Origin of the sequence: Nonomuraea sp. NPDC059194 (assembly GCF_042754765.1) — a bacterium.
In the GTDB taxonomy this organism is placed as follows: Bacteria; Actinomycetota; Actinomycetes; order Streptosporangiales; family Streptosporangiaceae; genus Nonomuraea.
Genome location: NZ_JBHZBH010000017.1, coordinates 114,681 through 168,719, shown reverse-complemented (window position 1 = coordinate 168,719; position 54,039 = coordinate 114,681). Strand labels below are relative to the sequence as shown.

Annotated in this window: 57 protein-coding genes, 1 tRNA gene and 1 pseudogene (1 of these 59 cut by a window edge); 38 read left to right on the top strand and 21 right to left on the bottom strand. The window is 70.8% G+C overall.

Annotated elements, in window-relative coordinates; genetic code table 11:
• Window positions 1-2: 2 nt before the first annotated feature.
• Window positions 3-488, top strand: a complete 486-nt coding sequence (locus ACFXJ8_RS21960; protein ID WP_379645775.1) for a GntR family transcriptional regulator — start codon at window positions 3-5, stop codon at window positions 486-488.
• A 3-nt stretch (window positions 489-491) separates the two neighbouring features.
• Window positions 492-1,406 carry a phosphotransferase enzyme family protein gene (locus ACFXJ8_RS21955; protein ID WP_379645774.1) on the top strand — a complete coding sequence of 305 codons (915 nt, stop codon included), beginning with the start codon at window positions 492-494 and terminating at the stop codon, window positions 1,404-1,406.
• 4 nt (window positions 1,407-1,410) lie between these two features.
• Here the strand turns inward: ACFXJ8_RS21955 and ACFXJ8_RS21950 are convergent, their stop codons facing one another.
• Complete coding sequence (locus ACFXJ8_RS21950) at window positions 1,411-2,793, bottom strand: hypothetical protein (protein WP_379645773.1); 1,383 nt, start codon at window positions 2,791-2,793, stop codon at window positions 1,411-1,413.
• Window positions 2,794-3,083: 290 nt separating this feature from the next.
• Here ACFXJ8_RS21950 and ACFXJ8_RS21945 point away from each other — a divergent pair, with 290 nt between their 5' ends.
• The 12 genes from ACFXJ8_RS21945 (at window position 3,084) to ACFXJ8_RS21890 (ending at window position 12,140) form a co-directional block, all read left to right on the top strand.
• Window positions 3,084-3,251, top strand: a complete 168-nt coding sequence (locus tag ACFXJ8_RS21945; protein ID WP_379645772.1) for a hypothetical protein — start codon at window positions 3,084-3,086, stop codon at window positions 3,249-3,251.
• A gap of 85 nt (window positions 3,252-3,336) precedes the next feature.
• A complete protein-coding gene (locus tag ACFXJ8_RS21940) occupies window positions 3,337-3,555 on the top strand; it encodes a hypothetical protein (protein WP_379645771.1) in 219 nt (72 codons plus the stop codon).
• Complete coding sequence (locus tag ACFXJ8_RS21935) at window positions 3,552-3,851, top strand: WhiB family transcriptional regulator (protein WP_379645770.1); 300 nt, start codon at window positions 3,552-3,554, stop codon at window positions 3,849-3,851. The genes ACFXJ8_RS21940 and ACFXJ8_RS21935 overlap by 4 nt, the downstream gene beginning before the upstream one ends.
• Window positions 3,851-4,015: a hypothetical protein gene (locus tag ACFXJ8_RS21930; protein WP_379645769.1), complete on the top strand. Its 165-nt coding sequence runs from the start codon at window positions 3,851-3,853 to the stop codon at window positions 4,013-4,015. Before ACFXJ8_RS21935 ends, ACFXJ8_RS21930 begins: the two co-directional genes overlap by 1 nt.
• Window positions 4,016-4,124: 109 nt before the next feature.
• A complete protein-coding gene (locus ACFXJ8_RS21925) occupies window positions 4,125-4,346 on the top strand; it encodes a hypothetical protein (protein WP_379645768.1) in 222 nt (73 codons plus the stop codon).
• Entirely contained in the window at window positions 4,343-5,446 is a 1,104-nt protein-coding gene (locus ACFXJ8_RS21920) for a DUF2637 domain-containing protein (RefSeq protein ID WP_379645767.1), read from the top strand. The genes ACFXJ8_RS21925 and ACFXJ8_RS21920 overlap by 4 nt, the downstream gene beginning before the upstream one ends.
• On the top strand, window positions 5,443-7,665 hold the full coding sequence (locus ACFXJ8_RS21915; RefSeq protein WP_379645766.1) for a cell division protein FtsK: 2,223 nt from the start codon (window positions 5,443-5,445) through the stop codon (window positions 7,663-7,665). The genes ACFXJ8_RS21920 and ACFXJ8_RS21915 overlap by 4 nt, the downstream gene beginning before the upstream one ends.
• Window positions 7,666-7,873: 208 nt before the next feature.
• Entirely contained in the window at window positions 7,874-8,083 is a 210-nt protein-coding gene (locus ACFXJ8_RS21910; protein ID WP_379645765.1) for a hypothetical protein, read from the top strand.
• Window positions 8,084-8,227: 144 nt separating this feature from the next.
• Window positions 8,228-9,142 (top strand): bifunctional DNA primase/polymerase, encoded by a 915-nt coding sequence (locus tag ACFXJ8_RS21905; RefSeq protein WP_379645764.1) that lies wholly within the window; start codon window positions 8,228-8,230, stop codon window positions 9,140-9,142.
• Window positions 9,139-10,446: a hypothetical protein gene (locus ACFXJ8_RS21900; protein ID WP_379645763.1), complete on the top strand. Its 1,308-nt coding sequence runs from the start codon at window positions 9,139-9,141 to the stop codon at window positions 10,444-10,446. Before ACFXJ8_RS21905 ends, ACFXJ8_RS21900 begins: the two co-directional genes overlap by 4 nt.
• A 114-nt stretch (window positions 10,447-10,560) precedes the next feature.
• Entirely contained in the window at window positions 10,561-10,758 is a 198-nt protein-coding gene (locus ACFXJ8_RS21895) for a helix-turn-helix transcriptional regulator (RefSeq protein WP_379645762.1), read from the top strand.
• Window positions 10,758-12,140: a tyrosine-type recombinase/integrase gene (locus ACFXJ8_RS21890; protein WP_379645761.1), complete on the top strand. Its 1,383-nt coding sequence runs from the start codon at window positions 10,758-10,760 to the stop codon at window positions 12,138-12,140. Before ACFXJ8_RS21895 ends, ACFXJ8_RS21890 begins: the two co-directional genes overlap by 1 nt.
• Window positions 12,141-12,280: 140 nt before the next feature.
• On the opposite strand, the gene ACFXJ8_RS21885 is transcribed toward ACFXJ8_RS21890, so the two are convergent.
• Window positions 12,281-12,354: transfer RNA gene (locus ACFXJ8_RS21885), tRNA-Arg, on the bottom strand.
• A 61-nt stretch (window positions 12,355-12,415) separates the two neighbouring features.
• Entirely contained in the window at window positions 12,416-12,844 is a 429-nt protein-coding gene (locus ACFXJ8_RS21880) for a lamin tail domain-containing protein (RefSeq protein ID WP_379645760.1), read from the bottom strand.
• A 177-nt stretch (window positions 12,845-13,021) separates the two neighbouring features.
• On the opposite strand from ACFXJ8_RS21880, the gene ACFXJ8_RS21875 reads away from it, so the two are divergent.
• The gene (locus ACFXJ8_RS21875) at window positions 13,022-13,804 is read left to right on the top strand and encodes a phosphotransferase enzyme family protein (protein WP_379645759.1); all 783 of its coding nucleotides are present in this window, start codon (window positions 13,022-13,024) and stop codon (window positions 13,802-13,804) included.
• Complete coding sequence (locus tag ACFXJ8_RS21870; RefSeq protein ID WP_379645758.1) at window positions 13,788-14,813, top strand: cobalamin biosynthesis protein; 1,026 nt, start codon at window positions 13,788-13,790, stop codon at window positions 14,811-14,813. Before ACFXJ8_RS21875 ends, ACFXJ8_RS21870 begins: the two co-directional genes overlap by 17 nt.
• Here the strand turns inward: ACFXJ8_RS21870 and ACFXJ8_RS21865 are convergent.
• Complete coding sequence (locus ACFXJ8_RS21865; RefSeq protein ID WP_379645757.1) at window positions 14,746-16,041, bottom strand: MFS transporter; 1,296 nt, start codon at window positions 16,039-16,041, stop codon at window positions 14,746-14,748. The two genes, ACFXJ8_RS21870 and ACFXJ8_RS21865, sit on opposite strands and share 68 nt — an antisense overlap.
• Before the next feature lie 97 nt (window positions 16,042-16,138).
• Between ACFXJ8_RS21865 and ACFXJ8_RS21860 the strand changes: the two genes are divergently transcribed.
• On the top strand, window positions 16,139-17,614 hold the full coding sequence (locus ACFXJ8_RS21860; protein ID WP_379645756.1) for a cobyric acid synthase: 1,476 nt from the start codon (window positions 16,139-16,141) through the stop codon (window positions 17,612-17,614).
• Between the two features lie 3 nt (window positions 17,615-17,617).
• On the opposite strand, the gene ACFXJ8_RS21855 is transcribed toward ACFXJ8_RS21860, so the two are convergent.
• From ACFXJ8_RS21855 to ACFXJ8_RS21845, 3 genes are read right to left on the bottom strand one after another with little or no spacing between them, the layout of a single operon-like run.
• On the bottom strand, window positions 17,618-18,121 hold the full coding sequence (locus ACFXJ8_RS21855) for a hypothetical protein (protein ID WP_379645755.1): 504 nt from the start codon (window positions 18,119-18,121) through the stop codon (window positions 17,618-17,620).
• Between the two features lie 59 nt (window positions 18,122-18,180).
• Window positions 18,181-18,768, bottom strand: coding sequence for a hypothetical protein (locus ACFXJ8_RS21850; protein WP_379645754.1), 588 nt, complete (start codon window positions 18,766-18,768; stop codon window positions 18,181-18,183).
• Window positions 18,759-19,508: a MerR family transcriptional regulator gene (locus ACFXJ8_RS21845; RefSeq protein ID WP_379645753.1), complete on the bottom strand. Its 750-nt coding sequence runs from the start codon at window positions 19,506-19,508 to the stop codon at window positions 18,759-18,761. Before ACFXJ8_RS21845 ends, ACFXJ8_RS21850 begins: the two co-directional genes overlap by 10 nt.
• Before the next feature lie 147 nt (window positions 19,509-19,655).
• Between ACFXJ8_RS21845 and ACFXJ8_RS21840 the strand changes: the two genes are divergently transcribed.
• The 10 genes and pseudogenes from ACFXJ8_RS21840 to ACFXJ8_RS21795 all read left to right on the top strand — a co-directional run bounded on the left by ACFXJ8_RS21840 (window position 19,656) and on the right by ACFXJ8_RS21795 (window position 27,168).
• Window positions 19,656-21,266, top strand: a complete 1,611-nt coding sequence (locus tag ACFXJ8_RS21840) for a TIGR04028 family ABC transporter substrate-binding protein (protein ID WP_379645752.1) — start codon at window positions 19,656-19,658, stop codon at window positions 21,264-21,266.
• Between the two features lie 17 nt (window positions 21,267-21,283).
• Window positions 21,284-22,174 carry an ABC transporter permease gene (locus ACFXJ8_RS21835; protein ID WP_379645751.1) on the top strand — a complete coding sequence of 297 codons (891 nt, stop codon included), beginning with the start codon at window positions 21,284-21,286 and terminating at the stop codon, window positions 22,172-22,174.
• The gene (locus ACFXJ8_RS21830) at window positions 22,171-22,950 is read left to right on the top strand and encodes an ABC transporter permease (protein ID WP_379645750.1); all 780 of its coding nucleotides are present in this window, start codon (window positions 22,171-22,173) and stop codon (window positions 22,948-22,950) included. The genes ACFXJ8_RS21835 and ACFXJ8_RS21830 overlap by 4 nt, the downstream gene beginning before the upstream one ends.
• Window positions 22,928-24,403, top strand: a complete 1,476-nt coding sequence (locus ACFXJ8_RS21825; RefSeq protein WP_379645749.1) for a dipeptide ABC transporter ATP-binding protein — start codon at window positions 22,928-22,930, stop codon at window positions 24,401-24,403. The genes ACFXJ8_RS21830 and ACFXJ8_RS21825 overlap by 23 nt, the downstream gene beginning before the upstream one ends.
• Window positions 24,400-25,368: a putative FMN-dependent luciferase-like monooxygenase gene (locus ACFXJ8_RS21820; RefSeq protein WP_379645748.1), complete on the top strand. Its 969-nt coding sequence runs from the start codon at window positions 24,400-24,402 to the stop codon at window positions 25,366-25,368. Before ACFXJ8_RS21825 ends, ACFXJ8_RS21820 begins: the two co-directional genes overlap by 4 nt.
• Window positions 25,365-25,595, top strand: coding sequence for a hypothetical protein (locus ACFXJ8_RS21815; protein ID WP_379645747.1), 231 nt, complete (start codon window positions 25,365-25,367; stop codon window positions 25,593-25,595). The genes ACFXJ8_RS21820 and ACFXJ8_RS21815 overlap by 4 nt, the downstream gene beginning before the upstream one ends.
• A gap of 65 nt (window positions 25,596-25,660) precedes the next feature.
• Window positions 25,661-25,897 (top strand): annotated as a pseudogene (locus tag ACFXJ8_RS21810) (CMD domain protein); the annotation flags it as partial.
• Window positions 25,894-26,277: a hypothetical protein gene (locus ACFXJ8_RS21805; RefSeq protein ID WP_379645746.1), complete on the top strand. Its 384-nt coding sequence runs from the start codon at window positions 25,894-25,896 to the stop codon at window positions 26,275-26,277. The pseudogene ACFXJ8_RS21810 and the gene ACFXJ8_RS21805, both read left to right, overlap by 4 nt.
• The gene (locus ACFXJ8_RS21800) at window positions 26,267-26,881 is read left to right on the top strand and encodes a VOC family protein (protein ID WP_379645745.1); all 615 of its coding nucleotides are present in this window, start codon (window positions 26,267-26,269) and stop codon (window positions 26,879-26,881) included. The genes ACFXJ8_RS21805 and ACFXJ8_RS21800 overlap by 11 nt, the downstream gene beginning before the upstream one ends.
• Before the next feature lie 77 nt (window positions 26,882-26,958).
• Window positions 26,959-27,168: an SHOCT domain-containing protein gene (locus tag ACFXJ8_RS21795; protein WP_379645744.1), complete on the top strand. Its 210-nt coding sequence runs from the start codon at window positions 26,959-26,961 to the stop codon at window positions 27,166-27,168.
• A gap of 37 nt (window positions 27,169-27,205) precedes the next feature.
• On the opposite strand, the gene ACFXJ8_RS21790 is transcribed toward ACFXJ8_RS21795, so the two are convergent.
• Window positions 27,206-28,165 (bottom strand): quinone oxidoreductase family protein, encoded by a 960-nt coding sequence (locus ACFXJ8_RS21790; RefSeq protein WP_379645743.1) that lies wholly within the window; start codon window positions 28,163-28,165, stop codon window positions 27,206-27,208.
• Window positions 28,150-29,664 carry a ribosomal protection-like ABC-F family protein gene (gene abc-f / locus ACFXJ8_RS21785; protein ID WP_379645742.1) on the bottom strand — a complete coding sequence of 505 codons (1,515 nt, stop codon included), beginning with the start codon at window positions 29,662-29,664 and terminating at the stop codon, window positions 28,150-28,152. Before abc-f ends, ACFXJ8_RS21790 begins: the two co-directional genes overlap by 16 nt.
• A 49-nt stretch (window positions 29,665-29,713) precedes the next feature.
• Between abc-f and ACFXJ8_RS21780 the strand changes: the two genes are divergently transcribed.
• Complete coding sequence (locus ACFXJ8_RS21780) at window positions 29,714-30,277, top strand: TetR/AcrR family transcriptional regulator (protein WP_379645741.1); 564 nt, start codon at window positions 29,714-29,716, stop codon at window positions 30,275-30,277.
• Here ACFXJ8_RS21780 and ACFXJ8_RS21775 read toward each other — a convergent pair.
• Genes ACFXJ8_RS21775 through ACFXJ8_RS21750 form a run of 6 tightly spaced genes read right to left on the bottom strand, consistent with a single transcriptional unit; the run spans window position 30,274 to window position 36,465 of the window.
• A complete protein-coding gene (locus ACFXJ8_RS21775) occupies window positions 30,274-31,884 on the bottom strand; it encodes a serine/threonine-protein kinase (RefSeq protein ID WP_379645740.1) in 1,611 nt (536 codons plus the stop codon). The two genes, ACFXJ8_RS21780 and ACFXJ8_RS21775, sit on opposite strands and share 4 nt — an antisense overlap.
• Before the next feature lie 6 nt (window positions 31,885-31,890).
• On the bottom strand, window positions 31,891-32,598 hold the full coding sequence (locus ACFXJ8_RS21770) for an HAD family hydrolase (RefSeq protein WP_379645739.1): 708 nt from the start codon (window positions 32,596-32,598) through the stop codon (window positions 31,891-31,893).
• Complete coding sequence (locus ACFXJ8_RS21765; protein WP_379645738.1) at window positions 32,588-33,667, bottom strand: ABC transporter ATP-binding protein; 1,080 nt, start codon at window positions 33,665-33,667, stop codon at window positions 32,588-32,590. Before ACFXJ8_RS21765 ends, ACFXJ8_RS21770 begins: the two co-directional genes overlap by 11 nt.
• Window positions 33,664-34,524, bottom strand: coding sequence for an ABC transporter permease (locus tag ACFXJ8_RS21760; RefSeq protein ID WP_379645737.1), 861 nt, complete (start codon window positions 34,522-34,524; stop codon window positions 33,664-33,666). Before ACFXJ8_RS21760 ends, ACFXJ8_RS21765 begins: the two co-directional genes overlap by 4 nt.
• Window positions 34,525-34,534: 10 nt before the next feature.
• Complete coding sequence (locus tag ACFXJ8_RS21755; protein WP_379645736.1) at window positions 34,535-35,347, bottom strand: ABC transporter permease; 813 nt, start codon at window positions 35,345-35,347, stop codon at window positions 34,535-34,537.
• The gene (locus ACFXJ8_RS21750) at window positions 35,347-36,465 is read right to left on the bottom strand and encodes an ABC transporter substrate-binding protein (protein WP_379645735.1); all 1,119 of its coding nucleotides are present in this window, start codon (window positions 36,463-36,465) and stop codon (window positions 35,347-35,349) included. Before ACFXJ8_RS21750 ends, ACFXJ8_RS21755 begins: the two co-directional genes overlap by 1 nt.
• Before the next feature lie 136 nt (window positions 36,466-36,601).
• Between ACFXJ8_RS21750 and ACFXJ8_RS21745 the strand changes: the two genes are divergently transcribed.
• The 3 genes from ACFXJ8_RS21745 to ACFXJ8_RS21735 all read left to right on the top strand — a co-directional run bounded on the left by ACFXJ8_RS21745 (window position 36,602) and on the right by ACFXJ8_RS21735 (window position 41,669).
• Window positions 36,602-37,333, top strand: coding sequence for a GntR family transcriptional regulator (locus ACFXJ8_RS21745; RefSeq protein WP_379645734.1), 732 nt, complete (start codon window positions 36,602-36,604; stop codon window positions 37,331-37,333).
• Window positions 37,334-37,416: 83 nt separating this feature from the next.
• Window positions 37,417-37,683, top strand: a complete 267-nt coding sequence (locus ACFXJ8_RS21740) for a DUF6504 family protein (protein ID WP_379645733.1) — start codon at window positions 37,417-37,419, stop codon at window positions 37,681-37,683.
• Window positions 37,683-41,669 (top strand): DNA polymerase III subunit alpha, encoded by a 3,987-nt coding sequence (locus tag ACFXJ8_RS21735; RefSeq protein WP_379645779.1) that lies wholly within the window; start codon window positions 37,683-37,685, stop codon window positions 41,667-41,669. The genes ACFXJ8_RS21740 and ACFXJ8_RS21735 overlap by 1 nt, the downstream gene beginning before the upstream one ends.
• On the opposite strand, the gene ACFXJ8_RS21730 is transcribed toward ACFXJ8_RS21735, so the two are convergent.
• Window positions 41,646-42,293, bottom strand: coding sequence for a DUF4328 domain-containing protein (locus ACFXJ8_RS21730; RefSeq protein ID WP_379645732.1), 648 nt, complete (start codon window positions 42,291-42,293; stop codon window positions 41,646-41,648). The genes ACFXJ8_RS21735 and ACFXJ8_RS21730 overlap by 24 nt on opposite strands.
• Window positions 42,294-42,448: 155 nt before the next feature.
• Window positions 42,449-43,099 (bottom strand): response regulator, encoded by a 651-nt coding sequence (locus ACFXJ8_RS21725; protein ID WP_379645731.1) that lies wholly within the window; start codon window positions 43,097-43,099, stop codon window positions 42,449-42,451.
• Window positions 43,100-43,225: 126 nt separating this feature from the next.
• On the opposite strand from ACFXJ8_RS21725, the gene ACFXJ8_RS21720 reads away from it, so the two are divergent.
• Together ACFXJ8_RS21720 and ACFXJ8_RS21715 are read left to right on the top strand one after the other, a co-directional pair.
• Window positions 43,226-43,903: an ABC transporter ATP-binding protein gene (locus tag ACFXJ8_RS21720; RefSeq protein WP_379645730.1), complete on the top strand. Its 678-nt coding sequence runs from the start codon at window positions 43,226-43,228 to the stop codon at window positions 43,901-43,903.
• Window positions 43,900-45,831 (top strand): FtsX-like permease family protein, encoded by a 1,932-nt coding sequence (locus ACFXJ8_RS21715; protein ID WP_379645729.1) that lies wholly within the window; start codon window positions 43,900-43,902, stop codon window positions 45,829-45,831. The genes ACFXJ8_RS21720 and ACFXJ8_RS21715 overlap by 4 nt, the downstream gene beginning before the upstream one ends.
• Here ACFXJ8_RS21715 and ACFXJ8_RS21710 read toward each other — a convergent pair.
• Window positions 45,828-46,817: an LLM class F420-dependent oxidoreductase gene (locus ACFXJ8_RS21710; RefSeq protein ID WP_379645728.1), complete on the bottom strand. Its 990-nt coding sequence runs from the start codon at window positions 46,815-46,817 to the stop codon at window positions 45,828-45,830. The two genes, ACFXJ8_RS21715 and ACFXJ8_RS21710, sit on opposite strands and share 4 nt — an antisense overlap.
• Window positions 46,818-46,898: 81 nt before the next feature.
• On the opposite strand from ACFXJ8_RS21710, the gene ACFXJ8_RS21705 reads away from it, so the two are divergent.
• Window positions 46,899-48,338 (top strand): sulfatase, encoded by a 1,440-nt coding sequence (locus ACFXJ8_RS21705; protein ID WP_379645778.1) that lies wholly within the window; start codon window positions 46,899-46,901, stop codon window positions 48,336-48,338.
• A 48-nt stretch (window positions 48,339-48,386) separates the two neighbouring features.
• On the opposite strand, the gene ACFXJ8_RS21700 is transcribed toward ACFXJ8_RS21705, so the two are convergent.
• A complete protein-coding gene (locus ACFXJ8_RS21700) occupies window positions 48,387-49,289 on the bottom strand; it encodes a helix-turn-helix domain-containing protein (RefSeq protein WP_379645727.1) in 903 nt (300 codons plus the stop codon).
• 65 nt (window positions 49,290-49,354) lie between these two features.
• Between ACFXJ8_RS21700 and ACFXJ8_RS21695 the strand changes: the two genes are divergently transcribed.
• On the top strand, window positions 49,355-50,200 hold the full coding sequence (locus tag ACFXJ8_RS21695; RefSeq protein ID WP_379645726.1) for an NAD(P)H-binding protein: 846 nt from the start codon (window positions 49,355-49,357) through the stop codon (window positions 50,198-50,200).
• Window positions 50,201-50,405: 205 nt separating this feature from the next.
• On the opposite strand, the gene ACFXJ8_RS21690 is transcribed toward ACFXJ8_RS21695, so the two are convergent.
• Window positions 50,406-51,215, bottom strand: coding sequence for a FadR/GntR family transcriptional regulator (locus ACFXJ8_RS21690; protein ID WP_379645725.1), 810 nt, complete (start codon window positions 51,213-51,215; stop codon window positions 50,406-50,408).
• 46 nt (window positions 51,216-51,261) lie between these two features.
• Between ACFXJ8_RS21690 and ACFXJ8_RS21685 the strand changes: the two genes are divergently transcribed.
• From ACFXJ8_RS21685 to ACFXJ8_RS21675, 3 genes are read left to right on the top strand one after another with little or no spacing between them, the layout of a single operon-like run.
• Window positions 51,262-51,948 (top strand): (Fe-S)-binding protein, encoded by a 687-nt coding sequence (locus tag ACFXJ8_RS21685; RefSeq protein ID WP_379645724.1) that lies wholly within the window; start codon window positions 51,262-51,264, stop codon window positions 51,946-51,948.
• A complete protein-coding gene (locus ACFXJ8_RS21680; RefSeq protein ID WP_379645723.1) occupies window positions 51,945-53,414 on the top strand; it encodes a lactate utilization protein B in 1,470 nt (489 codons plus the stop codon). Before ACFXJ8_RS21685 ends, ACFXJ8_RS21680 begins: the two co-directional genes overlap by 4 nt.
• Window positions 53,411-53,992 (top strand): lactate utilization protein C, encoded by a 582-nt coding sequence (locus ACFXJ8_RS21675; RefSeq protein WP_379645722.1) that lies wholly within the window; start codon window positions 53,411-53,413, stop codon window positions 53,990-53,992. Before ACFXJ8_RS21680 ends, ACFXJ8_RS21675 begins: the two co-directional genes overlap by 4 nt.
• Here ACFXJ8_RS21675 and ACFXJ8_RS21670 read toward each other — a convergent pair.
• Window positions 53,982-54,039, bottom strand: partial view of a Vms1/Ankzf1 family peptidyl-tRNA hydrolase gene (locus ACFXJ8_RS21670; protein WP_379645721.1) — the 3' end only. 956 nt of this gene lie beyond the right edge of the window; only the last 58 of its 1,014 coding nucleotides appear in the window; the start codon falls outside the window, past its right edge; it ends in the stop codon at window positions 53,982-53,984. The two genes, ACFXJ8_RS21675 and ACFXJ8_RS21670, sit on opposite strands and share 11 nt — an antisense overlap.

Genomic DNA, 54,039 nt, shown 5'->3' with positions numbered 1-54,039 from the left:
CCATGACTCACGGCAAATCACAGCCCGCCTACGCCACGTTGGCGAGCGATCTCCGCCAGCGGATCGCATCCGGGGAGTATCCGCCAGGCGCGATGATCCCGTCCGAAGCGGCGCTGATGGAGGCGTACGGCGTCGCCCGCGGGACCGTACGGCAGGCCCTCGCGGAGTTGGAGAGCGAGGGCCTGGTGGTCAGCCACGCCGGACGTGGGCGCAGGGTGCAGGGCCAGCCGGCCCCTGAAGGCGTGAAGCCGACCACCCTGTACGAGGGCGTCGCCGACCAGCTCCGCGCCGCCATCGCGGGCGGCGAGTTTCCGAAGGACGCACGCCTGCCTGGGGAACCTGTCCTCGCCGAGAGGTTCGGTACGGCACGCATCACGGTACGCAAGGCCCTGGAACTGCTTCAGCAAGAGGGCCTGATCGTCGTCATCCCGAGCAAGGGCCGCTTCGTGGCCACCGGTCCACCTCCCGACACGAACAGCGAGGGCTGATTCATGACCGAGACTCACGCCGCACGGGGTTTCTCTCAGCAGGACGCCCACGAAGCGCTCATCGCGGCCTGCGAACACGCCGGGCTGGACAGCCGCGACGCCCGGCCCATGCGGCTGGGCGAGAACGCGCTGTACCGTCTCGCGTCGGCCCCGGTGGTCGTGAGGATCGCTCGAAGCGTGGATCTCCTTTCCGACGTGCGCAAGGAGATCGCGGTAGCCCGCTGGCTGGAGGCTGCCGACTTCCCGAGCGTGCGACTCCTGCCGGAATGTCCCCAAGCGATCGTCCATGAGGGACGCGTGGTGACGTTCTGGCTGCACGTGGACAGTGGCGACCCGCCGACCGGCTTCCTGGACCTGGCTGTGATGCTCAGAGAGCTGCACAGCTTGCCCAAGCCGGTGGAACTGGTCTTGCCGCTCTTCGACCCACTGGGCCGTGTCGAGAGCCGGTTGGACGGCGCGGCGAGCGTCTCGGAGAAGGATCTGGCCTTCCTTCGCCAGCGACTCAAGGACCTCTACGCGGAGTACAACGCGCTCAACTTCGCCCTGCCGCCTGGGCACATCCACGGCGACGCCCACAAGGGCAACCTCCTCCGCCGGGTGGACGGACGTGTGATCGTCCTGGACTTCGAGGTGTTCGCGTTCGGCCCCCGCGAGTGGGACCTCAGCACGGGCGTGGGGATTCCCTTCAAGGGCTTCCAATGGGTGGGAGACGACGAGTACGCCAAGGCCGTGGACGCCTACGGCTTCGACGTCACCGAATGGCCCGGCTTCCACACGCTGCGCCGTATCCGGGAAATGACCATGACCACGTGGCTCATGCAGAACGTGGACCACAGCCCGGACATCCGCGCCGAGTTCGACCGGCGCATGGCCTCACTCAGGCATGACCATCTACCGCGCGTCTGGCGAGCCTTCTGAGGGGCTACTTCGCTTCCCAGCGTGCTTGCGTGAGCCGGGTCTCGGCAAAGGTCTGGAAGTCACGGACCAGTGGATCGTTCCCGTACGGCGCGAGCTGGCTCATGAACTCGCGGACATAGCGGCGGGTGCGTGCCGAGCGCAGATCGGCCACCGTCGCCACGACCTCACGCGCGACCGCGATGCCCTGCTCAAGGTCCCCCTCCGCCACGTGACTCGTGGCAAGGATGGTGCGCACGAAGGACAGGCTGCGCACGTAAAGGCTTTCCGACAGCTCGACGCTCTCCAACACCCGCTCACGAGCCCGATGGTGGTGGCCGAGATCACGGAAGCAGTGGGCGAACTCAGCGGCCAGCTCCGCCTCGTCGAAGTACTTCAGCCAGACCGGATCGTCGGCAGGGGAGCGTCGCTCGAACCATCGCTCCGCTTCCCCGAGCGCCTGACTGCACCCCGTCTCGTCCCCTTGAGAAGCAAGCGCCCGCGCCTCCATCGCGTGGAACAACGCCCTCGCCGTGGGCGTGGTCGCACCGTCGGCGCCCATGTGCGCGGCGCGTGCGAGGTTGACGGCCGTGCCGTAGTGGCCGAGATAGTTGGCCTGATGGCTCATGCCCGCGAGGATGCGGCCCCCGAGCATCCGGTTGTCCGCCTCGCGTGCCAGCGTGAGCGCCTTGCTCATGTACCGCTGCGCCAGGCCGTGCCGTCCGGTGTCGTAGGCCATCCATGCGGCGAGCCGAAGCATGGCGGCGGTCTCGGACAGGAACTCCTTGCCGAGCGGGGTCTCCGGTGAGACCCGCTTGAGAAGCGGCTCGACCTCCATGGCGATGTACTGGACCACCGTGGAGCGGGCGTGTCCGCCGCCGAAGCGGTAGTCCAGCTTGGCGAACATCGCCGTCGTCTCCCGCACCGCCTCGACGCTGGACGCCGTGATGAGGCCGCCGTCCGCCGGTGGCCGTGGCGAAGGAACGGGATTGATCAGCCACGTGACCATGGAGTCGTTCCAGGCGTCCGAGGACACCTCGCTCTCGATCACTTGAGGATTGGCTGACAGATCGCCAGAGACCAGGACGGTCACGTCACCGGCGAGACAATCCGCCTGGGCCTGCTCCCGAGAAGATCCCGTAAGCGGTGTGGCTTCGGCGTACATCATGCCGATGTCCCGGACGCCCACTCGCTGTCCGAGCTTGCGGCTGAGGGCCTCGGCGATGAAGTGCGGGGTCACGCCGCGGGGGTGCATTCCATCCAGCCAGCGCCTCACCGACACGTGATCACAGCGAATGTCGGCCCCATACCGCGCGGCCACGTCCTGCACCCGCCGCGCGAGCCCCTTGTTGGAGATGTCGGCTCTCGACATCACCGCCGCGAGCTGGTGATTCGGCTCTCTGACCGTCATGACTCTCCCGCACGCGAGGGCCTTGCGACTCTAAGTGATCACATTGTCGCCGTCAGTGTGCACCCCCTCTGAGGCTCAGTGCACCCCCCTTTGCTGAATTGCACCGCCATTTGAACGCTGCCACACCTCCTGGCCTGCGCGGTTTTCTGGTGCCACGAACACGGCGGGCCGGAAGGAAGTCTTGACGGACCGCCAAGCCTGTTCTATACCTGTACAGGACAGGTCTTCGCGAGAGGGCCTGACAGTGGCAGGAGGACAGGCCCGACAACGACCAGAAGGGATCACCACCGATGCCTGTTCTCCGACCCCGCCGATTCCTGCCCACGGTGCTGATGATCCTCGCGGCCTTCTTCGTCATCACCCAACCGCAGAAGGCCGCCACAGCGGTCAATCACGCCGTGGAAGGCATCCAGACGATCGCTCAAGCCCTGACCACGTTCACGAACGGTCTCGGCTGAACCGCCATACAGAACAAGCCGGGGCGCGGCCATGTCGCCAAACCTGATCCGCGCCCCGGCACCCCATACGAGAGGTGTCCTCATCATGACCCACGGGTCCAAGCTGTCCAACTTCAACCAGTCCGGTCCAGGCGTCACCTGGACCTGCGTGAACCCGTTCGTGGACGTGCAGTGGGTCTGCGCCATCTGCGAAGGAATCGAGGAGTCCGCGCCGGACTGCGAGGCGCCGGTCCCGCCCATCTGCAGTTCCTGTCACCGGCTCGCTGTCGCCGAGGCTCTCGCCGCACTGGGGGTCCGGCGATGAGGAAGCTGGTTCAGGCCCTGATGGGCGACGAGGAACTGTCCGACCTCCGCGACGAGGTGATCAACGCGCACCCTGCGTGTGAGACCACCGACGCCGAACTCTTCACCGGCCCTGACCTGTTCGAGCCGGCGCCCGCGGAGGTACGGCAGGCGCGCGAGGCGCAGGCCAAGAAGGTGTGCGCGAGTTGCCCGGTCTGCGCCGCGTGCCTGGCCTACGCCCTGGCCGTCCGCCCCGACGTGGGCGTCTGGGCTGGGCTGACAACCGAGGAGATCCGCGCGCTGCAGGTGGCCGCCTGATGGCCCGATTCCAGTGCTCCGACTGCGGCAACCGGTCGCGCGACGCCTTCGGCTGTCGCTGCGGCGCGGCCCGCCAGGTCGAGATCTGCGCCTCGCACGGCACCCGCTGCCTGTCCGGATGCCGGGTCTGCCGCATCCTCGTCCGCTCGCAGTCCGGCTTCTGAAGGGAGGACCGATGAATCCCATCCCTATCGCGGTTCCCGGCGCACAGCCACCAAGCACGACGCCGGGGCCTGCGCCCCGACCTGTCAACACGTCTCAGAGGAGGAACGCGTGATCACCGCCCTGACCTACTTCTTGGCCTTCTGCGCAGGAGGCATCGCCAGCGAGCTGGTCCGCATGGCTCAGGACCGACTCAGCCTGCGCCAGGCCGTACGCCTGTTCGTCCGCGTAGGAGGATCGCCCGACCAGATGCTCCGCATCTGGTCCAACCATCCGGGCAACCGTTGCGACCGGCCCGGATGCCCGCGCTGCCGCAGGCGGTGGGGCCGATGACCGCCGAAACCTATGGCCCGCGCCCGCTGACCGAGGGCGAGCACACCGCGGTCTCGGTCACCACCGCCGCGGTGGCGGCCCTGGGCCTGCTGGGGTTCGTCATCAGCTTCGCCACCGTGGCCGAGGCTGCCGCTCCGTCCTTCGGCGCGATGGCCTGGATGGTGCCGCTCGGCGTCGACCTGGGCATCGCCGCCTTCTCTGCGCTGGACATCGTCCTGGCCAGGCTCGGCATGCGGCTGCGCCCCATCCGGTTGGTCCCGTGGTCGCTGACCGGTGCGACGGTCTACCTGAACGTGGCCAGCGAGGACACCCTGTTCGGGATGGTCGCTCACGCCACACTCCCGCTGCTGTGGGTGGTGGCCGTGGAGGTCGGTGCGTACGCGCTCCGCAAGCGCGCCGATCTGGCCAAGCCCGACCACATGGAAACCATCCGCCTGTCCCGATGGCTGCTGGCCTTCCCTTCCACCTTCTTTCTGTGGCGTCGCATGGTGCTGTGGGAGATCCGGTCCTACCCGAGTGCGCTCAGGCGCGAGCGTGACCGCATCCTGGCCCGCACCGACCTTCAGGATCGGTACGGCAGGCTGTGGCGGTTCAAGGCCACGCGCCGCGAGCGCGCCTTGTACCGGCTCGGCGAACTCGCACCCGAGGGCGCGGCGCGAGCGGTACAGATCCCGCCCACCACCAAACGGCCCGTGCTGCCGCCGGCCCCGGCGCGCACGACAAGACGGACCCGCCGTACGGTTCCCGCCGACGTGGACGATCTCATGCCGATCGGCTGGCAGATCGCCGCCGACCACGAAGCGCACGGCATCCCGCTCACCCGTGACCGGCTCCGCGACGCCGTCCGGCAGACCGGTCAGTCGATCTCCACCGACCGCGCGGGAACACTGCTGGCCCGCCTGCGGGCCGAAGCGCCGACCGCCGCAACTGAGGAGGGCGGACCGCACGGTCCGACCGCCGACCACGACCCGGACGAGACGCGGTCCGACCGCATGTCGTCCCCGACCAACACGCAGGGCGCGGCCCCCACTCCGCCAAGAACAGTGGCCGCGCCCCGCAACCCCGCGACCGTCAAGGAACACGAGGTGCACACATCATGACTCACAACCCGCACGAGCCCGACCGCCCGGTCCCCGGGCGCGAACTGAACGGCTTCACCTGGCCCGAAGCCACGGATGGCGGGGCCGAGATCCTGCCCCTCGACTCCCGCCGCCGCACCCACCAGGCCGAGGAGCCCGCGGAGGACACCGACCGCGACGAGGACGAGTTCTTCGACCGCGAGACGATCGCGGTCGAAGAAGGGACGGTCGGCGCTCCGGTGGACCCGCCGGATGAGGAGGCTGCGCCGTACGCCGCGCGGACCGCGCAGCGCCGCGCGCCGATCATCCCGGTCTGGCTGCACACCTGGCAGTCCATCAAGGCCATGCTCGTCTGGCAGGCGAAGGACGCCGGATACGTGATCGGCTACCACGCGGTGCGCTCTCCGAAATATCTGGCCAAGACGCTGTGGTACGCCCTGCCTGGCTGCTTCGCCACCATCGGCCGGACCTTGCACTGGGCGACGGCGGAGGAGGGCAACTGGGCGCTTCGCCAGTACGCCGCCGATCGCAACGACGCCGACATGTGGCTCAAGCTGGACAAGCAGCGGCAGCGCCAGTCCCGCTGGCGGTGGACGGTTCTTGCGGTCGGGAGCATCGCGGCCCTCGTCGCCCTGCTCGTCTTCCTGGTGGCCGAGGTGCCCGGCTGGGTTCGCCTCGCGGTGCTCGTGTCCGCCGTCCCGTTGCTGGCCCGCGCTGGTCGACCGGCCGACGCGCCGATCACCGACCGCGTGTCGGAGGGGCCGCGCTACCGCAAGCTCACCGCTGAGCTGGTACGGCGGGCCCTGCTGTCCTGCGGTATCGCGGGGATCAACCAGGCCGTGTCCAAGGACCAGCACGCGATCAGCTTCCCGCAGGACATCCACCGCGACGGCCCCGGCCACCTGGCCATCGTGGACCTGCCCTACGGTGTGGAGGCCGCCGACGTGGTCGCCCGCCGAGGACGCCTCGCCTCAGCCATGCGCCTGCCGCTCGATCAGGTCTGGCCCGAGCCGGGCACCGGCCACCCCGGACGCCTCGCCCTGTGGGTCGGCTATCAGCCCGCCTGCCAGATGAGCCAGCCAGCCTGGCCGCTGCTGAGGGACGGGAAGGTGGACGTGTTCAAGCCGTTCCCGTTCGCCACCACGCCCCGCATGGAGACCGTCAATGCCGACCTGATGTTCCGCAACTGGCTCGTGGGCGGACAGCCCGGCTCCGGCAAGACTTTCGCGCTCCGCCTCGCGGTCCTGGCCGCCGCGCTCGACCCACGCGCCGAACTCAGGGTCTACGAGCTCAAGGGCGTGGGCGACTTCAAGGTGCTGGAGCCGGTCTGCACCGAGTACGGCAACGGCTTCGACGACGAGACGATCGCCCGCTGCGCGGCCATGATCAAGTGGCTGTACAAGGAGTGCGAGCGCCGCTCCAAGCAGATCGACCACTACGCCGCGCTCGGCAAGGCCCCGGAGAACAAGGTCACGCCCGAACTGGCGTCACTCAAGGGATCAGGGCTGCACCCGCTGATCGTTGCCATCGACGAGATCCAAGAACTGTTCGAGCACTCCGCCTACGGCAAGGAAGCCGGGGAGATATGCGAGAAGGTCATCAAGCTGGGCCGCGCCCTGGGCGTGATTCTGCTGATCGGCACGCAGATCCCCGACAAGGACAGTCTGCCCACCGGCATCACCCGCAACGTCAACACCCGCTACTGCATGAGTGTGGCCGACCAGGTCGCCAACGACATGATCCTGGGCACCTCGATGTACAAGAACGGCTACCGCGCCACCGTGTTCGAGCCGAAGACCGGCGCCGGATGGGGCATCCTCGTCGGCATCGGCAAGCCCGCCGCCCGGCGCTCCTTCGAGGTGAACACCGACGACGCCAAGAAGGTCGTGGCCCGCGCGATGGAGCTACGCGGCCTGGCTGGCACGCTGCCCGAGGAGGGCAGCCAGACCCGCCAGGACGCGCCCATCTTCGATGTGCTGGCCGACCTGGCCGAGATCTGGCCCGCAGGGGAGAACGCCGCCTGGAACGAGGCCCTGTGCTCCCGGCTGGCCGAACTACGGCCTGACGTCTACACCGGGTGGCAGTCCGAACAGCTCACCAGCGCCCTCAAGCCGTACGGCTTGGCCGTGGGCGCCATCGGCCGCCGCATCGACGGCAAGGCCGTCACCAGGCGGGGGATTCGCCTCGACGATCTCACCGACGTCATCGCGGAACGTAACCGCCTGAGGCGCTCCGACTGAACGGCCGCGGGGCTGCTAGTGCTAGCGGCCGACCCTGCTAGCGCTAGCAGCCCCGCTAGCACCCGGAAATAGGCCCTGATCAGGGCGCTAGCGCGCTAGCGCCCTTCCTCGACCACACCCGGAAACGGCCCAGGAGGCAGTTGTGGACCCCGGCACTCTCGCTGCTAGCGCAGCGATCACCATTCTGATCGTCATCACGTTCTGTTACATGTCGGCCTGCTACGTGAGCCCGTTCGGGCGCTGCCGCAAGTGCAAGGGCAAGCGGCGCATCGCCCACCGGATCGGACGCGGCTCCCGTGACTGCCGCCGCTGCGACGGCACCGGCCTACGCCTGCGCATCGGCCGCCACCTGTTCAACCACCTCCGCCGTCTCCACCGCGACGGCACGCGCCCCAACAGCCCGTTCCACGACAAGTGATCACCTTGGAGGAACTGACCATGAGGCACGGCAGGTCGCGTGAGGACACGGAACGGCCCCGGCGCACAGCCACCAAGCACGACGCCGGGGCCTGCGCCCCAACCCATCACCACCCGTAAGGACGATGAAGGAGGCCTCTCCATCATGACACCCCGCGAAAGGCTCAGCTTCGCGCTGGCCGCCGCAGCTCGTGGCTGGCACGTCTTTCCGATCACACCAGGCGACAAGGTTCCGCTCAAAGGCTGGAAGTGGAAGGAGCACAACACCACGGACCCCGAGATCATCCACCAGCTCTGGAGCCGCGCGCCGTACAACATCGGCATCGCCACCGGTCCATCCCGCCTGGTTGTGGTCGATCTCGACACGCCCAAGAACGGCGATCAGGCCCCACCACCATGGGACCTGCCCGGGGTTCACGAGGGTGCCGATGTGCTGGCCGCTCTCTGCGAGCAATCCGGGGAAGATCTGCCCTTCGAGACGTTCCAGGTCCGCACCCGGCGCGGTGGGACGCATCTGTACTTCGCCGTGCCGGAGGGACTGACACTCGGCAACACATCAGGCGACAAGGGCAACGGTCTGGGATGGCTGATCGACACCCGTGCCTGCGGCGGGTACGTGGTCGGGCCCGGCAGCTTCGTGGACCTCCCGGACGGCACAGGCACGTACGACGTGATCCACGCACCCGACCCGGCGCCGCTCCCCAAGTGGCTGGCCGTACGGCTCGCGACACCCGTTCCGGCGAGCGCGCCGATCCGCGCGTCGGCCCACGAGGTGCTCACCTCGCTCGGAGAGCACTCGACCGGCTACGCGCTGGCCGCACTCCGCAACGAGATCCAACACGTTCTCGACGCCGCGGAAGGCACCCGCAACCACACGCTGAACGCAGCAGCGTTCGCCCTGGGGCAGCTCGTGGTGACCGGACTACTGCCGCGCGGGCTCACCGAGGACGCGCTCCACGCCGCAGCCAACGCCACCGGCCTGTCCCCCCGAGAGGCCGCCGCCACCATCCGCTCCGGGCTCAACTCCGGAGCACGTCAGCCACGCCGGGGGAGTGCATGACCAAGTCCATCGATGCCGACACCATTCTGGAGCGACTGTCCGCCGATGCCACCATTCACCGCCTGCACCGTGATCTGTCCGGAGAGCCGACCATCGGGCTGCCGGCGCCCGCACCAGCCGCCGACCCGGCCATATTCCACGGCCTGCCCGGCGAGATCGTGAAGGCCGCCGACCCGTCCACCGAGGCCGATCCCGTGGGCGTGCTGGTCTCCGCGCTGGCCGCCTGCGGGGCGGTCATCGGGTCCGGCCCGTTCGTGCAGATCGGCAACACCCGGCACCCGTTGCTGATCTGGCCGCTGCTGTTCGGTAGGACCGGCTCAGGCCGCAAGGGGCAGGCCACCGACACCGCTGAGATCTTTCTCCACAACGCCGGGATCGGATACGGCGAGATCTGCGTCACCGGCCTGTCCAGCGGCGAAGGGCTCATCGAACGCATCCGTGATCCCGACTCGCCGGAGGATGTCGGCGGGACCATGGACAAGCGGCTGTGCGTCACCGAGCCGGAGTTCTCCACCGTGATGGCACGTGCCAAGCGGGAGGGCTCCACGCTCGGCACGATTCTCCGCCAAGCATGGGATGGACGAACCCTCGCCGTGCTCACGCGTACCGCCTACCGCGCCTCACACCCGCACGTCGCGATCATCGGCCACATCACTCCCAAGGAGTTCCGGATGCGGCTCGCGGAGTCGGACATGGCCGGTGGCTCCTACAACCGCTTCCTGCCCGTCTACGTCGAACGCTCCAAGCGCCTGCCCATCCCGGAAGGCGTGGAGCCACAGGTCCTGGCCGACCTCAGCGGCAAGCTACACGACGCCGTGAAGGCCGCCCGGCAGGTCCAACGCATCACGCTCGACGACGCCGCCCGCGTCTTGTGGTCCACCGAGCTGTACGAGGAGTTCACCGCCGCCGACGACGAGGATCACGCCTGGACTGAGTTCACCCGCCGCTCCGCGCCGTACTGCCTGCGCATCGCCGCTCTGTACGCGGCCCTCGCAGGCCGACCCCTCGTCACGGCAGACCATCTGCGAGCCTCCGCCGCGCTGGTGCGCTACTCGATCGCCTCCGCCGTCTTCGTCCTCGACAAGCAGCTACGAGACCCGAAGATCGACCGCATCCGCCGTGCGCTGGACCAGGCCGCCGACGTGGGCCTTACCCGCTCGGAGATCTCGGCGCTGTTCTCCCGCAACGTGCCCAAACAGACGCTCGACGAACTGCTGGCGAGCCTCACCGCCAGCGGCCAATACGAGACGGTCACCACCCCCACCGGGGGCCGCCCATCCATCCGCTACCGCCGCACCACCTGACGAAGAAAGAAGAAAGAACCCGGCTTGTTTCTTCTTTCTTCGTCTTCCGGCCCACAGCCACCAAGCACGGGGCCGACCCAACCGATCGCCTGATCCGCAAGGAGACACCCACCCATGGCCACCGGCTCCACGCGGCGAGGAATGCTCACCCTCGCCGAACTCTGCACCGAGCTGCAGATCGCCCGCTCCACCTTCTACGACTGGCGCGCCAAGGGGCGCGCGCCGCGCTGCGTGAAGCTGCCCAACGGCGACCTCCGCATCCGCATCACCGACCTGGACCGCTGGCTCGCTGGACTGGAGGAGGCCGCCTGATGCAGGACATCACCTATGACGTGCGCGTCTACAAGACCGAGGTCTACAAGGGCCAGAAGGCCACCACCTACTACGTGCGCTGGAAGGTGGGCGGGAAGCCCCGCCGCAAGCCCTTCCGTAACGCTGCCCAGGCCGACACCTACCGAGGCGAACTCCAGTCCGCTGCCAAGAAGGGCGAGGCGTTCAGCCTCGACACGGGAGAACCCGTCTCGTGGAAGCGAACCGACCGCCCCGACCTGAGCTGGTACGACCTCGCCTGCAAGTTCGCCGACATGAAGTGGAAGGGAGCGTCGGCGAAGTACCGGCAGGACATCGCCCGCGCTCTCACCGCCGCCACGCCTGCGATGTTCGAGAGCGTGCGCGGCAAGCCCGACGATCTCGTTCTCCGTACGGCGATGCGGCGGTGGGGGTTCAACACCAAGCAGCGCGATGACGCACCCGATGAGATGGCCGACGCGCTGCGCTGGCTCGCGGCCAACACCAAGCCGGTGTCCGCTCTGGAGGATGACGCGGCGCTGGTGCGGATCTTGCTGGAGACCGCCACGTCGTTGCTGAACGGCAAGCGCGCCGCCACCAGCACCGTGCTGAGGAACAAGACGATCCTGCAGAACGCCATGGACTACGCCATCGAACTCAAGCTGGTGCCCGCCAACCCGATCAAGACGCTGAAGTGGAAGCCGCCGAAGACCACCTACGAACTCGACCGCCGAAGCGTCGTCAATCACACCCAGGCCCGCGCGCTGCTGGCCGCTGTGGCGGCGAGGAAGCCGAGCGGTCAACGTCTCGTGGCCTTCTTCGGGCTCATGTACTACGCCGCCCTGCGCCCGGAGGAAGCCGTCAACCTACGGGAGGCGGACATCATCCTGCCGCCCGAAACGGAGACAGAGGAGTGGGGGGAGTTGCACTTCGCGACCGCGGCCCCGTTCGCCGGACGCGAGTGGACCGATGACGGGACTCTCCGCGAGGAGCGTCCCCTGAAGCATCGAGCCGACGGTCACACCCGCACCGTGCCCATCCCGCCCGCCCTGGTCAGGATTCTGCGCGCTCACCTAGCCGCGCCATACGGCAAGGGCCCCGATGGACGGCTGTTCACCGGCGTCCGGGGAGGGGAACTGCCCAGCATCACCTATCGCCGGGTCTGGACGCAGGCGCGCAAGGACGCGCTGACCGAGAGTGAGGTCGCCTCGCCGCTGGCGAAGCGTGTCTATGACCTCCGCCACGCCTGCGTCTCGACCTGGCTCAACGCGGGCGTGCCCGCGACGCAGGCTGCCGAGTGGGCGGGACACAGCGTAGAGGTGCTGCTGAGGATCTACGCCAAGTGCGTCGTCGGCCAGGACGAGGCCGCCAAGCGCCGGATCGCCGAGGCGCTCAAGGAGGAATGATCATGAGGTGAGGTTGCGCACGCATTTGGCACGATCACCCGTAGCGGCCCGGCGAGAGCCGTACACCACCGGACTCTACGATCAAGCCCCTGGCTCGCGTTGACGCAGGTCAGGGGCTCTTTTTCGCTGCTGTGGAGAAGCGCGCCCTGCAGGATTCGAACCTGCGACCGTCGGATTAGAAGTCCGGTGCTCTATCCAGCTGAGCTAAGGGCGCTCCCGCATAATTGTGCATGATCCTGGGAGTGCGCACGTACTCGTTTTCCGTGTCCCGCCCCCTACAGGCAGTTCCGGTAGTCGGCCCGGCTGCTGTTGTACGAGCAGGAGTCGATCAGCCTGCCGTCCGAGTCGCGCAGGTAGGCGATGTCCTTGTCGTTGTTCCAGACGTAGGCGCGCCGTCCCCAGTATGCCGTCGACGGCGTGTCGCTGCCCTGGCCGGTGCGGAGGGTGAGCTGCTTGCCCGGGCCGAGTACGGCGTCGGGGCCGAACGTGTACGTGTAGCCGGTCATGTCCTTGATGGCCCAGTGTTCGAGGTCGATCGGCTTGCGGGTCGTGTTGCGGATCGTGACGTACTCGCCGTTCAAGGAGGTGTTGCTACGGCGGTCGACGCCGGGCGAATCGTAGTAGACCTTGGTGAGCTGCACCGGGGGCGCCGCTGACGAGGGGGCGGCGGTCAGGGCGGCGAGCAGGGTCAGGGGGAGCAGCATGGTGGCGGTGTCCTTGGGGTGGGTGGGTTTGCAGAGGTTTGACGGCCGCCGCCGTGGGAGGGTTCACCCGATGTGGTTGTTGACTCACGTTGTGAATGCTTTGTCGAGGGTTGCGACACGGTGAATGTCCGAAAACCCCAGGCGGGGGCCGTACATATAGGGCTAAGGTGTCGTGGCATGGTCGCGACGGTCCTGCACGAGATTCCGCTGCAGGGCGGGGACGTGACGGACGGAGTGGTGCGAATCGGCGACACGGTGCGCAGGCCCACCTGCCGGTCCAGCCCCGCCGTGCACGCCCTGCTCCGCCATCTGGAGGCGGTGGGCTTCGAGGGCGCGCCCCGTCTGGTGGGCGTCGACGCCGCCGGTCGCGAGATCATCACCTTCGTTCCCGGTACGGCGGGCCTGACCGTCGACAGCGTCACCGACGGGGCGCTGCGGGAGCTGGCCCGGTTGCTGCGCGGCTTCCATGACGCGACGGCGGGGTTCCCACTGGCCGGGCATCGCTGGGAGGGCGGGTCGAACGACGACGCGGTTCCCGAGGTGATCGGTCACTGCGACCTGACCCCCGACAACACGATCTTCGAGGGGCGCACGCCCGTCGCGCTCATCGACTTCGATCTCGCGCGGCCGACGACGCGGCTGTTCGACGTGGTGACGACGTTGCGGCACTGGGCCCCGATCGCCGACCCGGTCGACCGGCATCCGTTGCTGCGCCACGCGGACGTGGGCGCGCGGATGCGGCTCTTCTGCGACGCGTACGGCCTGCCGCCCCGCGAGCGCCGTCGGCTGATCCCGCTGGCGAGGCTGCGGTTCGGACGGTCGTACGAGGTGATGAGGGCACGCGCGGCCGAGGGCGGCGGCTGGGCGAAGATGTGGGAGGACGGCGCGGGCGAGCGCATCCGGCGGGCCGCGGCATGGCTCGGCACCCACGAAGATGAGGTTCATGCACATCTCGTCTAGGTCTGCGGGGATCGCGCTCGGGGTTCTCGTCGACGCCGCCGTGGGTGATCCGCGGCGTGGTCATCCAGTCGCGCTGTTCGGGCGGGCCGCCGCGGCGCTGGAGAAGCGGCTGTACGGCGATGCCAGGCCCAACGGGGTGGCGCATACCGCGATCTGCGTGGGCGCTTCCGCCGGACTCGGCCTGCTGGCCCGATGGGCGAGCGCCACGCTCGCCCAAACCGGCGTGCTCTCTCGAACAAGGGCAACCGGCGCGCTCTCCCGGAAGCGGACCAGGCTCGGGTGGGCGCTGGAGACCGGGCTGACGGCGGCGGCGACCTGGGCGGTCCTCGGCGGCACCACGCTCGCCCGCGAGGGCGCCCACATGGCCAAGGCACTGGAGGCCGACGACCTGGCCGCCGCCAGGGCGCGGCTGCCGCACCTGTGCGGCCGGGACCCCCGCGCCCTCGAAGCCCCCGATCTGGCCAGGGCCACCGTCGAGTCCCTGGCCGAGAACACCTCGGACGCCGTCGTCGCCCCTCTGTTCTGGGGCGCGGTGGCGGGCGTGCCTGGCCTGCTCGCCTACCGCGCCGTCAACACGCTGGATGCCATGGTCGGCCACCGTTCCCCGAGGTACGAGAACTTCGGCTGGGCCGCCGCCAAGCTCGACGACATGGCCAACTATGTGCCAGCCAGGATCACCGGGCTGCTTGCCGTACTCGCCGCTCCTGACCGGCGGCGCGCCCTGCGGGTGCTGAGGAGGGACGGCCACCGGCATCCCAGCCCCAACGCGGGCAGGTGCGAGGCCGCCTTCGCCGGCGCGCTGGACGTGACGCTGGGGGGCGTGAACGTGTACGGCTCGCGCGTCGAGCAGCGGCCGGAGATGGGCGACGGGCCCAACCCCGAGGTCGCCGACATCCGCCGCGCGGTGAGGCTCACCAGGACCGTGAGCCTCACCGCCGCCGCTATCGCCGTGCTTGTTCCAGCACTCTGGCCGCGTCGCGCTCGTAGTGGCCGCGCGCCAGGAGCGTGATCACACCACCGATGATCATGGGTGGGATGAGGGCGTACATGCCGGTGGTGAGCGAGCCGGCGCTGTCGGAGACGCGGCCGACGATCAGCGAGCCGAACGCGCCGCCAAAGGTCGTCGTCAACTGAAGGACGGCGAAGCCGAGCCCTCTGGCGTGGGCGCCGACGACGTCGGCCAGGGAGGCGGTCATGTTCGGGATCGCGATCGCCATGAGCGTGCTGGCCAGCAGCGTCAGCACGCTCAGCCACAGCAGGGAGTCCATGGTCAGCGCGACGGCCAGGACCACGGTGCCCGCGGTAATGCCGCCGCCGCCGGCCAGCAGGCGGCCGCCCTTCACGGTGCCGTGCCACCTGGAGCCGAGCCGCGAGCCGATCAGCGTGCCGAGCACGGGGCCCGCGATCGTGATGAGGCCGCTGACCGAGCCCGCGACGCCGGTGCCAACGCCGAAGCTGCGGACCATGAGCGACGGCATCCAGTAGAAGATGCCGGCCAGGCCGAGCGTGAGCAGGGCGAGCCCGAGGCAGACGATCACGAGGGTGGGGATGCGCAGCACCTCGACGAATCGCCCGGCCCGCTTCGAGGTGACGGCGGGAGCCTCTGCGGGGCCGCCCGCGACGACCCGGTCCAGGTGCCCGCGGGCCGGTTCGCGCAGCCGCCAGCACAGGTAGGCCGTGATCAGGCCGGGCACAACCATGACGAGGAAGGCGGTCCGCCAGCCGTACGCCTGGGCGAGCACGCCGCCGATCAGCGTGCCGGCGCCGCCGAGGTAGGTGGTGACCCTGGTCAGGCCGTACGCCTTGGCTCTGGTGACGGGCGGATAGTAGTCGGCGGTCAGGGATCCGGCCGCGGGGTTGTCGATACTCTCGGCGGCGGCCAGGAAGGCGCGCATCACGTAGAACATGGCGAAGCCGGTCGCCAGGCCCGAGCCGAGGGTGGCCACCGCCCAGAGCAGCACGACGACCGTGAGGATCTTCGTCCTGTTGACGCGGTCGGCGAGGTAGCCGGCGGGGATGGCGACGACGGCGGCGGCCAGCGCGGCGGCGGTGGGGATGGAGCCGGCCGCGGTGTCGTTGAAGCCCCATTCGGCCTGGACGAGGGGCAGGACGCCGGACAGGAGGTTGTACTCGATGCGGTCGACCAGTCCGACGACGAACAGGACGACCAGGGGGGTCCAGCCGTACGGCGCCCGGGTTTCGGCGGTGATCCCTGTGGGAGGAAGGGTGCCGACCATGCTCACGCCCTTTCCAGAATTCAATTCTAAAAGATTGTTCTACAGAGTGGCAGAAGTCACAGCGTGTGCCAAGAGCGGGGTTCGCTACGGTTGCCGGGTGAAGGGTGCGTTGCTGGTCGCGGGGACCACGTCGGATGCGGGCAAGAGCGTGGTGACGGCGGGGATCTGCCGCTGGCTGGCCAGGCAGGGGGTGCGCGTCGCGCCGTACAAGGCGCAGAACATGTCGCTCAACTCCTTCGTCACCGCCGACGGCGCGGAGATCGGCCGGGCGCAGGCCATGCAGGCGCAGGCGGCGGGCCTGGAGCCGGTCGCCGACATGAACCCGATCCTGCTGAAGCCGGGCAGCGACCGCCGCAGCCAGGTCGTGCTCATGGGCAGGCCGCTGACCGACGTCGACGCGATGGAGTACGGCGCGCTCAAGGACTTCCTGAGGGAACGCGCGCTGGAGTCGTTCGACCGGCTGCGCGAGTCCTACGACGTGGTGATCTGCGAGGGCGCGGGCAGCCCGGCCGAGATCAACCTCAGGCGCGGCGACATCGCCAACATGGGCCTGGCCAGGGCGGCGAACCTGCCCGTCGTCGTGGTGGGCGACATCGACAGGGGCGGTGTGTTCGCCGCCTTCTACGGCACGGTGGCGCTGCTGTCGTCCGAGGACCAGGCCCTCATCGCGGGGTTCGTGGTCAACAAGTTCAGGGGCGCGGTCGAGTTGCTCCAGCCGGGCCTCGACACGCTGCGCGGGCTGACCGGCCGCGGAGTGTACGGCGTGCTTCCCTGGCTCGACGGGCTGTGGCTCGACGTGGAGGACTCCCTGGCGCTCGACAGCCGTCCGACGGTCACCGGGCTGCCGCACGGCAGGCAGACGCTCCGCGTGGCCGTCGTGAAGCTGCCGCGCATCTCGAACTTCACCGACCTCGACGCGCTGGCCAGCGAGCCGGGAGTGCTGGTCAGGTTCGTCACCACGCCCGCCGAGCTCGACGACGCCGACCTGGTGGTCCTGCCCGGCTCGAAGGCGACGGTCTCAGACCTGGCCTGGCTGCGTTCGACGGGGCTGGCCGACGCGCTGACGGCCAGGCGGCTGCCGATCCTGGGCATCTGCGGCGGCTACCAGATGCTCGCCCGCGAGATCGTGGACGAGGTGGAGTCCGGGGCGGGGCGGGTGGACGGGCTCGGGCTGCTGCCGGTGCGGGTGCGCTTCGCCGAGGACAAGCGCCTGGCCAGGCCCACAGGGCAGGCGTACGGCCATGCGGTGTCGGCCTACGAGATCCACCACGGCGTCGCCACGGTCGAGGGCGGCGAGCCGTTCCTCGACGGGTGCAGGGTGGGGGCGGTGTGGGGGACGACCTGGCACGGCGCGCTGGAGAACGACGACTTCAGGCGCGCTTTCCTGGCGGAGGTGGCGGCGCGGGCGGGTCGTGACTTCGCGCCCGCGCCCGGCGTGTCGTTCGCGCGGCTGAGGGAGGAGCGGCTCGACGCCCTGGGCGACCTGGTCGAGCGGCATCTCGACACGGACGCGCTGCTGCGGCTGATCGAGAAGGGCGCGCCCTCGGTGCCGTTCCTTCCGCCCGGCGCCTGACCCTCACTTGCCGGAGATGAGGGTCTTGAGCGCGACGATGGCCAGGCCGAGCACGAGGTTGGCCAGCCCGGAGAGGAGGACCACCCCTCGGCCGGCGTGGATGCGGACGGCGGCGGCGACAGCCCAGGCGACCTGGCTCGCCACCGCGACGCCCAGCGCCGACCAGGCCGCGACGACGTCGGACATGCCCAGGGCTGAGGCGAAGGCGGCGGCGATGGCCGGAGGGAACGAGGCCTGCGCCAGCGGCCATTCCTGCCTGGCGACCGCGCGCAGGTTCGCCCACGTCAGGGGTTTGGCGGGGTAGCCGCGGCCGACGACCTGGGCGTAGACGTGGGTGATCCAGAACACCACCCCCGTGCAGACCAGCAGGACCATGAGCTCGCCCGCCGAGGGCGGCCCGCCCTCCGCGGTGGACCCGACGACCACGGAGGCCGCCAGCAGCGAGCCGTACACGGCGCCGGCCAACTCCGTGTGCTCCGGTGCCGCACTCGTAACGTGCGCGTTCATGACAGCAGTCTGCTCCACGCGCGTCCGATCACCGGGTCAGGCTTGCCGTCAACCCGGTGTCATGCGCTCTGGAGCCGGAGCGCGCCCGGTGTGTCGGTGAAGAAACGGACGCTGGTGACCGTTTCGCTGCGGCCGAGCGGGCGCGTCACCGTGATCGGCTCGGCGAGCTCGACGACGACGTTGGTCTGGGACCCCACGGCGACGCTGAGCCGCCCGTCGGCGACCCGGATCATGCCGGTCTCGTTGTAGTTGCGCGACACCCGCACCGAGGAGATCAGCTCGCGCGGGATGCGGAGGTCGAAGTAGGCGCCGAAGCGCACCCGCAGCTCGTCGTCGGTCACGACGTGCGGCCTGGTGACGCACGCCGCGGCGAAGGCGAGCGCGAACACGATGCCGTAGAGGTCGAGCAGCAGCACCGCGACGCGCACGGGGGCGGGCACGTCGACGGCGACCAGCATCAGGTCGATGCCGACCGTCTCCACGACCATCGCGAACAGCATGATCATCAGGGTCGTCGACTGCTCCTTCGAGTACGGCACGGCCGTCGCTCCTGGCGGCACGCCGTCGCGCCGCCTGGCCACCCACAGGCACAGGCTCGCCATGCCCTTCGCCTCGAACTCCAGCAGCCTGCGCACCATCATTGGCATCCCTTCACTATGACCATGAGCAACCTGAACACCTCGGCCTGCGCGGGAGCCATCTCGTCGTTCAGCGTGTCGAGCCAGGCGGTGCCCTCGGGTCCGGCGTTCTCGATCATCGGCTTGACCAGCTCGACGGGCAGGTGGGCGGCCAGGTCGTGGGCCAGATCGGCGATCCGCTCGTCGTCGAGGTCCGCCTCGGCCAGCTCGTCGAGCCGCCGGTAGAGCTCGTGCCCTTCGGCGAGTGCGGCGGGCTCGGTGAGCGGGCGGATCAGGTCGAGGACGCGCTCGCGGTCGTGGGGGTTCGCCACGTTGCTCATCAGCGTGAGCAACTCCCGGTCGAGTCTGGCGAACGTGGACCCGTCGAGGGACAGGTCGCGCAGCACCGCCGCCATGTCGGGCGCGACGACGGAGTCGGGGTGCAGGTCGGCCTCGGCGAGCAGGGCGGCCAGCGTGGCGCGCCGTACCTTGATCGCCTCCTGCTGCCTGGCGAGGTCGGCGTCCAGCTCCTGGAGCACCTCGCGCAGGTCCTTGCCCCGGTCGTCGGCGAGCACGTCGCGCAGTTCGTCCAGCGACATGCCGAGCCCGGCCAGCTGCCTGACACGGGACAGCAGGACGGCGTCTTTCAGCCGGTACTCCCGGTAGCCGTTGGCGAGCCGTCCGGGCTCGGGCAGCAGCCCGAGGTGGTGGTAGTGGCGCACGGTCCTGGTCGACACCCCGACCAGGGAGGCGAGCTCTCCGATCCGCATGCCGTCAGTACACACGTTGACGTCGCGTCATGGTCAAGTTGTCCGACGTGCGCAAGCCGTATCAGCATATGGACATGAGCATTACCGACAATTTCGGTAGGTTATGTTGGGTTTTACCCAACCCCGTATTTGAAGGGCGATCTCCCCATGGCTACACGCGTCACAGCGACAGTGCTCCTCGCCGTCACGGGCCTCCTCGCCGGCTGTGGCGCGACCACCGAGCCCACGGTGAAGGCCGCCACCTCGGGCGAGCCCGTCTTCGGCGGCACGCTGACCTACCTCGAACACCAGCCGCCGACCTGCCTCTACCTGCCCGCCGCCGGGTTCTATCCCAACGGCGGGCTGCTCAACCAGCTCACCGACAAGCTGACCTGGCAGAACCCGAAGACGCTCGAGATCGAGCCTTGGATCGCCACCAAGTGGGAGATCAACAAGGACGCCACCGAGTACACCTTCCACCTGCGTGACGGCGTGACGTTCAGCGACGGCAGCCCGCTCGACGCCGGCGCCGTGGCCGCCAACTTCGACGTGTACGGCAAGGGCAGCACCGAGCTCAAGCTGCCGCCCGCCGAGTTCGTCAACAACTACGAGCGCAGCGAGGTCGTCGACGCCAGGACGGTGAAGTTCCACTTCGACAAGCCCTCGCCCGGCTTCCTGCAGGGCACCTCGGTGATCGGCGCAGGGCTGGTGTCGAAGAAGACGATCGGCCTGCCGTACGAGCAGCAGTGCCGGTTGAAGAACGTCGTCGGCTCGGGGCCGTTCACCGTCGCCAACCAGATCGTCGACAAGCAGATCGACCTCAGTGCCCGCAAGGACTACAACTGGGCGCCTCCGTCATCCAAGCACCAGGGCCGCGCCTACCTCGACGAGATCAAGATCATCGTCACGCCCGAGGACAACGTCCGCGTGGGCGCGCTCACCAGCGGGCAGGCCGACTTCGTCCGCTACGTGCAGGCCTACGACGAGCAGACGGTCAAAGCCGCGGGCTTCACCCTCTACGCCGAGCCGACCAGGGGCGTCAACAACGGCCTCTACCTGCGGCCGGGCAACAGCATCCTGAGCGACGTCAAGGTCCGCAGGGCGTTGCAGAAGGGCACGAACGTCAAGGAGGTCGTGGACACGCTGTTCACGCCGAGCTACCCCGCGGCGACCTCGGTGCTCAGCCACCTCGCCCAGGGGTACGTCGACCTGTGGAAGGAGCTCGCCTTCGACCCCGAGGCCGCCAACGCGCTGCTCGACCAGGCCGCGTGGAAGCGCGGCGCCGACGGCGTCCGCGAGAAGGACGGCGTCAGGCTCCAGCTCGGCGTCTTCGTCTCGCTGCCGCAGCCGCTGTCGAAGCAGACGCTCGAACTCGTCGCCCAGCAGTGGGCCAAGCTCGGCGTGAAGCTGGAGGTGCGGCCCGGCGACGCGGGCACTGCCGCCGTCGACATCAAGAACGCCGAGAAGACGGCCGTCAGCCACAGCATGGTCGGCCGCGCCGACCAGGACGTCATCAAAAGCCAGTTCCACAGCGAGAACCGCGACGTCATCCTGTCGCAGGACGGCAAGCTCGACCGGCTGCTTGAGGAGGAGTCCGCGCTGGCCGTCCCGGCCGAGCGCAACGCGAAGGTCGGCGAGATCCAGCGCTACCTCGTCGAGCAGGCCTACGCGATCCCGCTGTTCGAGGAGCCCCAGGTGTACGGCGGCGCGCCCAACGTTCACGGCGTGGCGTTCGAGGCCGTCGGCAGGCCGAGCTTCTACTCGGTGTGGAAGTCGTGAGACTCGGTGCGGACGTCATGAGAAAGGCAGGGCAGGCGGTCCTCGTCCTGTGGGCCGCTTTCACCGCCTCCTACGTGCTGCTGCAGCTCCTTCCAGGCGACGCGATCCTGATCAAGTTCCAGAACCCCGAGCTGGGTCTGTCGCCCGAGCAGATCGCCGAGATCAGGGAGTACTACGGCGCCGACGGCCCCGCCGCCTACCTGCACACGCTGCTCGGCTTCCTGCGCGGCGACCTCGGCTACTCCATCGACACCGGCACGCCGGTCGTCGAGCGGCTGGCCGAGGCGCTGCCCGAGACCGCCAAGCTGGCCGGGCTCGGCTTCGCGCTCGCGATCGTGCTCGCCGTGGCGATCGCGTTCGCCTCCGACCACCGGCTGCTGGCGTGGCTGCGGGAGGTGCCCTCGCTGTTCGTCGCGGTCCCGGTGTTCTGGGTGGGCATCCTGCTGATCCAGGTGTTCTCCTTCAGGCTGAAGCTGGTGCCCGTCATCGGCGGCAGCGAGCTCCAGCAGCTCCTCCTGCCCGTGCTCACGCTGGCAGTGCCGATCGCCGCGCCGATCGCCCAGGTGCTGGCGCGCGGCATCGACCACGTCTCCACACAGCCGTTCGTCCAGGTGGTGGCGGCCAAGGGCGCCTCGCGCCGGTGGATCCTGTGGCGGCACGTGGCCCGCAACGCCATGCTGCCGACGCTGACGATGGCGGGGCTGACGTTCGGCGAGCTGATCGCGGGCTCGGTCGTCACCGAGACCGTGTTCGGCAGGAACGGCGTCGGCAGGCTCACCGAGCAGGCCGTCAGCGCCCAGGACACCCCCGTCCTGCTCGCCGTCGTCGTGCTGGCCGCCACCGTGTTCGTGCTGGTCAACCTGATCGTCGACCTGCTCTTCCCGATCCTTGACCCGAGGCTCAGATGATCAAGTGGCTGGTTGTCGCGCTCGTCCTGCTCTGGGCGGTGATGCCGGGGCTGTTCACCGGCTACGACCCGATCGCGGGCGTGCCCGCGGACAAGCTGATGGCGCCGAGCGCCGAGCACTGGTTCGGCACGGACGCCGTCGGACGTGACCTGTTCGCCCGTGTCGTCCACGGTGCGGTCCACTCGCTGTCGGGCGCGTTCGTCGCCGTCGCGGTCGGCCTCGTCCTCGGCACGCTGCTCGGCCTGCTCGCCGGGTCGGTCGGCGGCCTGGCCGACACGGTCGTCATGCGCGTGGTCGACGTGCTGCTGTCGGTGCCCGGCCTGCTGCTCGCGCTCACCGTGATCATCCTGCTCGGCCCCGGCACGGTCAACGTCGCCCTCGCCGTCGGCATCGGCTCGGTCGCGACCTTCGCCCGCCTGGCCCGCTCCGAGGTCGTCAGGACCAGGAGGGCCGACTACGTGGAGGCCGCCTTCGGCAGCGGCGGACGCTTCCTGCCGGTGCTGTGGCGGCACGTGCTGCCCAACTCGCTCGGGCCCGTCATCGCGCTGGCGGCGCTGCAGTTCGGCGTGGCCATCCTGGCCATCTCCACGCTCGGCTTCCTCGGGTACGGCGCCGCGCCGCCCACCCCCGAGTGGGGCCTGCTCATCTCCGAGGGCCGCAACTACCTGGCGACCGCCTGGTGGCTGACCACCCTGCCCGGAGCCGTCGTCGTGGCCGTGGTGCTCGCCGCGGGCCGTATCAGCAGGAGGATCGATGAGCTTGCTCGACGTGCGTGACCTGGTCGTCTCCCACGGCAGGCGCCGTACGGTCCACGGCGTGTCCTTCACCGTCGAGCCTGGCGAGGTCGTCGCGGTGGTCGGCGACTCCGGCTCGGGCAAGACGACCACGGCGCACACCATCCTGGGCCTGCACCGCGCCGACAGCGGGCAGATCCTGCTGAACGGCACCGACCTCGCCCGATGGTCGTCCAGGCGGATGGAATCGGTGCGCGGCGCCCAGATCGGCCTGGTGCCACAGGACCCCGGCAACTCGCTCAACCCGGTCAAAACAGTCGGCGCGCAGATCGGCGAGACGCTGCGCATCCACCGGCGCGGCGACCGCAGGACGATCAGGGACCGCGTCGCCGAGCTGCTGGTCAGGGTCGGCCTCACCGAGGCGCACGCCGCGCGCTACCCGCACGAGCTGTCGGGCGGCATGCGCCAGCGCGTCCTCATCGCCGCCGCGATCGCGCTGCGTCCGCAACTCGTCATCGCCGACGAGCCGACCAGCGCCCTCGACGCCACCGTGCAGCGCCGCATCCTCGACCTCATCGACGACCTGCGCGCGGAGTACGGCACGGCGGTGCTGCTCGTCACCCACGACCTCGCCGTGGCCACCGGCCGCTCCGACAAGGTCGTGGTGATGCGGGAGGGCCGCGTGGCGGAGCGGGGCCCGGCCGCGGCGCTCGCCTACACCCAGCGCGCGCTCACGGCGGCCGAGCGCCCGTTCAGGGCGGCCGATCCCGCCGCGCCCGTCGCCGTCGAGGTCACGAACCTGGTCAAGGAGTACGGCGGCTTCCGCGCGGTCGACGGCGTCAGCTTCGACGTACGGCAGGGCACCACCCACGCGCTGGTGGGGGAGTCGGGTTCCGGCAAGACCACCACCGCCCGCATGATCGCCAGATTCGTCCCGCCGACCTCGGGCTTGGCCACCGTCACAGGGGTGCCCGCCCACGGCCGCGACTTCCGCAGACACGTCCAGCTCGTCTACCAGAACCCCTACGCCTCACTCGACCCCCGCCAGAGCGTCCAGCGCATCATCGAGGAGCCGCTGCGCAACTTCGCGCTCGGCGGCTCGGCCGCCGACCTGCTGGAGCGCGTCGGCCTGCCCACCGACCTGCTCACCCGCAGGCCACGCGAGCTGTCGGGCGGCCAGCGGCAGCGGGTGGCGATCGCCAGGGCGCTGGCCGTCTCGCCCCGGCTGCTCGTGCTCGACGAGGCCGTCTCCGCGCTGGACGTGAGCGCGCGGGGCCAGATCCTCGACCTGCTGGAGAGCCTGCAGCGCGACCTGGGCATCACCTACCTGTTCATCTCCCACGACCTGCAGGTCGTGCGGCAGATCTCACACACCGTTTCCGTCATGAACAAGGGAAAGATCGTGGAAACCGGAACGACAGAGGAGGTCTTCACCAGACCTCGGCACGACTACACCCGCGAACTCCTCGCGGCGATCCCGGAGCCGGTCCGATGAGCCGCAGACGCCTGGGCTTCTTCACCCGCCTGCTCGACCAGGCCACCGCCGCCGAGCGGTACGAGCTGGCCGCCGCGCAGATCGCGCACGCGGAGGCCAACGGGTTCGACACGGCGTGGGTGGCCCAGCACCACTTCGGCGAAAGCGAGGGAGGACTGCCCGCGCCGCTGGTGTTCCTCGCCAACGTCGCAGCCAGGACCAGCCGCATCAGGCTCGCCACCGGCATCATCACGCTGCCGCTCGAACACCCGGTGCGGGTCGCCGAGGACACCGCCGTCCTCGACCTGCTGTCCGGCGGCCGGCTGGAGGTCGGCGTCGGCAGCGGGGGCACTGCCTCGTCCTTCGCCGCCTTCGGTCACGACAGCGCCGCCCGCTCGGCGATCTACGCCGAGCACCTGGCGGTCCTGGTGAACGCCTGGTCGGGCGGTGACCTGGGCGGCGGCAACCACCTCTACCCGGCCGCGCCCCGGCTGCTCGGCGCGATCTGGGAGGCGACGTTCTCGGCCGGCGGCGGCGAGCGGGCCGGCCGCGCGGGCAACGGCCTGATGCTGTCACGCACGCAGCCGCGCGCCGAGGGCGTCACGCTGGCCGAGGTGCAGCGGCCGATCGTGGACGCCTACTACGAGAACCTGCTCCCCGGTACGGCGCCGCGCATCGCCGCCTCCCGCACCGCGTTCGTCGCCGACTCCAGGCAGGAGGCGCTGCGGTACGCCGAGGAGGGGATCGCGCGCGCCTCCCGCCAGTCGCCGGAGCTGGCGGCGTTCCTGTGGGCCGACACGCACGTGGGCACGCCGGACGAGGTGATCGCGAGCCTGCGCGCCGACCCGACGCTCGACCGGGTGACCGACCTGGTCTTCCAGGTGCACTCGGCCGATCCGCCGCACCCGCTCATCCTCCGCTCGATCGAGCTGCTGGCCACCAAGGTCGCGCCCGCGCTCGGCTGGACCCCTTCGGAGCAGGCATGACCGACATCGTTGACCGGCTGGCAGGCATCGACCCAGGTTCGCGGCTCGACGTGCTGCGCAGGCGACGGCAGGACGCCAGAGAGTACGCGCAGCGCACCTACGAGGCGCTGTTCGTGCCGTCCTTCGAGCTCGGGGGAGAGGCCGCCCCTGGAGGCTCTCCACCCACCGCGCCGCGACCGGCGGGCCGGGCACCGGTCGGGCGGGGCGTGAGCGAGGTGGGACTGTAGGAGGTGACGCATGCCGAACGGGCAGGGCGACCGGGCCCTACGGCCGCTACCGGGAACCGGAGCTCGCCCACGAGAGTGCCGAGGGCCCCCGCTACCGGGCCGAGGGGATCGACGGCAGGCTGGCCGCCGCGCTGGAGCACGCCCACCTGCTGGTCTTCCGCCCGCGGGAGGCGAGCCCCGAGGCGCTGGCCGACCTGCGCGAGGCGGGCTGGTCCACCACCGGCATCGTCACGCTCTCGCAGCTCGTCGCCTTCCTCGCCTTCCAGATCCGTGTCGTCACCGCGTTGGGAGCGCTCGCGTGAAGTTCACCCAGGACCAGCTCGGCTGGAAGCCGTGGATCGAGCCGTTGGCCGAGGACGAGCTGACGGAGGAGCACCAGGAGGCGCTGGTCGAGCGGGCGCGGGCCTCCGTGCACGCCCGCTTCGCCGCCCACTACTCCAGGCGCGAGCACGACGTGCGGCGGCTGCTGGACGAAGGGGTGGCGGGCGAGCAGGACGACCGATGGCGGGCGATCGTCGACGCGGCCGTCGCGCTCACCGCGACCCCTCCGCGGGCCGACGTCGCCGCCCTGCGCGAGCATGGATTCGACGACCTGGCCATCAGCGACGCGCTCCACGCCGCCGCCTTCTTCAACTGGGCCAACCGGCTCATGCTTTCCCTGGGAGAACCCGATGAGTCTTGATCACCTGGTGTACGCCGTTCCCGACCTGCTGAAGGGGGTGGCGGAGTTCGCCGAGCGGACCGGGGTCGCCCCGGTGAAGGGCGGCTCGCATCCCGGCGGCACCGCCAACTACCTGGTCGGGCTCGGCCCGACGTCCTATCTGGAGATCATCGGCCCCGACCCCGAGGTGGAGGGCGCCAGGCCGAGGGCGTTCGGGCTGGAGGAGCTGACCGAACCGCGGCTGGCCGGGTGGGCGATCCACCCTGACGACATCGACAGGACCGTGGAGGTGGCGCGCGAGCGGGGCTACGACCCCGGCACGGTGCAGCCGTTGTCGCGCCGCACGCCCGACGGGACGGTGCTGGAGTGGCGGCTGACCCGCTGGGACAACCCGGAGGCCGTCAGGCCCGTGCCGTTCCTCATCGACTGGGGGACGACGCGACACCCCGCGGCCTCGGGGCTGCCGCAGGTGGCGTTGGCGTCGTTCACGGCCGTCACTCCCGACGTCGCGGGCCTGCGCGCCGACCTCGACGCGGTCGGCGCGGTCATCGAGGTGGAGGAGGGCCCGGAGGTCGGGCTGCGGGCCGTACTGGACACCCCGAAGGGGAAGGTGACGCTGGCGTGACGGGCGGGCCCGCACCCGTCTGGCTCCCGGCGGGCTGTTGTCCGTAGAGTGCTCGGGGGAGGAGGGTGGCGTCCGCGATGGTGAAGTTGCTTGTCGTACTGCTGGTGATCATCCTGGTGGTGCTCGTGCTCATGATGATCAGGTGGCGTTCCGCGCCGCCCCCGCCCCCGCCTCCGCCTCCGCAGAGGGAGAGCCCGCGCGAGATCCTCAAGCGCCGCTACGCGGCGGGCGAGATCGACGAGGACGAGTACCTGCGCCGCATGTCGGGCCTGAACCAGGACTGGTGACCGGCGGCCCGTCCCACGGGACGGGCCGCCAGTGGCGTCACGGAATCAGCAGCAGCTTGCCCGTCGTACGGCGGGCCTGCAGGTCCTCGTGCGCCCGCCCGGCCTCGGCCAGCGGGTAGCGCTCGGAGATGTTGATCGTCAGCTCGCCCGCGGCGAGCCAGCCGAACAGGTCGGCCGCCCGCCACAGCAGCTCGTCGCGCTCGGCGACGAAGTGGACGAGCGACGGCCTGGTCAGGTAGAGCGAGCCGTTCCTGTTGAGCACCTGCGGGTCGATCGGCGGCACGGGCCCGCTGGCCGCGCCGTACAGGACCATGAGGCCGCGCGTGCGCAGCGCGGCCAGGCTGCCGTCGAACGTGGTGGCGCCCACCCCGTCATAGACCACGTCCACGCCCTTGGGGACGACCTCGCGAACCGCCTCGGCGAAGCCGTCGTAGCGGAACACCTCGTCCGCGCCCGCCTCGCGGGCCAGCTTCTCCTTGGCGTCGGAGGAGACGGTGGCCAGCACCGTCGCGCCCTTCAGCTTGCCGAGCTGGGTGAGCAGCTGCCCCATGCCGCCGGCCGCGGCGTGCACGAGCATCACATCACCCTGCTTCACCTCGTGCACCGAGTGCGTCAGGAAGTGCGCGGTCAGGCCCTGCAGCAGCGCGGCGGCGGCCAGCTCGGCCGGCACGCCGTCCGGCACGGGCACCACCCTGTCGGCGGGCACCACGGCCTTGTCGGCGTAGCTGCCGAGCACGTTCACCCACGCGACGGTGTCACCGACAGCGACGTCCTGCACGCCCGCGCCCACGGCGGCGACCGTGCCCGCCCCCTCGGAGCCGATCGGGGACGGCAGGCTCAGGGGGTAGGTGCCGGAGCGGTGGTAGACGTCGATGAAGTTGACGCCGCTCGCGGCGACGTCGATCAAAACCTCGCCGGGGCCCGGAGCCGGGTCGGGGTGTTCGGCGTACTCGAGGACCTCGGGACCGCCCTGGGCGTTGATCACAATGGCATGCATGGCTCCAGTCTCCACCTGGCGCCCCTGAAACGTTCGTGCAGGGTCCTGTCGTGCGAGACCACCACCAGCGCGCCCCGGTAGGCGTCCAGCGCGCGCTCCAGCTCCTCGACCAGCGTCAGCGACAGGTGGTTCGTGGGCTCGTCGAGGAGCAGCAGGTCGTGCTCGCCGGCCAGCAGCCTGGCGAGCGCGAGCCGCCGCTGCTGCCCGACCGACAGGTCGCCGACCTGCACGCCGAGCGCGTCCGGCCTGAACAGCCCGGTCGCCAGGAGCTTCGCGCGGTGCTCGTCGGGGTAGCCGGGCCTGCCTTCGGCGTAACAGGACAGGACGGTGTGGCCATGGCCGGTGAAGTCGACCTCCTGCGGCAGCAGGCCCACCCTGCCGTGCGCGTGCTCGGCCAGCTTCCTGAGCAGCGTCGACTTGCCCGCGCCGTTGGGCCCGTGGATCAGCAGCCTGTCGCCGGACTCGATGGTGACCTCGGGCAGCTCGACGAGCGCGCTGCCGGACGCCTGCCCTGCGAAGGCGCCGGTGAACCGCAGCGGCTCGGGCGGCCTGGGCACCGGGTTCTCCTCCAGGCGGCGCAGCCGTTCGTGGGCGTTGCGCACCCGGCCGGCCACCGAGCTCTGCACCCTTCCCGCGTTGCGGTCGTAGGCCATTTTGTTGTTGTCCTTCATGGCCCGGCCCGCCGCCACCCGGTGCGCGGTCGTCGCGGCGAACTCCCTGACCTGGCCGACCTCCTCCAGCCACGCGGTGTAGGCCTGCTCCCAGCGCTGTCTGGCCGCCGCCTTCTCGGCGAGGAAGCCGCTGTAGCCGCCGCCGAAGCGCGTCACCCCGCCCGCGTCCACCTCGATGATCGCGGTAGAAACGATGTCGAGGAACGCGCGATCGTGGGAGACGGCGACGACCGTGCCCCTGTGCTCGCGCAGCCGCTCCTCCAGCCACGCGGTCGAGGCCGCGTCCAGGTGGTTGGTCGGCTCGTCGAGCAGCATCGTCTCGGGCGCCGCGGCGAGCAGGCACGCCAGGCCGAGCCGTGCCTGCTCGCCACCGGACAGTGAGTCGAGCCTGCGCTCCCTTCCCAGGTGCGCGAGGCCGAGCCCGTGCAGGGACTTGTCGACCCTGGCGTCGGCCTCGTAGCCGCCGCGTGCCTCGAAGGCCGTCAGCAGGTCGCCGTAGCGGGCCATGTCCTCGGCCTCGGCGGCGGCCTGCATCGCGCGCTCCATCTCGCGCAGGTCGGCGAGCGCCGCGTCGATCGCCTGCTGGACGGTGTGGTCGCCGGCCAGGTCGAGCCGCTGGCCCAGGTAGCCGGCGCCGGTGCTGATCACCATTCCCTCGTCGGGACTGTCGACTCCCGCCATGATCCGCAGCAGCGTGGACTTGCCCGAGCCGTTCTCTCCGACGATCCCCACCCGCTCGCCAGGCCGTACTGCCAGCGAGACGTGGTCGAGGACGAGCCGGTCACCGTATGACTTGCTGATTCCATGAAGGCTGAGCTGTGTAGTCATCGCAACTATAGTTGCATTAAGAAGCTAGCTAATGCAACTGGAGTAGACTTTGGAACGTCCTGGAGGGCGCAGCGCCCGAGTCCGCGACGCCGTACGGCAGGCGACGCTCGACGAGCTCGCCGAGCACGGCTACCAGGGCCTGACCGTGGAGAACGTCGCCGCGCGATCGGGCGTGCACAAGACCACCGTCTACCGCCGGTGGACGAGCGTGGAGGGGCTGATCGCCGACGCGCTGGAGCGCGCCTCCGGCGAGCCGTGGCCGATCCCCGACACCGGCACGGTCCAAGGGGACCTGCGGGAGATCGCCAGGCTGGTGGCGACCGGGATGGACCCCGTCGCCAGGGCGTTCGTCGCGGCGGGCATGCAGAACGAGGCCGCCGCCGCGGCGTTGACCGGCTTCTACACCGCCCGCCACGCCCAGTCGGCCGTCGTGGTGCGCAGGGCGGTCGAACGGGGCCAGCTGCCGGCGGGCGTCGACGCCGAAGAGGTGATCAGGATGGCCGTCGCCCCGCTGTACTACCGGCTGTTCGTCACCCACGAGCCCGTCGGCGAACGCGACGCCGACAGGGCGGCCGACGCGGCGCTGGCCGCGGCCCGAGCCGGAGCGCTCTAGGGTTGCGGTCTGGTGCCGCGCATCTCGAAGTCGTCGTAGACGACCTTGAGCGGCTTCGCGGTGCCCTTCGGCACGCGGGCGAACAGGCCGATGTCGCCGGTCGGCAGGCCCACCGGGTCGTCCACCTGGTGGACCCGCTCGCCGTTGACCCACATGGACAGCCGCGTCGCGCTGTCGTTCTGCTCGCAGGAGACCTGGACGCGGTTGCTCTCCTTGGCGTTGAACCCGTCGACCTTGACGGGGGCGGCCATGTTGCCGCCCGCCTTGTCGGCGATGCGGCGGATCCTGGCGTTGCCCGAGGTGTCGAGGGTGAACTCGTAGTAGGTGCCCTGGTCGGAGCCCCTGCACCACAGGCCGTACTCGCCGGTGCCCGACCTGACCTTGGCGACCACGCCGATGAGCACGGACGAGGGCATCAGCGGCGTGGGCGTGGCCGACGGGTCGGGCGTGGCCGGCTTCTCCGTGGCGAACGGGACGGGGGCCGTGGCCCACCGCTCATCGTTGTACCCGCCGGCGTCGAGACCGTAGGTGAAGTCGGAGGTGATGTAGCCGTAGCTGTCACCGGCGTCGGGGTCGTAGGTGCCGCTCCAGCCGCTGGAGGAGGAGGTGAAGTCGTCGGAGAACAGCGAGGGCAGCTCGGGCGGCCCGCTGGGCAGCAGCGCCCACACTCCGAGCCCGCCCGCCACGGCCAGCGCCGTCGCCGCGGCGATGCCCGCGACGATCCTGCCCCTGTTCTTCTTGTTCCTGGACGGCGCGGCGGCGTGGGGGGTCGTGCCGCCCTCCTGCCAGGCCACCCGCACCGTGTGCACGGCCTGCTCGGGCGCGGCCTGGCGGCCGATCAGGTGGTCGAGGATCTGCTGCGCCGTCGGGCGCCGCGCCGGGTCCTTGGCCAGCGCGGCCGCCACCAGCTCCCGCAGGCCCGGCTCGAGCCCGTCGAGCGTTGGCTCGGTGTTGAGCACCTGGTAGATGATCGCGGGCAGCGTCTCGCCGGGGAAGGGTGGCCGCGCCGTCGCCGCGAAGGCCATCAGGCAGCCCCACGAGAACACGTCGCACGCCGGCGAGACGGGCTCGCCGCGCAGCACCTCGGGCGCCATGTAGCGGGGCGTGCCGATCAGCTCGCCGGTGCCGGTGACACCGCCGATCTCGTCGAGCGCCCTGGCGATGCCGAAGTCGATCACGCGTGGCCCGACGGGGGACAGCAGCACGTTGGACGGCTTGAGATCCCGGTGCACCACACCGGCCGCGTGGATCGCGGTCAGGGCGGTCGCCACGCTCACCGCCAGCGCGTCGAGGCTGGAGCCCCTCAGCGGGCCCGACTGCCCGACCGCCTCCTCCAGGTTCGGCCCCGGCACGTACTCGGTCACCACGTAGAGCTGGTCGCCGTCGAGCGCCGCCTCCAGCACCGCGGCCGTGCAGAACCTGCGCACCCTGAGCGCCGCGTCGGCCTCCCGCCTGAAGCGCATCCTGAACTGCTCGTGCTGGCTGAGCTCCGGATTGATCACCTTGATCGCGACGTGCTGACCGGTGGGGTCCTCGGCCAGATGGACCGTGCCCATGCCGCCCCTGCCGAGCATGTTCAACAGCCTGTAGCGTCCGATCTGGTTCACGACGGGTCAGCTTAGCGACATCGAGTGCAGATCGGGCAGTCCAGACAAAGGCGAAACGACGAGCACCTTGCAGCCGGCGGCGGTGGCGGCGGCGATGCCCGTGGGGCTGTCCTCGACGGCGACGCAGCGGCGCGGATCGGCTTCCAGCAGCCTGGCCGCCTCCAGGTAGGGGTCGGGGTACGGCTTGCCGCGCGGGGTGTCCTCGGCGGCGAGCACGACCGCGAAGCTGTGGTCGAGCGAGGGCAGCACCAGCTCCACGATCGACCGGGGCGACGCGCTGACGAGGGCGGTGGGAACGGCCTTCATAGTGAGTGCCCGCAGCAGCTCGGCGGCGCCGGGGACGACGCGCACCCCCTGCCTGATGCGGTCGGCGAACGACTCGGTGAGCCGCTCGGCGACCGCCTCGACGGCGTCGACGGCAGGGTCGACGGCAGGGTCGACGGCAGGGTCGACGGCCGGGGCGGCGGCAGGCGGTGAGAGCAGGTGGGCGGCGGTGTCCTCGACCGTGCGGCCGAGGACGTACGGCACGTCCGAAGGGCCGAGCGTGCGCCCGAGCGCGGCGGCCACGTCGGCCGTGGCCGCCCACCACAGGCCCTCGGTGTCCACGAGCGTGCCGTCCATGTCGAACAGGACGGCGTCGAACGGGACGGCGTCGAACGGGACGGCGTCGAACGGGACGGCGTCGGGAAGAGGCGAGAAGGAGTCAGGCGGCACCCGCGGGGTCCTTCGCCTGGGTGGGCACCGGTGTGGCGGTGCTGCGCGGTGCCACCAGGACGGGCCGTTCGACCAGGCGGACGGACACGCGCGTGCCCGGCGCGAGCCGTACCGCCTCATGGCCTGGGACGTCGGCGAGGACCTCGCCGCCCTCCATCGCCAGCCGCAGCCTGACCGAGGCGCCGCGGAACGAGGCGGCGACCACCTCGGCCCGCCCCTCGCCCGAGGGAGTGACGAGCACGGCCTCGGGCCTGATGAGGACGTCGACCTCCGTGCCAGGCGCGCTCCCGTCGATCGGCAGGAGCTGGCCGAACACCGTCACCTGGTCGCCGGAGACGCGTCCGGGCAGGTGGTTCATGGTGCCGACGAACTCGGCCACGAACGGCGTGGCGGGCCGGTCGTAGACCTCGGCGGGCGTGCCGCACTGCTCCAGGCGCCCGCTCCTCAGCACGGCGACGCGGTCGGCGACCGACAGCGCCTCCTCCTGATCGTGCGTCACGAAGATCGTGGTGATGCCCAGGTCGAGCTGCAGGCGGCGGATCTCCTCCCGCAACGCGACGCGGACCTTGGCGTCCAGCGCCGACAGCGGCTCGTCGAGCAGCAGCACGCGCGGCGACAGCGCCAGCGCGCGGGCCAGCGCGACCCGCTGCTGCTGGCCGCCCGACAACTGGTGCGGGTAGCGGTCGGCGTGGGAGGGCAGGCCGACCAGCTCCAGCAGTTCCTGGGCCCGCTGCCGGCGCGCGGCCTGCGGGGTCTTGCGGACCCGCAGGCCGAAGGCGACGTTCTCGGCCGCGTTGAGGTTGGGGAACAGCGAATAGGACTGGAACACCATGCCCGCGTCGCGCTTGTTGGCGGGCACGCCCGTGATGTCCTTGCCGTCCACCAGCACCGCGCCCTCGTCGGGGCGCTCGAACCCGGCCACGCAGCGCAGCGCGGTCGTCTTGCCGCAGCCCGAGGGGCCGAGCAGCGCGACCAGCTCGCCCGGCTCGATCGTGAGGTCGAATCCGTCGAGCGCGACCGTCTTGCCGAACACGCGGCGCAGGCCCTTGAACTCCAACCGGGCGGTCATCGGCCCTTCTTTCGTGAAACACCGGACACGGTGAGCAGTAGCAGCCAGGTCAGCAGCAGGCTGAGTACAGAGACGGCGACCGACAGCTGTCCCTTCGACCCCGAGATCGTGACGATCCAGACGGCGAACGGCTGGTAGCCGAGGATGCTGGCCACCGTGTACTCGCCCAGCACCAGGGCCAGGGTCAGGAAGGCGGCGCTGGCCAGCGCCGAGCGCAGGTTGGGGACGATCACCCTGAACATCACGTGCGGCCAGGAGGCGCCCAGGTTGCGGGCCGCCTCGACCAGCGTCCGCACGTCCATCGTGCGCAGCCCGGCGTCCAGCGAACGGTAGACGAACGGCAGCACGAGCATGACGTAGACGAACACCAGCACCAGCGGGAAGTCCTGGTCCTGGATCGCGTTCAGCGTGGCCCAGAACGGCGTCGGCGCGAGCACCTCGCCGCCCACCTGGAGCGACCTGCTCACCCCCGCGACGAACGTGATCGGCGGCACCACCAGCGGCAGCGTGCAGATCACCTCCATGACCGGCCGCAGCCCCGGTACGGCCAGCCGTACCGCGATCATGGCGGGCAGGGTGAGCAGCAGCACCAGCACGATCGTGGCCACGGCCAGCCCGAGCGACAGCAGCAGGCTGGGCAGGAAGCCCTCCGCCGTCCACAGTTCCGCGTAGGGGGCGAACGACACGCCCGTGGTCCGGTTGTAGATCGTGAACCAGAAGGACGCGGCGAGCGGGACCAGGAAGTACACAGCCGTCAGCGCGAAGACGAGCCCCCGCCAGAGCCGGGGCCTGCCCCGGCGGGGCGGCGGGGCGGGGGCGCCCTCGGGGACCGGGGCGACGGGCGCGAGCGTGGTCACGGTGTCCACCTCACTGCAGCCATCGGGTGCTCCTTCTCTGCAGCGGCAGGTAGACCGCCATGACCAGCGCGGCGACCAGGACCATGTCCAGGCTGAGCGCCAGGCCGACGTTCTCGAAACCGGTCTGCACGTCGCCGGACAGCGCGGCGGCGATCTTCAGCGTGACCAGCGGCAGCACGGTGCCCGCGCCCATCGCCGAGGCGGTCGCGTAGGCGGCGAACGCCGCGCCGAACAGCAGCACCACGCCGCCGAGCAGCCCGGGCGTCAGCACCGGCAGGGCCACGTACCGCCAGTACTGCCAGGTCGTGGCGCCGTTGTTGGCGGCGGCCTCGCGCCACTGCGGGCGCAGGCCGTCGAGCGCGGGCGCGATGACCAGCACCATGAGCGGCACGGAGAAGTACAGGTAGACCAGCGCCAGGCCCCAGAAGGTGAACAGCGTGCCCGACGGCAGGCCGAGCAGGCCGCTGACCACACCCGAGTTGCCGAGCGTGGCCACCCAGAAGAAGGCCAGCGGCACGCCGCCGAAGTTGGCCAGCACGCCCGAGGCGGTCAGCACCGACTCGCGCAGCGCGGCGGAGCGGGAGGTGACCACGGCCTGGGCGAGGAAGGTGCCCAGGACCGCGCCCAGCACCGCCACCACGGCCGACAGCTTCACGCTGTTGCCGAGGGAGAGCAGGTAGCCGCCCTGCAGGGTGAGCGCCAGGTTGCCGAACCCCGGCGAGCCCTCCACGGTGAAGGCCCCCGCCACCATGGCGACGGCGGGGATCCCGAAGGCCAGCGCGACGAAGACGAGCAGCGGCAGCGCGCCGAGGATGCGCGACATCAGCCCGCGACAGCCGCGTCCCAGGCCTTGGCCAGGTCGTCCTTGGCCTTGGTGACCTGCTCCTCGGTCGGGAACTTCGCCTCACCCTCGACCGGCGGCAGCTTGTCGGCCAGCGCCTTGTCGATCGTGCCGTCAGCGGTCATCGACGGCATCAGCACGGGGCGGGCGCCGCCCTTGAGCCACAGGTTCTGGCCCTCGGGGCTGTAGAGGAACTCCATCCACAGCCGCGCGGCGGCCGGGTGCGGGGCGTCCTTGTTGACGGCCTGCACGTAGTACTGGGCGTAGATGCCGTCGGAGGGCACCACGACCTGGAAGTCGAGGCCCTTGGGCAGGAACTGCTCCCGGTATCCGGCGTTGAGGTAGTCCCAGTCGATGCTGATGGGCGTCTCGCCCTTCTCGACCGTGGCGGGCGTGGACTCGACCGGGTTGTAGTTGCCGACGTCCTTCAGCTTCTTGAAGAACTGCACGCCGGGGCCGATGTCGTCGAGCGAGCCGCCGTTGGACAGCGAGGCCGCCCACACGCCGGCGAAGGCCGAGCCAGACTTGTTCGGGTTGCCGTTCAGCGCGACCTTGCCCTTGTACTCGGGCTTGAGCAGGTCGGCGAAGGTCTTGGGGCAGGTGGTGATCTTCTTGGCGTCGCAGCCGATCGAGACGTAGCCGCCGTAGTCGTTGACCCACAGGCCGTTCGGGTCCTTCTGGCCTTCGGGGATCTTGTCCCAGCTCTGCACCTTGTAGGCCGCGTACAGGCCCTCCTTGGCGCCGCTGAAGCCGAAGGCCTGACCCACGTCCAGCACGTCGGGGGCGCGGTCCTGGCCCTTGCGGGTCTTCACCGCGTTGATCTCGTCGGCGCTGGAGGCGTCGGGGTTCTCGCTCTCGATCTTGATGCCGTACTTTTCCTCGAACTTCTTGATGATCTCGCCGTAGTTCGCCCAGTCCGGCGGCAGGGCGATGACGTGCAGGTTGCCCTCCTTCTTCGCCGCCTCGACGAGTTTGTCGAGACCGCCGAAGTCGGCGGCGGAGGTCGCCGTCGCGGCGTTCACCCCACCCGTCGTCGTCTGCGTCTGGGTGGTCGGAGCGGCGCCGCACGCCGCGGTCACTACCGTTAGAGCTGCGATCAAGCCTGTGATGCGAGGGGCGGACACGTCGCCTCCACTCTCTGGGGGTGTGGCTAAAACCTAGGGGAACTTGTACAAACAAGGCCAGACCCAGTTAGTCGCATAAACATTGCTATTTCATGAACAGGGGAGGTCGTGAATGGCCGCGCGCTATGAACTCATCGCCGCTGAGCTGCGTGACGCGATCCTCGCGGGTGTCCACCCTGTCGGGTCACAGCTGCCGTCGGAGGCGGAGCTGGCTGCGCGCTACTCGGCGGCCAGGGGCACCGTACGGCAGGCCGTGGCCGTCCTGGCCGCGGAGGGTCTGGTCGGCTCGCGCCAGGGCGCGCGGCGCATCGTGCTGGGCGGCGAGCGCAGCCAGAGTTTCGCCGAACTGCACAGCTTCGCCCAGTGGGCCAGGGCCAACGGGCACACGGTCGGCGGCGAGGTGCTCGGCCAGCGCCGCCGCGGGGCGGGCCCGGCCGAGGCGGCCAGGCTCGGCGGCGGCGAGGTGCTCGAGGTGCTCAGGCTGCGCACACTAGAAGGCGAGCCCGTGCTGCTGGAGCGGACCGTCTACGCCGCGTGGATCGCCTCCGCCGTCGAGGCGCTGCCGCCCGACTGCGAGTCGGTCACCCAGGCGCTCTACGACGGGGTCGGGCTGGTCTTCGCCTACGGCGAGCACCTCATCGACGCGGTCGCGGCGGGCACCGAGGACGCCCGCCTGCTCGGCGTGCGGCGCGGCAGCCCCCTCCTGCGCCAGCGCAGGATCACCACCACCCAGGAAGGCCGGCCCGTCGAGTGGTCGGACGACCGCTACGTCGCCGGCAGCGTCGCCTTCAGCATCCGCAACTCGATCGGCGCGAACCCGCTCACCCGGCTTGCGCTCTCCTGACTTCGAACATATGCTCGAAGTAGCGCCCGACTTCCCCCGGGTGGCTCAGCAACAGACCCAGAGCCACGGGGAGAAGAAGCGTCTTGAGCAGACTCTACGGCGATCCGATAGAGGTGTGGACCCGGGAGGGCCGGCCGACCCAGTTCGTCTGGCGCGACCGGCTCTACCTCGTCCGTCGCGTCCTCGACCAGTGGGTGGTGGCCCGCGAATGGTGGAAGACCACCGAAGGCGACCCGGGCGAGCGCTGGTTCTGGCGCGTCGAGGCCAGCCCAGGCCATGAGCTCGGCTCCTACGAGCTGCGCTTCGACACCGCCAGCGGCGGCTGGCTGCTGCTGAGGGCGTGGGACTGATGCTCTCCTTCCCGCACCTGCACGTCAGCTCCGCCTACTCGATGCGGTACGGCACCGCCTTCCCCCAGGCCCTGGTACGGCGGGCGGCCGAGCACGGGATGGGCATCCTCGCACTGACCGACCGCGACGGGCTCTACGGAGCGCTCAAGCACGCCCAGGCCTGCGCGGACGCGAAGATCTCGCCGGTGTTCGGCGTCGACTTCGCGCTCGACCCCGCCGCGCTCGACCCCGCCGCGCTCGACCCGGCCACGCTCGACCCTGGCGCGCTCCACCCGGCCGCGTTCGACCCTGTGCCGCAGGGCGGTCCGGCCGCCTACGGGCCGCTGTCCGGCTCTCACCGGCCCGTCGCGCCGGGCGGCGGATCCGGTGGATCCGGCGGCCCCGGTCGTGGGTCCGGCCCCGGCCGTGGGTCCGGCGGGCCCGGTGGCAGCGGGGCCGGGTTCGGTGGCCACCGCTCCGGTGGTCGCGGGCCCGGCGGGTCCGGTGGCTACGGGTCCGGTGGCTACGGGTCCGGTCGTGGGTCCGCTTCCGGTCCGCGGGAGGCGCGCCCGCGGACCGGTCCCGACGCCGAGGACAGGGTCACCGTGCTGGCCCGCTCCGACGGGTGGTCCCGGCTGTGCCGCCTGGTCACCGCCGCCCACTACGCCGGAGCCCGCGGAGAGCCGAAGGTGACCCGCGACCTGGTCGCCGAATGGGCCGCGGGCTCCGCCGCCCCCACCGCCACCGCATCCGCCGTCTCCACCCCGGGCCCCGCGAGACGTCCGGGCGGAAGGGAGCGGGGCGGGGCGTTCGGTCCCGACGACGGGCTCGTCGTGCTGCTCGGCCCGAGGTCCGACGTGGGCCGCGCGGTGGCCGCCAGGCGCGACGAGCAGGCCAGGGCGCTGCTGCGGCTGTGGCGTTCCCGCATGCCCGGCGTGGTGATCGAGCTGGTCGACCAGTACGGCTATCGCGACGCCACCACCGCCGTCCGCATGCTCTCCCTCGCCGAGGAGTTCGGCGTGCCCGCCGTACTCACCAACGCCGCCAGGTATCTCGACCCCGGCGACCACCAGGTGGGCGACGTGCTCGACGCGGCGCGTCAGCTCGTCCCCCTGCACCCCAGGCACCTGGACAGGAGCACCTCCCACGCCTACCTCAAGAGCGGCGAGGAGATGCGCAGGATCGCCCACCGGATCTGCGGCGGCGACCAGGCTCGCGCCACCAGGCTCCTGCGGACCACGCGCGCCCTCGCCGAGGCGTGCGTGATCGACCCGAGACGGCTGCTCGCCCTGCGCAACGACCCGCCCGACCTCCACCTGCCCGAGGTCGGCAGGGACCCGGTGCCGCTGCTGCGCCACCGCTGCGAGGACGGGCTCGACGACCGGGGGCTGCGCGGGTCGGCGGACGCCCGCGAACGCCTCGAAGCCGAGCTGGCCATCATCGAGAAGAAGCGGCTGTCCGGATATTTCATGGCGGTCGTCGGCATCACCGACCGGATCCGGCACATGGGCATCCGCTGCGCCATCCGCGGCTCGGGCGCGGGCAGCCTGGTCAACTACCTCATCGGCATCGGCGAGGTGAACCCGCTCCACCACGGCCTGCTCATGGAGCGCTTCCTGTCCGAGGGTCGCATCGGCCTGCCCGACATCGACATCGACGTGGAGTCCGCCCGCCGCCTCGACTGCTACAAGGCGATCTACGACATGTACGGCGAGTCGCGCGTGGCCTGCGTGTCCATGATGGAGACCTACCGGGCCCGCAGCGCCCTGCGCGACGTGGGCGGCGCGATGGGCCTGCCGCCGCACGAGATCGACGCCATCGCCAAGGCGTTCCCGCACATCCGCGCCCGCCAGATCACCGCCTCGCTGAAGGACCTGCCCGAGCTGCGGCAGAGCAGGCTCGACGAGGCGGGGCTCGGCAGGGTGTTCCAGCTGGCGGAGAAGCTCGACGGGCTGCCCAGGCACATCGCGCTGCACCCGTGCGGGGTGCTGGTCGGCAACTCGGGCCTGCGCGATCGCACCCCCGTGGAGCGCAGCGCGCTCGACTTCCCCATGTCGCAGTTCGACAAGGACGACGTGGAGGAGGCCGGGCTGCTCAAGCTCGACGTGCTCGGCGTGCGGATGCAGTCGGCGATGGCCTACACGCTGACCGAGATCAAGCGGGTCGACGACGTCGACGTCGAACTCGACGCCGTCCCGCGGGACGACGAGCCGACCTACGACATGATCTGCGCCAGCCGTACGCTCGGCTGTTTCCAGATCGAGTCGCCGGGGCAGCGTGAGCTGGTCGCGAAGCTGGAGCCGCGCACGCTGGACGACCTGATCGTCGACATCTCCCTGTTCCGTCCAGGCCCGGTCAACTCCGACATGGTCACGCCCTATCTGGAGTCGCGGCACGGCTGGCGCGCGGCCTCCTACCCGCACCCCCGCCTGCGCGCGGCCCTCGCCGAGACCAACGGGGTCGTCGTCTTCCACGAGCAGGTGCTGAAGGTCATCGACGCGATGACCGGCGCGGGCCTGTCGGAGGCGGAGAAGGTACGGCGCAGCCTCGGCGACCCCGTCGGCCGCGAGGCGGCGCGGCAGTGGTTCCTCGCGAACGTGCTGCCCGAGTTCGACCAGGCGACGGTCGAACGGGCCTGGCAGGTGCTCGACGCGTTCGGCGCGTTCGGGTTCTGCAAGGCGCACGCGGCGGCCTTCGCGCTGCCCACCTACCAGTCGGCCTGGCTCAAACGGCACCACGCGGCCGCCTTCTTCGCGGGGGTGCTCACCCACGAGCCCGGCATGTACCCGCAGCGGGTGATCATCGACGAGGCCAGGCAGTGCGGGGTGGCGATCCTTCCTCTTGACGTCAACAAGTCGGACAGGCACTGGACCGTCGAACGGGTCGGCCCTCCGCCGCTGCGGGTCAGCGTCCGGCCCTCCGCGCTGGACGGCGCCGACTACCGGCGGCGGGTGCGCGACTTCAGGCCCGAGGAGCTCGGCCGCGGGTACGGCCTGCGCGTGCCGTTCTCCGCGGTCAAGGGGGTGAGCGAGGCGGAGGTCGACAGGATGGTGGCGGGCCGGCCGTACACCTCGCTCGCCGACTTCTGGGACAGGGCCAGGCCCTCGCGTCCGGTCATCGAACGACTGGTCCAGGTGGGCGGGTTCGACGCGCTCCACTCGCTGCGGCCAGGCGGTTCGCGCTGGCGGCCGGGGGAGTTGACCAGGCGCGACCTGATCGCCCAGGTGGGGGTCCTGGAGCGGGCCTCGGCCTCGGGTGTCAAGGCCGCTCCTCCGCCCCGCAAGGGCTACACCCCGACCCCGGCACCCTCGGGAAGGCCGGAGTCCGACGGGGGCCACGCCGTCCAGTTGCCCCTGGGGTTCGCCGAACGCATCGAACCGGGCGAACTGCCCGAGATGACGGAGAGCGAGATGGTGGAGGCGGAGCTGGAGATCCTCGGCATCGACGTCAGCCGCCACGTGATGAGCTTCCACGACGATCTGCTCGACGCCATCGGAGTGGTGCGCTCCAAGGATCTGCTCGCCCAGCGCAACGGGTCGGAGGTCCTGGTGGCGGGGGTCAAGGTCGCCACCCAGACCCCCGCGGTGCGGTCGGGCCAGCGGGTCATCTTCACCACCCTCGACGACTCGACGGGGCCCGTCGACCTGACCTTCTTCGAGTCGGTGCAGGGCCGGTGCGCCTCGACGGTGTTCGGGTCGTGGCTGATGGTCGCCAGGGGAGTGATCCGCCGCACGGGCACCCGCGCGATCTCCATGCGGGCCGTCGACTGCTGGAACCTCGTGGACCTCGACGCGGCGTGGCGCGCGGACGGCCTGGAGGCGGTCCTCGCGCTGCTCGACCGGCGGGGAGCCCTCACGGAGGGCGTCGGCGGGCGCTCCATCGAGTACGCCAACGGCTACCGCATCTCGCCCTACGCCGACATCGGCCCTACGCCGGGCGTCGTCACCCCGCCCCGTCGGCTCTGGCACGCCAGCCAGGGCAGCTCAGGCCCCACCCAGGCCGCCTGATTCGAGCACGCCGCCTGACCCGAGCACAGGGTCAGGGGATCGCCGGGGCGGTGTGGAGGCCGCCGGGGCGGTGGTGAGCTGGGTCAGGCGCGAGGGGGCGGTCTGGATGCGGGTGATCTGGCGGACGGTGCACGCGCACAGCAGCGCCGCCACCGCTGTCACGCCGAGCTCCAGCCCGCTCAGCCCGGTCAGCTCGCCCGAGGAGCCGCGCAGCGGCAGCCGTACCGCCACCAGCGCCAGCGCCGCCAGCCAGCTCGCCCACCACGCGGCCACCAGCGCCAGCCAGCGCACCCTCCGGTCGTACGGCGGGCGGGCCTGCCGCCACACCTGGTCGACGAGCACGACGGGCGCGACCAGGTTGACGCCCGGCAGCAGCCAGGCCGCCAGCACCGGCCCTGACGGGCTGGCCGTCTTGTTGGCGCGACGGGCCCTGACCAGCCAGGTGAGGTAGGCCGACGCCGAGGCCGCGAGGGTGCCGACCGCCAGCATCATCAGGACCGCGAACAGCGTGACGGCGCCGACCACGGCCTCGGCTCCAGGGGAACGCGCGTCGCCACCGAGCGTGACGATCTCGGCGGCGAGTTGCCTGCCGCGCACCTGGTCGAAGATCACTAGGGCGGTCATGGCGGCGAGTTGGGCGGCAAGGGTCACGTAGACCGCCGAAGCCGATCGCTTCGCCGCGGAAGGAGCATGGCGCACGAATCTCTCCCCCCGTGGCACGCATTGAGGTTCTGATTCACATGTATCCCGCCAGGCCCCCTGCTAATCAGCTGAGTTAATCAGCTGACCACGCCTGACTCCCATGCCCACGCCGCGATCTCCACCCGGTTCCTGGCGCCGAGTTTGACCTGGATGCTGCCGAGATGGGTCTTGACCGTGGACAGCGACACGAACAGCTCGGCGGCCACCTCCTGGTTGGTCCTGCCCCTGGCGACCAGCCGTACGACATCGAGCTCACGCTCGGTGAGCGGGTCGTTGACCGGCCTGGCCGCGCCCGCGGCGGGCTGGGCGAGGTGCTGGAGCAGCCGTACGGTCACCGACGGTGACACCAGCGCGTCGCCCGCGGCGGCGGCCCTGATGGCCTCGATGAGGAGGGTGGGGCCGCTGTCCTTGAGCAGAAAGCCCGTCGCGCCCGAGCGGAGCGCGCCGTAGACGTACTCGTCGAGGTCGAAGGTGGTGACGATGACCACGCGCATGGGGTTCTCGACGCCAGGGCCCGAAAGGATCCTGGTCACCTCGATGCCGTCGAGCTTGGGCATCCTGATGTCGAGCAGGCACACGTCGGGGCGCAGCCGCCTGGCCGCCTCGACCGCGGCGGCTCCGTCGGCGACCGTGCCGACGACGTCGATGTCCTGCTGGGCGTCGAGAATCATCTGGAAGCCGGTGCGGACAAGTTCCTGATCGTCGGCGATGAGCACACGAATCGTCACACGGGAAGCCTAGCTTTCCGATCATCGTGGCCGTCCTGCCCCGAAACCGAGATCGGCCGATCGGCTGATGGCGATCGGACGCACGGCCGATCCGCCGCCCCCCGTCCACCCGCCAAGGTCGTCTGCATGAACGACGTACTTGCAGGCCGCGCGCTCGCCAAGCGCTTCGGCCAGACGGTGGCGCTGAACGGCGTGGACATCACCATCCAGGCGGGCGAAGCCGTGGCGATCATGGGTCCGAGCGGTTCGGGCAAGTCCACCCTCCTCCACTGCCTGGCCGGGATCATGAAGCCGGACGACGGCGAGGTGCACCTGCTCGGCCAGCGCATCGACACCATGAAGGAGCGCGACCGCAGCGCCCTGCGCAGGACCAGGTTCGGGTTCGTGTTCCAGTTCGGCCAGCTGCTGCCCGAGCTGCCCGCCGAGGAGAACGTGGCGCTGCCGCTCATGCTCGGCAACGTCTCGAGGCCCGACGCGGTACGGCAGGCCAGGCAGTGGTTCGCCCCGCTCGGCCTCGGCGGCATGGAGGGCCGCAGGCCCGGCGAGCTGTCCGGCGGCCAGGCTCAGCGGGTCGCGATCGCCAGGGCGCTGGTGACCAAGCCCGCCGTGGTGTTCGCCGACGAGCCCACGGGCGCGCTCGACCAGAACACCGGCCACGAGACGATGCGCCTGCTGGTGGAGGCCACCAAGCACAACGGCGCCTCGCTCATCGTGGTCACCCACGATCCCGGCGTGGCCGGATGGTGCGACCGCACGGTCGAGGTCCGCGACGGCAACCTGCTGCACGGCGCGGTGACCCGGTGAGCAACCTCATGAGCCTCACCTGGCGCCTGCTGAAGGGCGGCGGGCGCAGGGGCCTGCTGGGCACCTGGCTGACGCTGGGCGCGGTCGTCATCTCCACGGGCCTGCTGCTGTTCGCCGTCTCGGCCAACTTCGCCTTCCAGGAGCGCGCCGAGCGGGGCGCGTGGCGCAACCCGGTCCAGGCGACGGGCAAGGCCATTGCCGTGGAGGCGACCAGGAGCGACTACGTCCAGGGCCGGAAGATCACCGTCGTGGACCTGGCCGCGCTGGACCCGAAGGCCGAAGCGCCGCCGGGGCTGCCGCGCTTCCCCGCGCCGGGCGAGGTGTGGCTGTCGCCCGCGCTGGCGGAGCTGGCCAGGCAGTTGCCCGCCGACCAGCTCGCCGGCCGTTACCAGAACGTCAAGGGCGTGCTCGGCGACCCCGGCCTGGTGTATCCGGGGGAGCTGGTCGTCGTGGCGGGACACCGGCCCGGCGACGCGGTCATGACCGCCTCTCGCGGCGAGGCGTGGCAGGGCGAGGTGCCGCCGACCAAGGTCGAGACGCTCGCCGGAACCCCGACGGAGGACGCGCAGGCCTACCGGGTCCTGGCCCTCATCGCCAGTGTGCTCATGGTGGTGCCGCTGCTGGTGTTCGGCGGGGCGGCGGCGCGGCTGACGGTGGCCCGCCGTGACCAGCGCCTGGCCTCGCTCAGGCTGGTGGGCGCCACTCCCGGCCAGGTGGTCGTGATGACCGTCGCCGAGGCCGTGATCGTCGCGTTCGCCGGTGCGGTGCTCGGCACCGTCCTGTACGGCGCGGCCGTCCCGCTGCTGACCGCCATCAGGATCGGCGGAGGGCCGTGGTTCGCCGGCGACCTTCTCCCGAACCCGCTCCTGGCGATCGGCGTGCTGCTGGCCGTACCGCTGCTGGTGGGGGTGTCGGCGATCGTTGGCCTGCGCAGGGTCGTGGTCAGCCCGCTCGGCGTGGCCAAGAGGGAGACACCGCCCGCGATGCGGTTCGTGAGGGTGCTGGCCCTGCTCGCGGTGCTGGCCGTGGTGCCCCTGCTCAGCGCGAACGCCGGCGTCGGCGTGATCGCGGTGGTGATCGGCCTGGCGTTCCTGTGCATCAACCTGGTCGGCCCGTGGGTCGTCGGCCTCATCGGCAGGATCACCGCCAGGCGCGCCAGGCGACCGGCGAAGCTGCTGGCGGGCCGCAGGCTCGTGGACGACCCGCGATCGGCATGGCGGACGGTCAGCGGGGTGGCGCTGACGGGTTTCGTGGCGGGCTTCCTCGGGCTGCTCAGCCCCGGGGACGCGCTCACCGGGCACGGCGCCGAGGGTGAGCTCAGGCTCGCCGTACCCCAGGCCAAGGTGGCCGTGATCGCCGACCAGGCGCGCGAACGGCTCGGCAGGGCGGGCGTGAAGGCCACGGTGAAGAAGGACAAGAAGCTCGTCGTCGCCTCCGTCGGCGAGGCCGACGTCGACAGGGCGCGCACGGCGCTCGAAGGGCTCGTCCCCGGCCACTCGGCCACCAGCGAGGCCGACGACCAGCGTTTCGCCGGTCAGCTGCTCGACGACATCGCCACCGGCACCGTGGTCGTGCTGTCGGTGTCGTTCCTCGTCGCGATCGCCAGCTCGGGGATCACCTCCGCCTCCTCGATCCTGGACCGCCGCCAGACCTACGCGCTGCTGCGGCTGGCGGGCACCCCGCTGGAGGTGCTGGACGGGGCGCGCAGGTCGGAGACGCTGATCCCGCTCGTGGTGATGGGTGGCGGCGCGATCGCGGTGGGTGTGTTCTGCGCCTCGCCGTTCATGATGGTCTCGCCGAACATCTCGGGCGCCATCACGCTGGCGGTCTGCGTCACGGTCGGGTTCGCGGGCGTGATCGGCGCGGGGGCGCTCAGCAGGCCGCTGCTGCGCTCGGTGACCGACGACCCGGCCCCGCGTCCCGACTAGCCCAGGACCAGGTCGCGGATGATCTTCAGGGATCGTTCGTCGCGCGGGCCCATCACCAGCAGGTTCGTCACCGGCGAGGCCCGCCACAGCTCCAGCCGTTCCCTGATCCTGGCGGGCGGGCCGACGAGCGAGATGCCGTCGGCCAGCTCGTCGGGGATCGCGTCGAAGGCCTCCTGCCTGCGTCCTTCCAGGTAGAGGGCCTGGATGTGTTCGGCGGCCGCCGCGTAGCCCATCCTGCCGATGATGTCGGCGTGGAAGTTGCGGGTCTTGGCGCCCATCCCGCCGATGTAGAGGGTGAGCATCGTCTTCACCCCGTCGAGCGCGGCCCTGACGTCGTCGGTGACCACGACCATGACCATCGCCGCGACCTCGAACCCGGGCGGGAAAGTGCCGTACAGCTGCGAGATCTTCGAGGGGAACGTGAACAGCGGCAGCCAGCCGTCGGCGATCTCGGTGGCGAGCGCGACGTTCCTGGGGCCCTCCGCGCCGAGGTAGACGGGGATGTCCCGGCGCAGGGGGTGGGTGATGAGCTTCAGCGGCTTGCCCAGGCCGCCGGGCAGCGGCAGCGGGTAGTGCGGCCCGTCGTTGGTGACCGGCTCCTCGCGCCGCCACACCTTGCGCATGATCTCGACGTACTCGCGGGTCCTGGCGAGGGGGCGGGGGAACGGCTGGCCGTACCAGCCCTCCACCACCTGCGGGCCTGAGGCGCCGACGCCGAGCAGCAGCCGTCCGCCGGTGAGGTGGTCGAGCGTCATGGCGGTCATCGCGGTGGCGACCGGCGTGCGGGCCGACAGTTGCGCGACCGAGGTGCCGAGCTTGATCGTTGAGGTGCGCGCGCCGTACCAGGCGAGCGGGGTGAAGGCGTCGCTGCCGTAGGCCTCGGCGGTCCACACCGAGTCGTACCCGAGGCGCTCGGCCGCCTGGACGAGCTCGGTCGCGTCGTCGGCCTGACGATGCCAGTAGCCCAGGTTCAGGCCTAACTTCATGCGATACCTCCCTAAATGAGAACAGGTTCTAATATTGCGGTGAGGGGTGTCAATGCAGGGTGTTCGGGGAAGTTGAGCCCTGTGCTGATGAAGCGGTTGCGTCGTCTGGCAGTTCTCCTGCTGTTGCTCCCGCTGGTGGCGGTACCGGCGAGCGCGGCGAGCCAGGTGCGGCCCAACATCGTGATGATCCTCGCCGATGACCTCGACTACGGGACGCTGCAGCATTTCCCGGCCATCACCGACCAGTTGGTACGGCAGGGCGCCTCCTTCGACCGCGTCTTCGTCACCAACTCCTGGTGCTGCCCGTCGAGGGCGTCGATCCTGCGCTCGCAGTACGTGCACAGTCACACGGTGTGGACCAACACCGGGCCCGAAGGAGGGTTCGACCGCTTCTACACCGCAGGTCTGGATCGTTCCACGATCGGCACCTGGATGCGCGACGCCGGCTACCGGACCGGCCTGATGGGCAAGTACCTCAACCACTATCCGGGCGAGAGCGCGCCCGCCACCTACGTCCCGCCCGGCTGGGACGAGTGGGCGGTGCCGGTCAAACGGCTCTACGAGTCCTACGACTACACGCTCAACGAGAACGGCAGCCTCGTGAAGTACGCCTGGGACGAGGAGGACTACCTCGAGGACGTGCTCACCCGCAAGGCGAAAGACTTCGTCAGCGCTCCGGGCGCCCAGCCGTTCTTCCTCTACCTGGCCCCCGTCGCCCCGCACAACCCGGCCAACCCGGCCCGCCGCCACGCCGACGCCTTCCCCGACGAGAAGGCGCCCAGGCCCCCGTCCTACGACCAGCCCGACGTGTCGAAGGAGCCGGAGTGGATGCGCGAGCTGCCCAGGATCGGCTGGCCGGGCGAGGAGCGCATCGACGAGCGCTACAGGCAGCGGCTGCGCGCCATGCTCGGCGTCGACGACATGGTCAACACCCTGGTCACCGCCCTCCAGGCAGCGGGCAAGCTCGACAACACCTACATCTTCTTCGGCTCCGACAACGGCTTCCACCTCGGCACCCACCGCCTGCGCCAGGGCAAGACCACGCCGTTCGAGGAGGCCATCAAGGTGCCGCTGGTGGTGCGCGGCCCCGGCATCGTGCCGGGCTCGACCATCACCGCCATGGCCCAGACCGTCGACTACGCCCCCACCTTCGCCGAACTCGCCGGCGTGGTGCCACCGGCCTTCGCCGAGGGGCGCTCGCTCGTCCCGCTGCTGCGCGGCGTCAACCCGCCGAGCTGGCGGCGCAACGCGCTGATCGAGTTCGCCAGGCCGACCAACGCCGCCTCGGCCAGGCAGACGCCCGTGCCCGCCTACACGGCGCTGCGCACCGCCACGCACACGTATGTGAAGTACGTGACGGGGGAGACGCAGCTCTACGACCTGACCACCGACCCCTACGAGCTGAACAACCTGGCCGAGACGGCCGATCCCGAGCTGCTGCGCAACCTCGAGGAGCGCATGGACCTGATGCGGACGTGCTCGGGCGCGACCTGCCGTACGGCCGACATCTGGGAGGGCTAGCCGCCGGTGAGGCGTCGGTCGGGCGTCGCTTGGGCGGTCAGGCGGCGCTCAGGCGGAGCAGGTCACGGCGGCGGGCAGGCGGCCCGCGACGAAGGCGGCGGGGGAGACCCCCATGACCGCGCGGAACTCGGCCGTCAGGTGCGACTGGTCGTAGTAGCCCGCGTCGGCGGCGAGCGCGGCCCAGCCACCCGGTGTGGCGCGGGGCGTGGAACGGGCGAGCACGCCGCGCACCCTGTCGAGGCGGGCGTACCGCTTGGGCGCCACCCCGACCCCGCTGGTGAACAGCGTGCGCAGGTGCCGTTCGCTGATGCCGAGGTCCCTGGCCACCTCGGGAACCCTGGCGTACGGCAGGCGGTCGGCGGCCGCGTGCACCAGCCCCGCCTGCGACAGCTCGGAGGAGGAGAGGGCGGAGAGCCGGTCGAGCACGGCCTCCTCGATCCTGGCCGCCTCGCCGCCCGGACTGGCCGCCAGCTCCTCGGCCAGCCGATCGGCCGCCGGGCCCCACAGCTCGCGCAGCGGCACGATCCTGTCGACCAGCTCGCTGACCGGCACGCCGAGCGCCGCCCGCGCCCGGCCAGGGCGCAGCCGTACGGTGACACACCGCGCCAGCTCCTTCGGCGCGAGGTAGGAGGCGCGAGTGCGCGGACCGAGCACCATAAGGTCGCTGCGCCCTTCGAGCGTGGTGCGGAAGGCCAGCACGGTGGCCGGATCGGGCTCGCGCACGTGCACCCCGCCCTCGCCGCCGGATGCCGTCTCGACCGGCTCGCGCACGGTGGCCGGATCGGGCACGCGCACGTGCACCCCGCCCTCGCCGCCGAACGCTGTCTCGACCCGCTCGCGCACGTGCGCCCCGCTCTCGCCGCCGGAGGCTACCTCGACCGGCTCGCGCACGTGCACGCCGCCATCACCGCCGGACGCCGTCTCCACACGCTCCTCGACCCAGACGCTCATGGGCCCCAGCCTAGGTGCCGATTTTTCCTATCGGCGGGCAGCCCCCGGCGGGCAGCGTAGGACGCATGATCCTGGTCACCGGTGCCACGGGCACCATCGGAAGTGAAGTCGTCAGGCTGCTGACCGCGAGGGGCGAGCAGACGCGCGCGATGACCCGCGACCCCGCCAAACTGAGCACGTCCACGTACGGCGTGGCGGCGGACTTCGCCGACCCCGCGTCGCTGGACAGGGCGCTGGAGGGCGTCGGCACCGTGTTGGCGCTGACGGCGTTCGGGCGGGAGCTGGCCCAGCACGACCTGGCCCTGGTCCAGGCCGCCGAGCGGGCGGGCGTGAAGAAGATCGTGAAGATCTCGGCGTTCGGCACGGGGGAGACGACCGACGAGAAGGACGTGCGCTCCTGGCACCACCCCGGCGAGCGGGCCGTCAGGGAGAGCGGGATGGCGTGGACGATTCTGCGCCCTGCCGGGTTCGCCTCCAACGCGCTGATGTGGGCCCAGACGGTCAGGGCGGGCGAACCGGTAGCGAACATGACGGGCCAGGGCGGTCAGGGTATCGTCGACCCGCGCGACGTGGCGCGGGTGGCGGTGGAGGCGCTGACCTCGAGCGCGCACGAGGAGAGGACCTACGAGCTCACCGGGCCCGAGGTGATCAGCGTGCCCGAGCAGGTGGAGCGGCTTGGGCAGGCGCTCGGCAGGCGGCTGGAAACGGTCGCGGTGCCCCTGGTGGCGGCCAGGGAGGGGATGCTGGCCTCGGGGGTGGACCCGTTCTTCGTGGAGGTCGCGATGACGGGGTACGCGTTCATCGCGCAAGGGCACGCCGCCCGCCTCAGCGGGGACGTGGAGGCCGTGCTCGGGCGGGCGCCGCTGAGCTTCGCCGACTGGGCGCGCGACCACCGCGCCGCCTTCGAGTAACCGGGCCGCGATCCCGCATTCGGGCCGCTACCCCACTTCCGGGCCGCGATCCCCTTCGGGTCGGGATCCCCTTCGGGTCGGGATCCCCTTCGGGTCGCGATCTCCCCTCCGGGGCCGTCACCCCCCTCCAAGTCGCGATCACCCCGGCGGGCCGCCATCCCGCCTCCGGGCCGCTATGCCGCCTTCAGGCCGCTACTCCGAGCTGCTATCCCGCATCCGGGCGTCTTCGCGAGGGTGCCGGGTTGGCGAGGGGCGGGTCGGTGGGGGACGCGTCAGCGAGGGGCGGGTCGGTGGGGGACGCGTCAGCGAGGGGCGGGTCGGTGGGGGGCGGGTCGCTGGGGGAGGGGGTGGCGAGGGCCGGGTAGGCGTGGTCGAGGTGGTCGGCGATCGCCCGGGCGGCGCCGTTCCCGTCGCGGGCCACGACCAGGTCGTAGATGCGCCAGTGGTCGGCCATGAGCACGTCGGTCCGGCCCGCCGCCTCCACCGCCGCCACCGAGTAGGCGTGGATGGTCTGCCGCAGCGCCCGCATGGTGGCCGCCAGCAGCCGGTTGCCCGACAGCAGCGCCACGCCCAGGTGGAAGGTCACGTCGTGGTCGACGAAGGCGCGGGCGTCGCCGGCCTGCTCCATCGCCTCCAGCGCCGACCGCATGACCTCCAGGCCCTCGGGCGCGTCGACGTGCTGCACCGCCCACTGCTCGATCATCAGGCGGGTGGCGATCACCTCGCCGAGCGACAGGGAGGCCGTGCCGAGGTGGAGCCGCAGCAGGTCGGCCAGCGCGCTCTCCGGCCTGGAGGTGAGCACGGCGCCCGCGTCGGGCCCCCTGCCCGCCTGCGAGGAGACCACCCCGAGCGTCTCCAGCACGCGCAGCGCCTCGCGCACCGACGAGCGGCCGACCTGGAGCTCCTCGGCCAGCTGCCGCTCGCCTGGCAGGCGGTCGCCCACGGTGAGCCCGTCGGCGGCGATGCGCCGCTCGATCGTGGCGATGACGTCCTCGAAGGTCCGGGGCTTCCTCATATGGTCAGACCATACTATGGTCAGACCATACTTTGAAGGGAGTGCCGTGCGAGTCGCCCTGTTCATCACGTGTGTCAACGACACGCTCTTTCCCGGCACGGGCAAGGCGACGGTGTCGCTGCTGCGCCGCCTCGGGTGCGACGTCGACTTCCCGCAGGCGCAGACCTGCTGCGGGCAGATGCACCTCAACACCGGCTACCGGGCCGAGGGCGTACGGCTGGCCAGGCGCTTCGCCGAGGTGTTCGACGACTACGAGGCGGTGGTCACGCCCTCGGGATCGTGCGCGGCGATGGTGCGCGAGCAGTACCCACGGCTCGGTGTCGAGCCGCCGCCGGTCTACGACCTGTCGGAGTTCCTGATCGACGTCCTGGAGGTCGAGGACGTCGGCGCCGCCTTCCCGCACCGGGTGACCTACCACCCGACCTGCCACTCGCTCAGGGGCCTCCACCTCGGCGACAAACCGACCAGGCTGCTCCGGCAGGTGCGGGGGCTCGAGCTCGTCCCGCTCCAGGGGGCCGAGGAGTGCTGCGGCTTCGGCGGCACGTTCGCGGTGAAGAATCCGGCGATCTCCGCCGCGATGTGCGCCGACAAGGTGCGTAACGTGATGGACACCGGCGCCGAGGTGCTCTGCGCCGCCGACAACTCCTGCCTCATGCACATCGGCGGCACCATGCGCCGCCAGCAGACGGGCGTGCGCGTCATGCACCTGGCCGAGATCCTGGACGCGCGATGAGCGTCTTCATCGGCATGCCGGGCGACTTCCCCGCCAACGCCGCGCAGGCCGTACAGAACTCACAGCTGCGCTACAACCTCCGCAAAGCCACCCACACCATCCGCGGCAAGCGGGCCGGTGTCGTCGGCGAGCTGCCCGACTGGGCCGAGCTGCGCGCGGCGGGCAAGGCGATCAAGGATCACACGCTGCGCCATCTCGACCGCTACCTCGTCCAGTTGGAGGAGGCGGTCCAGCAGGCGGGCGGGCACGTCCACTGGGCGCGCGACGCGGCCGAGGCCAACCGCATCGTCACCGATCTGGTCAAGCAGACGGGCGAGAGCGAGGTCGTCAAGGTCAAGTCGATGGCCACCCAGGAGATCGGCCTCAACGAGCACCTGGCTGCCGAGGGCATCACCGCGTACGAAACCGACCTGGCCGAGCTGATCGTCCAGCTCGGCGACGACTTCCCCAGCCACATCCTGGTGCCCGCCATCCACCGCAACCGCGCGGAGATCCGCGAGATCTTCCTGCGCCGGATGGGCGACGCCCCGCCCGACCTCACCGACGAGCCCGCCGCGCTGGCCGAGGCCGCCCGGCTCCACCTGCGCGAACGCTTCCTGCGCAGCAAGGTCGCCATCTCCGGCGCCAACTTCATGATCGCCGAGACCGGCACGTGCGTGGTCCTGGAGTCCGAGGGCAACGGCCGGATGTGCCTGACCCTGCCCGAGACGCTGATCAGCGTGGTCGGCATCGAGAAGGTGCTGCCCACCTGGCGCGACCTGGAGGTCTTCCTCCAACTGCTGCCGCGCAGCTCCACCGGCGAGCGGATGAACCCCTACACCTCCACGTGGACGGGATCCACCGAAGGCCAGGCCTTCCACCTGGTGCTGCTCGACAACGGGCGCACCGGTGTGCTGGCCGACGAGGTGGGCCGCCAGGCGCTGCGCTGCATCCGCTGCTCGGCCTGCCTCAACGTCTGCCCCGTCTACGAGCGCGCGGGCGGCCACGCCTACGGCTCGGTCTACCCTGGCCCGATCGGCGCCATCCTCACCCCGCAGCTGCGCGGCCTCAGCTCCGACCTCGACGCCTCCCTGCCCTACGCCTCGTCCCTGTGCGGGGCGTGCCTGGAGGTCTGCCCGGTGGCGATCGACATCCCCGAGGTGCTGGTCGACCTGCGGGCCAAGGTGGCCCACCCCCGCGCCGAGCGCGCGGGCATGCGCGCCGCCGGGTGGGTTCTGGCCAAGGAGGTACGGCTGGCCAAGGCACAACGCCTTGCCACGCGCTTCCGCAAGCTGGTGCCCCGACACCTGCCGGGCCCGCTGTCGGCGTGGACCGACACCAGAGACCTGCCCGAGATCCCCGCGGAGTCCTTCAGAGACTGGTGGGCCCGCACCGAACAGCCGGACGAAGGGCGGCCAGACAAGGGGCGGCACGACAAGGGGCGGCACCACGAAGGGCGGCTCGACGAAGGGAAGGCGAGCTCATGAGCGCCCGTAAGGAGATCCTCGACAGGGTGCGCCGGGCCGTGGAGAGCGCCCCCGAGGTGGACATCCCCCGTGACTACCGCACCTCGATCCCGGCCGCCGACCTGGTGGCCCACTTCGCCGAGCGCGTCGACGACTACCGGGCGATCGTGCACGTGGTCCCGGTGGCCGAGGTGCCCGCGCTGGTCGCCCAGCTGACGGCGGGCAAACGGATGATCGTCCCGCGCGCCGTACGAGGGCAGTCCCCGTGGACCGTCGAGGAGGCCGTGGAGGAGGACGAGCTGCTCACCGCCGACGGCGTCGCCACCGGCTGCGCGGTCGCCATCGCGGAGACCGGCACCATCGTCCTCGACGCGGGCCCCGACCAGGGGCGCAGGGCGCTGACCCTGGTGCCCGACTACCACCTGTGCGTGGTGCGGGCCGACCAGATCGTCTCCAGCGTCCCCGAGGCGGTCGCCAGGCTCGACCCCGCCAGGCCGCTGACCTGGATCAGCGGTCCCTCCGCGACCAGCGACATCGAGCTCAACAGGGTGGAGGGCGTGCACGGCCCCCGCACCCTCGAAGTGATCATCAGTACCTGATCACCGCCGAGACCTCGCTCACCTCCGGCGAGAACCACAGCTCCGCG

Excerpts from the sequence above, each read along its gene's own strand:
- ACFXJ8_RS21960 (WP_379645775.1), top strand. The coding sequence starts at position 3 with ATGACTCACGGCAAATCACAGCCCGCCTACGCCACGTTGGCGAGCGAT.
- ACFXJ8_RS21955 (WP_379645774.1), top strand. The coding sequence starts at position 492 with ATGACCGAGACTCACGCCGCACGGGGTTTCTCTCAGCAGGACGCCCAC.
- ACFXJ8_RS21950 (WP_379645773.1), bottom strand. The coding sequence starts at position 2,793 with ATGACGGTCAGAGAGCCGAATCACCAGCTCGCGGCGGTGATGTCGAGA.
- ACFXJ8_RS21945 (WP_379645772.1), top strand. The coding sequence starts at position 3,084 with ATGCCTGTTCTCCGACCCCGCCGATTCCTGCCCACGGTGCTGATGATC.
- ACFXJ8_RS21940 (WP_379645771.1), top strand. The coding sequence starts at position 3,337 with ATGACCCACGGGTCCAAGCTGTCCAACTTCAACCAGTCCGGTCCAGGC.
- ACFXJ8_RS21935 (WP_379645770.1), top strand. The coding sequence starts at position 3,552 with ATGAGGAAGCTGGTTCAGGCCCTGATGGGCGACGAGGAACTGTCCGAC.
- ACFXJ8_RS21930 (WP_379645769.1), top strand. The coding sequence starts at position 3,851 with ATGGCCCGATTCCAGTGCTCCGACTGCGGCAACCGGTCGCGCGACGCC.
- ACFXJ8_RS21920 (WP_379645767.1), top strand. The coding sequence starts at position 4,343 with ATGACCGCCGAAACCTATGGCCCGCGCCCGCTGACCGAGGGCGAGCAC.
- ACFXJ8_RS21915 (WP_379645766.1), top strand. The coding sequence starts at position 5,443 with ATGACTCACAACCCGCACGAGCCCGACCGCCCGGTCCCCGGGCGCGAA.
- ACFXJ8_RS21910 (WP_379645765.1), top strand. The coding sequence starts at position 7,874 with ATGTCGGCCTGCTACGTGAGCCCGTTCGGGCGCTGCCGCAAGTGCAAG.
- ACFXJ8_RS21905 (WP_379645764.1), top strand. The coding sequence starts at position 8,228 with ATGACACCCCGCGAAAGGCTCAGCTTCGCGCTGGCCGCCGCAGCTCGT.
- ACFXJ8_RS21900 (WP_379645763.1), top strand. The coding sequence starts at position 9,139 with ATGACCAAGTCCATCGATGCCGACACCATTCTGGAGCGACTGTCCGCC.
- ACFXJ8_RS21895 (WP_379645762.1), top strand. The coding sequence starts at position 10,561 with ATGGCCACCGGCTCCACGCGGCGAGGAATGCTCACCCTCGCCGAACTC.
- ACFXJ8_RS21890 (WP_379645761.1), top strand. The coding sequence starts at position 10,758 with ATGCAGGACATCACCTATGACGTGCGCGTCTACAAGACCGAGGTCTAC.
- ACFXJ8_RS21880 (WP_379645760.1), bottom strand. The coding sequence starts at position 12,844 with ATGCTGCTCCCCCTGACCCTGCTCGCCGCCCTGACCGCCGCCCCCTCG.
- ACFXJ8_RS21875 (WP_379645759.1), top strand. The coding sequence starts at position 13,022 with ATGGTCGCGACGGTCCTGCACGAGATTCCGCTGCAGGGCGGGGACGTG.
- ACFXJ8_RS21870 (WP_379645758.1), top strand. The coding sequence starts at position 13,788 with ATGCACATCTCGTCTAGGTCTGCGGGGATCGCGCTCGGGGTTCTCGTC.
- ACFXJ8_RS21865 (WP_379645757.1), bottom strand. The coding sequence starts at position 16,041 with ATGGTCGGCACCCTTCCTCCCACAGGGATCACCGCCGAAACCCGGGCG.
- ACFXJ8_RS21855 (WP_379645755.1), bottom strand. The coding sequence starts at position 18,121 with ATGAACGCGCACGTTACGAGTGCGGCACCGGAGCACACGGAGTTGGCC.
- ACFXJ8_RS21850 (WP_379645754.1), bottom strand. The coding sequence starts at position 18,768 with ATGCCAATGATGGTGCGCAGGCTGCTGGAGTTCGAGGCGAAGGGCATG.
- ACFXJ8_RS21845 (WP_379645753.1), bottom strand. The coding sequence starts at position 19,508 with ATGCGGATCGGAGAGCTCGCCTCCCTGGTCGGGGTGTCGACCAGGACC.
- ACFXJ8_RS21840 (WP_379645752.1), top strand. The coding sequence starts at position 19,656 with ATGGCTACACGCGTCACAGCGACAGTGCTCCTCGCCGTCACGGGCCTC.
- ACFXJ8_RS21835 (WP_379645751.1), top strand. The coding sequence starts at position 21,284 with ATGAGAAAGGCAGGGCAGGCGGTCCTCGTCCTGTGGGCCGCTTTCACC.
- ACFXJ8_RS21830 (WP_379645750.1), top strand. The coding sequence starts at position 22,171 with ATGATCAAGTGGCTGGTTGTCGCGCTCGTCCTGCTCTGGGCGGTGATG.
- ACFXJ8_RS21825 (WP_379645749.1), top strand. The coding sequence starts at position 22,928 with ATGAGCTTGCTCGACGTGCGTGACCTGGTCGTCTCCCACGGCAGGCGC.
- ACFXJ8_RS21820 (WP_379645748.1), top strand. The coding sequence starts at position 24,400 with ATGAGCCGCAGACGCCTGGGCTTCTTCACCCGCCTGCTCGACCAGGCC.
- ACFXJ8_RS21815 (WP_379645747.1), top strand. The coding sequence starts at position 25,365 with ATGACCGACATCGTTGACCGGCTGGCAGGCATCGACCCAGGTTCGCGG.
- ACFXJ8_RS21800 (WP_379645745.1), top strand. The coding sequence starts at position 26,267 with ATGAGTCTTGATCACCTGGTGTACGCCGTTCCCGACCTGCTGAAGGGG.
- ACFXJ8_RS21795 (WP_379645744.1), top strand. The coding sequence starts at position 26,959 with ATGGTGAAGTTGCTTGTCGTACTGCTGGTGATCATCCTGGTGGTGCTC.
- ACFXJ8_RS21790 (WP_379645743.1), bottom strand. The coding sequence starts at position 28,165 with ATGCATGCCATTGTGATCAACGCCCAGGGCGGTCCCGAGGTCCTCGAG.
- abc-f (WP_379645742.1), bottom strand. The coding sequence starts at position 29,664 with ATGACTACACAGCTCAGCCTTCATGGAATCAGCAAGTCATACGGTGAC.
- ACFXJ8_RS21765 (WP_379645738.1), bottom strand. The coding sequence starts at position 33,667 with ATGACCGCCCGGTTGGAGTTCAAGGGCCTGCGCCGCGTGTTCGGCAAG.
- ACFXJ8_RS21755 (WP_379645736.1), bottom strand. The coding sequence starts at position 35,347 with ATGTCGCGCATCCTCGGCGCGCTGCCGCTGCTCGTCTTCGTCGCGCTG.
- ACFXJ8_RS21745 (WP_379645734.1), top strand. The coding sequence starts at position 36,602 with ATGGCCGCGCGCTATGAACTCATCGCCGCTGAGCTGCGTGACGCGATC.
- ACFXJ8_RS21735 (WP_379645779.1), top strand. The coding sequence starts at position 37,683 with ATGCTCTCCTTCCCGCACCTGCACGTCAGCTCCGCCTACTCGATGCGG.
- ACFXJ8_RS21730 (WP_379645732.1), bottom strand. The coding sequence starts at position 42,293 with ATGACCGCCCTAGTGATCTTCGACCAGGTGCGCGGCAGGCAACTCGCC.
- ACFXJ8_RS21720 (WP_379645730.1), top strand. The coding sequence starts at position 43,226 with ATGAACGACGTACTTGCAGGCCGCGCGCTCGCCAAGCGCTTCGGCCAG.
- ACFXJ8_RS21710 (WP_379645728.1), bottom strand. The coding sequence starts at position 46,817 with ATGAAGTTAGGCCTGAACCTGGGCTACTGGCATCGTCAGGCCGACGAC.
- ACFXJ8_RS21700 (WP_379645727.1), bottom strand. The coding sequence starts at position 49,289 with ATGAGCGTCTGGGTCGAGGAGCGTGTGGAGACGGCGTCCGGCGGTGAT.
- ACFXJ8_RS21695 (WP_379645726.1), top strand. The coding sequence starts at position 49,355 with ATGATCCTGGTCACCGGTGCCACGGGCACCATCGGAAGTGAAGTCGTC.
- ACFXJ8_RS21690 (WP_379645725.1), bottom strand. The coding sequence starts at position 51,215 with ATGAGGAAGCCCCGGACCTTCGAGGACGTCATCGCCACGATCGAGCGG.
- ACFXJ8_RS21680 (WP_379645723.1), top strand. The coding sequence starts at position 51,945 with ATGAGCGTCTTCATCGGCATGCCGGGCGACTTCCCCGCCAACGCCGCG.
- ACFXJ8_RS21675 (WP_379645722.1), top strand. The coding sequence starts at position 53,411 with ATGAGCGCCCGTAAGGAGATCCTCGACAGGGTGCGCCGGGCCGTGGAG.